Source organism: Fibrella forsythiae (assembly GCF_017353175.1).
GTDB lineage: Bacteria > Bacteroidota > Bacteroidia > Cytophagales > Spirosomataceae > Fibrella > Fibrella forsythiae.
In genome coordinates this window covers 1211101-1268771 of record NZ_JAFMYW010000002.1, presented here as the reverse complement: position 1 = coordinate 1268771, position 57671 = coordinate 1211101, and the positions used below count along the sequence as shown (strand labels likewise).

Genomic DNA, 57671 nt, shown 5'->3' with positions numbered 1-57671 from the left:
CATACCAAAATTTAAGTAGATAAGTATGCAAGCGCACTGGGTACGTGTAGTTTGGGCGAGTGTGCTGAGCAGCATCCTGTTAGCCTGTAATAGAGCACCCGATACCCTGTTTGAGCAACTATCCAGCACTCAAACCCACATTACGTTTGCCAATTCACTGACGCCTTCTGACCAGTTGAATGGCTTCACGTTCACCAACTTTTATAATGGTGGCGGCGTGGCCGCTGGCGACGTTAATAATGACGGTTTCACGGATGTATTCTTCACCGGCAATCAGGTCAGTTGCCGCCTGTATCTGAATCAGGGGAAACAGACCAACGACGGATTTGCATTCGACGATATTACGGAAGCAGCCGGATTGACCACCAATCGATGGTGCTCGGGCGCGGTGATGACTGATATCAACCAGGATGGCTGGCTTGATATCTACGTGTCAGTTGCCAGCCACCCATCACTTAAACAGACCGAAAACCTGCTCTTTGTAAACCAGGGGCTGACAGGCGGAAAACTTGTTTTCAAAGAAATGGCGAAAGCCTACGGGTTAGCCGATCCGGCCTTTACCACGCAAGCCGCTTTTTTTGATTACGACCTGGATGGCGATCTGGACGCTTTTCTACTGAACACGGCGCCTGATTCCCAAAATCCCGCTCATGTTCGCCCAGTCGTATCAGATGGGTCGCACCCCGGCACGGGGAAGCTTTACCGAAATGAAGGGAATGGCCCGGCGGGGCATCCGGTTTTCAACGACGTTTCCCGACAGGCAGGCATTACCTACGATGCGCTCGGCTTGGGGCTGGTTATCAGTGATATCAATAAAGATGGTTATCCGGACATTTATTGCTCCAATGATTTCACCAGCAGTGATATTCTGTACCTGAATGAGGGGAACGGCCATTTTACCAACGTCATCAAAGAAGCAACCACCCATACCAGTATGTATGGTATGGGTGTCGATGCGGCTGACCTGAATAACGACGCCCGTATTGACCTGATGCAGCTCGACATGCTGCCGAAGGAGAATGAGCGGTTGAAGATGATGCTCGGAGGCCAGGACTATGACCGCAAAGAAATAAGCATTTCGCCCCGCTACAACAACCATCTGCAGTACATGCGCAACTCCCTTCAGATGAATCTGGGTGACGAGCTCGGGGTGTGGAACGTGGGGCTGGGAGTGAAAAGCACCGCCCCAAGCCCAAAGCCCCCTACCCCCTGCCCTACGCCCCTCTTCTCGGAAGTGGGCCTGATGGCGGGAGTGGCCCAGACGGATTGGAGCTGGGCAACGTTGCTGGCTGATTTCGACAATGATGGCTGGAAAGACATGTACATCACCAACGGATACCGCAAAAACGTCACCGACCGCGACTTTATCACCTTTACCGAAGACTTTTCCAGTTTTGGTACCACCGAATACAATACCCGGAAACGGCTTGAACTGATGGATAAAGTGCCTGAGCTGCCACTCGCGCACTACGCCTTCCACAATGCCAGAAACGGAGCCTTTACTGATGTTTCCCAGGCCTGGGGACTTAATTCTAAATCATACGCAAACGGTGCCGCCTATGCCGACTTTGACAATGATGGGGACCTAGACATTGCGGTTAACAATATTGATAGTGAAGCGTTTATTTATCGAAACCGAAGCCGCGAGCAAGCGCCGGATCAACATTATCTGACGATAAAACTGCAGGGTGATTCGGCCAACCGGCAAGGAATAGGCGCGAACGTCACGCTTTGGGCAGCGGGCAAGCAGCAGTATGCGGAGCTGTTCGTTGTGCGGGGCTACCTGTCGTCAGTAGAATCGTTGCTTCATTTCGGAGTGGGCCGAACCACCCGAATCGACTCAATGCGCATTGTGTGGCCAGGCGGCCGGTCGGAAACCAAACGAAGCGTTTCGGCCGATCAGACGCTTACCCTGTCATATTCCCAGGCAATGATTGGTACCCATGCACCCATCACCCCGGTAAAGAGCCCTCTTTTTGCCGACGTCACAGATAAATATCCCATCGATTTCGTGCATCAAGAGTCTGATTTTGTTGATTTCAAGCAGCGGGCTGCCCAGCTCAAAATGCTGTCGCGCTCTGGTTTTGCGCTGGCAGTCGGTGATGTCAATGGAGACGGATTAGATGACTGTTTCGCGGGCGGTTCTTACCGGGGGAGTTCAGCCTGTTTGCTTTTGCGCAATTCGGCGGGCGGGTTTATAAAAAAGTCCTTTCCAGCCCAGGCTGATCAGGAAGCAACAGACGCCCTGTTTTTTGATGCCGATGGCGATAAAGACCTGGATCTATACGTGGTGTATGGGGGTAACGAGCGACCGGTGACCGACAAGGCATTCTATCAGGATCAACTCTATATCAATGACAGCCATGGCCATTTCAGCGTGGCTCCTGCCGGCGTACTGCCCGATGTATCGGGCAGTGGCTCCTGCGTAATTTCCGCCGATTTTGACCGGGATGGTGATCTGGATTTGTTTGTGGGAGGCCGTCAGATCCCCGGTGAATATCCGTTGCCTGCCCGGAGCTACCTGTTGCGAAACGACCGGTCGAAAAACGGGTATCGCTTCACCGACGTAACACGGCAGGTATGTCCGTCGCTTATGCAGGCTGGCCTGGTTTGTTCGGCGCTCTGGTCTGATTATGACCAGGATGGCTGGCCCGACCTGCTGCTGGCTGGCGAGTGGATGCCGCTGACGATAGTCAGGAATGAGAAAGGCAGCTTCAAGTCGCCCGCAATGCAGCTTCCAAATACAACTGGCTGGTGGAATACGCTGGCGCAGGGTGATTTTGACCACGACGGAGACCTCGACTACATGGCAGGAAACGAAGGGCTGAACACGCTATACCAGGCAACAACCAACGAACCGGTCAAGATTATCGCTAAAGATTTTAACAACGATGGCACGATAGATCCGCTGATGGGTTACTACATCAATGGTGTTTGTTATCCGGCCATTCCACGCGATGCGTTAAATCAGCAGGTAATCCAGTTCCGCCGAAAATACCAGCGCTTCGCCGATTATGCTGCCGTAACCTTCGACGACTTACTGACCAGCGATGAGCTAAAAGACGCGTATAAAGCCCAGGCAACGTACCTGCAAAGCGCTTACATCGAAAATCAGGGGCACGGCAAATTCGCCATACATGCCTTACCTCGACCAGCTCAGGTAGCTCCGGCTTTCGGGATAGTTGTACACGATTTTAACTACGATGGTCATCTGGACGCCGTCTTGACTGGCAATTTTTATCCAAATGAGGTCAACATGGGCCGGGAAGATGCCTCTCTCGGTGTTGTGCTGCTGGGCGATGGACGTGGCCATTTTAATCCACTCGAGCCTACCCAGAGTGGCTTACTGATTCGGGGCGACACCCGATCGTCGGCACTTCTGCGTGGCCCGAACAATGAAACGGTACTGGTTACAGCCATCAACTCACAGGGCCTACGCCTGAACCGATGCCTGACGCCAAAACAAGCTAAACAGCATGAACCTGGGAGAAAGTCGCCTGCTCTGGTAAGTATTGAAAAAACTGGCAGTCTATACTGATACGGTGAAAAAAGGTCAGGTCAGAAATAACACCACTACTTGCCTGTATATGGGCCCCTTACAGCCGGTTATTGAAGTCCATAACCCACGTTGCCCTGGTTAATCGAATCAGCTTAACACCAGACTAACGGATAGCCCTTTAGGAAAGAGTGAATGAATAAATACTACATATAAATGTGTCAAAATAACACTATTAAGCCAATGTGGGCGAAAATCATGTCCTGCTCAAGGATACAGTTTTCGCTTCTGCCGACTTCAGGTACTACCGCATTGCCGACAAAATAGCCACACCTGGCCAATCCAGTTCGGCATCACTAAACCCAGTTACCTCTTTCACTCATGAAAACGATATCGATGTTTCAAGCCTCTCTGGCACTGGTCCTGTCAGTGTCTTTACTGACTGCTACACCTGTGGTCAGTCAAAAAATCAAAGTAAATGATGCGGAGTATTTTGAGGTGCCCGGCCTAAATATGCTGGTGTTCAGCAGCCAGTATAACGGCATGTTTTTCGATGAAAAAACGGCCGGTATTGAGATGATTCACCACGGGGTACGTACCTCAACTGGGGGAGCGGTACGCTTGCAAAACACGCCTGAACAATGGGACCTGGTGCCAAAGATGACGTCACGCAAGGTGGATAAAGCAACCAACAGCATCGAGGTAGGGCTCCGTTATCAGGAAGTCGATTTCGACTCTCGGGTAATCGTGAGTGCCAAGGGTAATGGTTTCGAAATTAACGTGTATCTGGACAAACCACTGCCCGCGAAGGTCGTCGGCAAAGCCGGGTTCAATCTGGAGTTCGTTCCCTCCGCTTATTTCGAGAAATCATATCTGGCTGATGGCAGGCCAGGTACGTTCCCCCTGTATCCGGCCAGCAACACCAAAACGGAGCCACTCTCAGCCAAGATTCAGCAGTTTGGCATCCACAATACATTCGAGGAACGGGGCAAGCCCGAATTCATCGTACCAGACCCGCTGACGACAGGCAAAACAATAGTGTTGGCCCCGGACGATGCCGAACACATGGTCAGCATTCAATCAGAAACAGAGTTGATGCTGTTCGACGGGCGGAACCTGGCTCAGAACGGCTGGTTCATTGTCCGCAGTTTGCTGCCCGCCGGAAAAACCGGGAAGGTGCTGACTTGGTACGTGGAACCGAATGTGATACCCAACTGGAAGCGCGCGCCCGTGCTTGAATTTTCACAGGTGGGCTACAATCCGGATCAGGAAAAAGTAGCGGTGATTGAACTCGACCAGGCCGATCAGGCACTGAAAACTGCATCGCTGTTTCAGGTTATGGCCGATGGCAAACAGGTCGAGAGGTTAAAGGGAGCCGTGACACCCTGGGGGAAATTCCTGCGCTACAACTACGCCAAATTCGATTTCAGTTCGGTTAAAGAACCGGGTGTTTATTACATCCGGTACGGCACTCACAAAACCAATATTTTCCCCATTGCGGCCGATGTATATAGCAACATCTGGCACCCAACACTCGATGTCTGGTTTCCGGTGCAGATGGACCACATGACGGTAAACGAAGCCTACCGCGTGTGGCACGGGGCACCCTTTAAGGACGATGCGTTGCAGGCCCCGCTCAATCAACAGCATTTCGACGGCTACTCGATGGGCGATAAAACCGACACGAAGTATAAGCCCCTGGAGCGGATTCCCGGCCTGGGCGTTGGTGGCTGGTTCGATGCGGGTGATTTCGACATTCAGACCGGCTCGCACAACACCACGATCCTGAACTTCGTTGAGGCCTGGGAAAAGCTGAAGCTCGACCGCGACGAAACCCGCATCGATCAGGCCCGGCAGTACGTGGATATTCACCGGCCCGACGGTAAACCCGATCTCCTTCAACAGATCGAGCACGGCACGCTCAATCTGGTAGCGCAGGTGAAAAACATCGGGCATCCGGTACGAGGCATTATTGTGCCGAACCTGCATCAGTACCACCACCTTGGCGATGCGAATACCGAAACCGACAATTTACCGTACAACCCGAACCTGAAACCATACGAGTCGGACGGTAAATCGAGCGGTACCATGGACGACCGCTGGGCCTTTACTACGCGCTCCGCTTTTCTGGACTACAACACCGCCGCTGCCCTGGCCGCCGCCAGCCGGGCGCTGAAAGGATTCAACGATACCTTATCCACGCAGGCGCTACAGTACGCCAAAAAACTATGGGATGAGAACGACGGAAAGCCCAACACAGACACATCCCGGTTTGCGATGTTTCGTCGGAATACTGAGATGGCCGCGGCGCTGCAGCTATTCATTACGACCAAGGACGACCGCTACGCCAAAAAATTCAAAGACGCCATCTGGCCAGCTCTCGATCGGGCCGTTGGACCGAGCCTTACGGCGGCCTTGCAAGCGTATCCCTTTATGGATAAGGATTACCAGTCGAAGCTTAAAGACTACGTCGTCAAGTTCAAATCGTCGAACGATGACCTGACTAAACAGAATCCGTATGGAGTTCCGGCGGGCACACGGGGTGGATGGGGCAGCAACCAGCAGGTAATCAGCTGGGCCATCACCAACTACCACGCCAACAAGTATTTCCCGGAAATCATCAGCCCTGAATACGTTTTCAAAGGACTGAACTACATTTTCGGTTGCCACCCGTACCACAACCTCTCATTTGTCTCGGCGGTGGGTACGCGCTCCAAGAAAATCACCTATGGCAGCAACCGGGCCGACTTCAGCTACATCGCCGGTGGGGTAGTTCCGGGCATCATGGTACTCAAGCCCGACTTCCCGGAGAACCGCGAAGACTGGCCGTTCTTATGGGGAGAAAACGAAGTGATTATTGATATCTGCTCGGCCTACATCATGCTGGCAGGTGCCGCTAATGAATTAGTCAAGAAGTAAATCAACCTCTTATGAAATACCTTATTTTTTTATTGCCACTCTGGGTTTCCGCGTACGTAAGTCATGCACAAACGACAAACTCAGTCGTGAGCAGCCCTGATGGAAAATTACTGGTCACGCTAGTGCTGGACAATGGCAAACCGACCTACAGTGTTTCACTAAACGGCAAACCGTTTGTCGCAAACTCACCACTTGGTTTAAAAACTAATGTGGGTGATTTCACGGAAGGGCTATCTGTAGGAAAGGCACTGGCGATCAGTAAAATTGACAATGCTTACGAGTTACCGACTATCAAGCAGAGCAAGGTGCATTATGTGGCCAATGAAGGCGTCATTTCTCTCTCGAAAGATAATTTTGCGGCCATTGATATAGTATTCAGGGTCAGCAACAACGATGTGGCGTTCAGGTACAACGTGTATCCACAAAAAGCATCTCGTTCCTGCGTTGTTCATGAAGAGAAAACAGGATTAGCGTTTCCTGCCGGTACTACCACGTTTCTGTCGGCGCAAAGCAAAGCGATGGTGGGTTTTGCCCGAACCATGCCCAGCTACGAAATTCCCTATACGGTTGATGATACGTTGGGCGAAAACGGTCGGGGCAATGGCTACACGTTTCCCTGCCTGTTCAAGGTCAACAATACCGGTTGGGTATTAGTCTCTGAAACAGGCGTTGACAGCCGGTACTGTGGCAGCCGCCTGATTGGCCATGCTGACGGCCTATATACTATTGGCTTTCCGATGCCCGATGAGAATAACGGCATCGGCACGTCAGCTCCGGGTATACCCTTGCCCGGTGAAACACCCTGGCGTACGATTACCGTCGGCGAGACACTGGCGCCCATCGTAGAAACCACCGTGCCATTCGATGTTGTCAAACCCCGCTATGAGGCTTCTCAGCAGTACCGTTACACGAAGGGTTCTTGGAGCTGGATTATCGGTATGGACGGCCGAACGGTCTACAATGAGCAAACCAGGTATATTGATTTCAGCGCGGCGATGGGCTACGAAACCATTCTGGTCGACGCCCTGTGGGATACGCAGATCGGTCGCGAAAAAATCGCCGAACTGGCTAAATACGGAGCTGGTAAAGGTGTTAGCCTATATCTATGGTATAATTCCAACGGCTATTGGAACGATGCACCGCAGGGGCCACGCGGCATCATGGATAACACCATTGCCCGTCGGAAGGAAATGGCCTGGATGAAGCAGATCGGTGTGAAAGGCATCAAAGTCGATTATTTTGGCGGGGATAAGCAGGAAACCATGAAGCTATACGAGGATATCCTGTACGATGCCAACGACTTCGGTATCCTGTGCATTTTTCACGGCTCGACACTTCCCCGTGGCTGGGAACGGATGTACCCCAATTACGCGGCGAGCGAAGCGGTTTTGGCCAGTGAAAACCTCGCCTTTTCGCAGCGTAGTTGCGATATGGAAGCATTCAACGCCACTATTCATCCATTTATCCGCAACACTGTGGGTAGCATGGATTTTGGCGGCAGCGCGCTTAACAACTTCTACAATGCCAACAACACCCCGAACAAAGGCTCAAAACGGGTTACGTCCGACGTGTACGCGTTGGCTACGGCGGTGTTGTTTCAGAGTAGTGTTCAGCATTTTGCACTGGCTCCCAACAACCTCACCGATTCGCCGGACTGGGCCATCAATTTCATGAAAACGGTGCCCACTACCTGGGACGAAGTTCGCTATATAGATGGCTATCCGGGTAGGTACGTGGTACTGGCTCGCCGTCAGGGAACGAAATGGTATATAGCCGGGGTGAATGCCCGGAAAGAGCCACAAAAGCTAAAATTGAAATTACCCATGATTGCCGCTGGTACCGAATATAAATTATACAGCGATGACGCACAGTTGATGGGTAAAGTAACTACGGCAAAACTGCCGAAAAATCAGGAAGTAGACTGGATAATCCCGACAAACGGAGCCGCCCTGCTAGTGAATTGAGCTGAAGCGAGCACAGCTCACTTTTCCCAACCTGTGACGTAAAAAGGATACTCAAATTGGTGGACGAATGAAAACCGGCAAGACCTTTACATTGCTACCGCCAGCCTCCCGGTTATTGGGTACCGCAATTACTTCGGCGTCTAAAAAGTCGGAGAAACCGCTGAGGCTGGCGTCACCAGCAACTATGAGCAGAGCGGCTGGTTCATGCTGTCGGGCGTTGATCTGGGTACCGGAAAAGAAGCTGCCAAACAGATGCAGGCCCAGCTTTCGGCCGGCACGTCAGGTACGTTGGAAGTATGGCCTGACGATCTGACCGCCGGGAAAAATGGCCAGTATTCCGTTCAGCTCAACCGGTGGAATGGCGAACTGGAAAACGGTAAGCCAGGCTGTCAAAGGCATCTCAGTCCATCACACACGGCCTGTTTGTGAAATTTCCGGCCGGTCAGGCTGCTGTCGCTACAGTCAAAGTCCTTCAATTTCGAAACTAGTCGCGTGCTATAGCTCAGACAGAACAGCCAACGAATGTCTACTCTGACGTCGGAGTATACAGGAGATGGCTCCATTTCTTTTAAATAAACGTAGCGAAATCCAGAGGCAGTCCTGCGCTACGATTAACCATGTTAACTAAAGAACGAATACGATGAAATCGGCACCTATTACCTTGTCCGGGAATCGCTGGCTGCTACCAGCATTGACCGGTCTGTTTTTGATGACGACGCCCCTAGCGGTGGCTCAAAAACAGAAGACGACTAGATTGAAGGTCACAACTCAGTCAGGCAACTACCGGAACCTGTTTCTTGAAGCAGGCTACAAACAGGCCGACATCGACGCGAAACTGGCGAAAGCGTATTATGACGTCTTCGAAGGACCGAACAAAGTGTATTTCGAGGTCGGTGATACGATGGCGTATGTGTCGGACGTGAAGAACAAAGATGCCCGGACCGAAGGGCTATCATACGGCATGATGATCGCCGTTCAACTTGACAAAAAAGACGTGTTCGACCGAATATGGCGCTGGTCTAAAAAATACCTGCAACACCAAAGCGGCCCTCGCGAAGCCTATTTTGCCTGGAGTATCAATCCGCAGACGATGAAGAAAAACTCTGAAGGGTCAGCCTCCGACGGCGAGTTGTATTACATCACCAGTCTGCTGTTCGCAGCCAACAAATGGGGCAACAATACAGGTGTCAATTACTATGGCGAAGCCCGGCGGATTCTGGATGCGATGTGGAAAAAAGATGGCACCGGCAACATTTACAACCTGATCAACACCGACGCCAGGCAGATCTCGTTTGTGCCCGAAGGCAACAACTATACATGGACCGACCCGTCTTATCACCTGCCTGCTTTTTACGACGCCTGGGTGCTATACGCCAAAGACGGTCATGAAGCATTTTACAAGGCCTGCGCCGATACGTCGCGGGTGTTCCTGCACCGGGCCTGCCACCCCGTCACGGGCCTCAACGCCGACTATACTGAGTTCAGCGGTAAACCACACGACACCCGCTGGTCGCCCTCGGCCTTCCGCTACGATTCGTGGCGGGTACCCATGAACATTGCTATGGATTATACCTGGTCGGGCAAAGACAAAGCCTGGCAGGAAGAGTACGCCAAGCGGTTTCAGCATTTTCTGCGCTCGAAAGGCATGGACACGTATGACGACCAGTTTAACCTGGATGGTTCACGACCCGAGTTCATTTTGCAGGCCGGGCCAGTGAAAAAACTCCGGCACTCGATCGGGCTGGTGTCTACGGCCGCTACGCTGTCGCTGATCAACAACGAACCGAACAGTCGAGACTTTGTGCGGGCCGTGTGGAATGCCAAACTGGAGCCGTTCAGCGATGGCTATTTCGATCCGTATTATGATGGATTGCTGTATGTCTTCAGCCTCATGCATTTGAGCGGCAGGTATCAGATGATCACACCACAGTAGAAATAATGTATCCCAAACTCTTAAATCCTTACACATGAAAAAGATCATTGCCGTATTGATCGGGGTTATGACTCTGACAGTACAAGCCCAGGCCCAGACTACGGGCGTACCGGCTACGACAAACATTCCGGGTCAGAAATACCCGCAGATACTGCCCGACAATCGGGTGGTATTCCGCGTGAAAGCGCCCGATGCCCGCAAACTGCAGATTGACTTGATGAAGAAATACGACATGGTGAAAGATACCAGCGGCTTCTGGACCGTCACGACGGAGCCTGTCGGTGAGGGCTTTCACTATTACTCGCTGATCGCCGACGGTATAGCCATCTGCGACCCGGCGAGTCAAACGTTTTATGGCATGGGACGGATGGCCAGCGGTATCGATATTCCGGACAAAGACATGGACTATTATCAGCCCAAAAATGTGGCTCATGGTCAGGTACGTTCAGTCAATTACTACTCCGACATGACCAAAGCCTGGCGCCGGGCCAACGTATACACGCCCGCCGGGTACGACGAGAACCCGAAGAAGCGCTATCCGGTGCTGTACCTGCAACATGGCTCGGGCGAAGATGAAACTGGTTGGCCAACGCAGGGTAAAATGGATATGATTCTGGACAATCTGATTGCCGAGAATAAGGCAACGCCTATGATCGTAGTGATGGAACGTGGCTACGCAACCGATCCCACTAAACCGGTTAGCACAACCGGTGGCATGACCCCCAATGTTTTTCCTGAGTTGCTGGTCAAGGAAGTGATACCGATGATCGACAAATCGTTTCGAACGTTGACCGATCGGGATAATCGGGCAATGGCGGGCCTGTCGATGGGTGGTTTTCAGACCTTCCAGACCACAATGACCAACCTCGACAAGTTTGCTTACATCGGCGGATTCAGTGGAGCCGGTCGCTTGCAGCCTGGTGCCGATGTCAAACAGCTGTATGACGGTGCCCTTGCCGATGCCGATGCGTTCAATAAGAAGATGAAAGTAGTATACGTCAGCATCGGCACCAAAGAACCGGAGCGTATGTATGCGGGCGTGAAGGGCTTCCACGAAGCGCTCGATAAAGCGGGTATCAAGCACGTTTATTACGAGTCGCCAGGTACGTTGCACGAGTGGCAAACCTGGCGCCGGTCGCTACGGCAGTATGCCAGCTTAATTTTTAAGAAGTAAATTCATCGCCGACGATCTGAATGGGTCGTCGGCCAATCGAATACTTAAGAAATGACTCCTTCTGTCGACAGCTTTCGGCATTCTCGGTACAACCAGTCACGCCCAGCCGATTGAAAAAGAAGGTCCCCAAGGCTTCGATCAGGTGCGTTCGGGGGTCGCCACCGGTAAAGTTAATCAGCTCGACGACCTATCCCTACTGTAACTGTCCTGACTGACACCCAATTCATAACCCGCTAACTGAATCTGAAACGAATGACGACGACCCTACTGAACAGGATGACGCACCTGATCCTGACATGCCTCCTGGTACTAGCTGCAGTAGTGGTAAAGGCTCAGACGAAAGGCTCCCCTGAACAGGTAGTGATCACCTCCCTGGATGGGAAAACCCGGGTATACACCAATGAAAACGGGAACTTACAGGTGAACGTGTCCCCCAGGAACGTGGATAAATACAAAGCTGCCAGCTTGGTCCGCTATAGCGATTTTGGTGCCAAAGGGGATGGCAAAGCCGATGATATGGACGCTATTGCTGCCACCCATGCGTTTGCCAATCTTCACGGTCTTTCGGTAAAAGCCGATGGGAAAGCCACCTATTATATTGGCGGGAAAGAGCGAACAGCACTCATCCGGACGGATACTGATTTCAATACGGCATCCTTCATCATTGACGATACGGAGGTGCAAAATCGCAATGCTGCTGTGTTCACGGTAGGTTCAGCCCTCAAACCCTTTAAGCTGGAAAGCATATCCTCTATTCAGCGGAACCAGAAAAAAATCGACGTGTCTTTGCCTGGGCCCTGCCTGATCACCGTTACCAATACTACTGTGAAGCAGTACATCCGCTATGGGCTCAACCAAAACAATGGCTCTCCCCAGACCGATCTGTTTGTGGTAGACAAAAACGGTAATGTTGATATGAATGCTCCGATCATCTGGACATTCGACCGAATCACAGATATGGTCGCGCTGCCCATTGATGAGAAACCGCTACAGATCACGGGGGGACGCTTCACCACCATTGCCAATAAAGCCGAGTCAGCGTATACCTATTATAACCGTAACCTCGCCATCCGACGATCTAATGTGATCATTGACGGCCTGCAACACCGTATTGAGGGCGAAGGGGACCACGGTGCGCCCTACGGAGGCTTTATCAACATTGGTGACTGCGCCTACGTAACGATAAAGAATTCGATTCTGACCGGACACCGGACATACAGCACCATTGGCGCAGCGGGTAAACCTGTTTCCATGGGTACGTATGACCTCTCTGCAAACCGTGCATTGAACGTTTCGTTCCTGAATTGCAGCCAGACCAATGATATCAACGACACCAGATACTGGGGCATCCTGGGGTCTAATTTCTGTAAGAATCTGCTTTATGATGGGTGTACCCTCTCTCGGTTTGATGCGCATCAGGGCGTTGCCAATGCCACCATACGCAACTCAACGCTGGGCCACATGGGAATCAATGCCATTGGCAGCGGCCTCCTGCTGATCGAGAATTCGACCATCCGTGGCAGAAGTCTGGTTAATTTACGCCCCGACTACGGCAGCACCTGGCAGGGAGAACTGGTGATTCGCAACTGTGTTTTTGTGCCGGCCGACGCTCGGCAAACCAGTGTCGCCCTGATCAGTGGCTCCTATTCAGGTGAGCACGATTTTGGCTACACCTGCTATATGCCGGAGCAAATCACCATTGACAACCTTCGAATCGACGACTCACAGCACCCTGAAAACTACCGGGGACCTGCCATTTTCGCCAATATCAATCCGCAAATGACGGACCAGTCCTACCGGGAAAAATTCCCCTATGTGATTACCAAAGAGGTTACCCTCAGAAACATTACGACTGTCAGCGGAAAGGAGCTGAGACGTAGTGACAATCCGTTCATGTTCCGGGAGGTAAAGCTCAACACCGGCCAGTGACATTGCATACACCTGTTTCGGCGAAACGCACCTCGCATTACCCTATATTAGATAGTCCAGAAAGAGGAAATCGGGCTGGACAGTTTACACGTATCGGATCACTCAGGATAAGCGTTTGACGATTACTCTTAAAAACATGCCAACAGGTATTTCATACCAGCCGGGTTGTTATCAATCATTTCGAAAACTGATGTAGCGCAGTTATTTCAAGAGCAGGCAACTGAAGTATCTTAGCCTAACCATGGATTGTTCTATCTTTAACTTGTTCCTCCGTGGAAAGTATAGACATCTTAACCCCGGTTTCGGCCGAAAGTCAGGCCGCCAGATCGAACAGTTGCCGGTTCTGCTCCGGGGTGAAAAAGTCTTTGCCTGTCTGGCAGTTCACCAGAACGGGCCGGGCGTCGATCAGGTGGCGCAGGTACGTTTCGTAGCTTCGGCAATGCGCGTCCAGATCCGGCTCAACCGATTGCCAGTATTGCCCGATCAACTCAAGACCATACTGCTGCAACGTACCCAGCAGGCTCTTTTTTTCAGCAGGATCAAGTGGCAGCGCCATTTCAACCCCATCGTAGCCAGCGGCTTTCACGCTCTGGCAAAACTCGGCAAACGGGAGGGCATTCCCCCACTCTGGGGCGTAGAATTTGATGTGCATAAGCAACTACAACGTACCTGCTTTGAGCTGCCGAACGGCATAATCAGCAGCCCGGGCCGTTAGGGCCATGTAGGTGAGTGAAGGATTCTGGCAGGCCGACGACGCCATGGAAGCTCCATCAGTCACAAACACATTCTTGACCGAATGGAGTTGATTCCATTTATTCAGAACCGACGTTTTCGGATCGCGCCCCATGCGGGCGGTGCCCATTTCGTGGATCGCCAGGCCAGGCGGCTGTTTATTATCAATAGCCGCCGTAACCCGGATGCCCGCCGCTTCCATCATCGCTTTAGCCTGCTCAATGGCGTCGAGCGTCATGCGGTCTTCATTTTCGCCCCAGGCGCAGTCGATATCGAGGGTTGGCATGCCCCACTGATCTTTCGCGTCGGTGTTCAGTTTCACGTGGTTTTCGTAGCGGGGCAGCATCTCACCCATAGCCGTCATACTAAACGACCAGCCACCCGGCCGCGACAGGTTATCCTTGAAATCGGCACCGAAGCCTTCCACTGCATTACCACGTTCCCAACCGGCCCGTCCGCCGCCACAGGCATAAGCATAGCCCCTGACAAAATCGCGCTGTGCATCGGCCAGTACATTCCGGAAGCGGGGCACATACGTACCTGTGGGGCGTCGGCCGTAGTAATAACGATCATTCAGGTCGGTTCCCTCGTAAACCCCGCTGACCCGCCCCCGATAATTATGGTCCATCAGGTAGTGACCGAGTGCGCCACTATCGTTGCCAAGCCCAGTCGGAAAACGGCCCGAGGTCGAGTTGAGCAGAATCAGCGTGGAGTTGAGCGTAGCCGCGTTGACGAAAATAACGCGGGCATAATACTCGGTCATCTCTTTGGTGTTCGTATCGATCACCCGCACACCCGTCGCTCGGCCTTTCTTCTCGTCGTAGATAATAGAATGAACCACCGAGAACGGGCGGATGGTCAGTTTACCGGTTTTGGCCGCAGCGGGCAGGGTAGCCGAATTGCTGCTAAAATAGGCCCCATACAGACAGCCTCGCCCGCACCAGTTGCGCGACTGGCAATCGGCCCGGCCCAGGGCCAGATGAACGGGCTGGGCTTTGCTGAGATTAGCCGTTCGGCTGATGATCAGGTGGCGGTCGGCATATTGTTTTTTCCAGGCATCGCGCACGCTTTTCTCGATGCAATTCATCTCAAACGGCGGCAGGAATTCACCGTCGGGCAGCGTCGATAACCCGTCTTTAATCCCGCTGATACCCGCAAATTTTTCGACGTAACTATACCAGGGAGCCAGATCGGCGTAACGGATGGGCCAGTCGACGCCGTGCCCGTCTTTGAGGTTATCTTCAAAATTGAAGGGCGCCCACCGTTGCGTCCACCGCGCCCAGCTCAGCGATTTGCCGCCCACCTGATAGCCCCGAATCCAGTCGAACGGTTTAGTCTGCTGGTACGGGTGGTCGGTATCTTTTACGAAAAACTGACCGGAAAACTCATTGAATGCGTAGCTGACCTTGGCCTGCGTAGGGCTCTGAGCCAGCACGTCGAGCGGGTAGCGCCCCCGGTGGGTCATCTCCCAGGGGCTCGACAGCGTGGTCGGGTAATCCTTCACATGCTCAACCGGGCGGCCGCGCTCCAGCACGAGCGTGCGTAATCCTTTTTGGGCGAGCTCTTTGGCCGCCCAGCCACCGCTGATGCCCGAGCCAATCACAATCGCGTCGAATTGGTTGATGTTTCCGATCAGGTTCATGGTAATAAGGGATTAGGGCAGGTCTCTCTCCACGATCTTGCCGCCTGTTTTTTCTTTCAGAATCAGCTTGTGACGGCCGTCGTGGGTGATTTCCTCTTTGATCAGGTAGTGGTCGGCGTCGTAGTCGGTCAGGGTTTTCTCCTGGGTAAGTCCTTCCTGTCCGCGCCAGACGGGTAGCTGCACCGGCTCCCACTGCTTGGTCTCCGCCGACTTGTAGGCTGCGTCCAGAATGGCGTTCACCACGTACCCATCGTAGAACGTTTCGGCCGGGGCGCGACCTTCCTCGCAGGCGCTGAACATGTCGGTAAACATGTGGTTGTAGCCCAGGTCATTCACCTCATCGCCAACCGGAAACAGCCAACCCGCGTTGCTTTCGGCCTTCTCGGCCACATAATCGCCTGCTTTGCCGGTGGTGAACATCTCGAAGCCCGTGCGCAGAAAGTTGTTGATCCAGATGGTGCCTTCGGTGCCCATCACCTCGTCGCGCAGGTCCATGCCGCCCCGGAAGGTCCAGCTCACCTCAAACTGACCGATGGCCCCGTTTTCGTACTTCACCAGCGCAATGGCGTGGTCTTCGGCGTCGATGGGCTTCACCTGCGTGGCCGCCCAGCACATCACCTCCACGGGTCGAACGTCTTTGCCAATGAAATTGCGGGCGATTTCGACGCAGTGACAGCCCAGATCGAGCATGCAGCCGCCGCCAGCCTGCTCTTTGTCCCAGAACCAGTTGGAGTGGGGGCCGGGGTGGGTCTCCCGCGATTTGGCCCACAGAATGCGTCCCAGCGAGCCACTTTTCACCGTGTCGAGGGCTTTGAGAAACTTAGGCGAATAGCAAAGGTCTTCGAGATAGCCGCCAAAAATGCCCGCATCTTCCACCAGTTGCATCATGTGGCGGGCTTCGTCGGCGGTGCGGCCCAGGGGTTTGGTGCAGACCACGTTCTTTTTGTGTTTGGCGCAGAGTGCCACGGCCGGGGCGTGGAGGTTGTTGGGCAGGGCAATGCAGACCATGGTCACGTCGGGGTGGGCGATGACGGTTTCCATATCGGTCGACCAGATAGCGCAGCCGTAGTCGGTGGCAAATTTTTGCGCGGTTTCTTCGCGGCGGGCGTAAATGGCAATGACTCGGTCGCGGCTGCGCTGACCGTGGAGGGATTCGGCGTAGAAGCGGCCTATGAAGCCGCCGCCAAGCATAGCAATTTGTTGCATATCAAGTGGTTTTAATCAGTTTCATGGCGACAGGGTCCCAATTAATGACTTTACGCTGGCGGGCACTCAGGTTGGCCGCCAGCGAAGGGGCGGCCGCCCGTAGCCCAAATTCGGCATCTTCGATCACCATCGACGGGTTGTTTGCCCGGACGGCATTAACGAAGACAATCATATGATCGAGCCGGTCGTCGTATCCGGCAGGTGTGTTGAAAGCAACGGCCGGTTCGTTTTTTACGGTGCGGGAAAACTGATCGGCCGGATATTTTTGCTCATACTGCCGGATAAACTCGTCCTGCATGGCCTTCGGGTAGGTGAACAGGGCATCGTAGCCCGTGCTGTACATGGGGGCATTGGGCCGTTTGAGCCGGTTCATCACGAACGAGTTCCAGCCGATGTCGATCACGCCTTCCGTTCCCACCAGCCGCGTATGAATGTCGCCCCCGGCCCCGGTGGCCAGATTGACCCGCGTGGTGAACTGGAACGACGGATTTTTGTCGGTTTTGGGGTAATCCATAATGGCCGTCACCAGATCATAGGCGTCGCGGCCATCTTTCCAGAAGTTCAGGTCACCCAGCGCGAAAATGCGGGTCGGCCCCTGCGAGCCGGTGATGGTGTGCAGACCGGTGATCAGGTGCACGAAGAGATCGCCCGCCACGCCGGTTCCGTAGTCGGTATAGTTCCGCCAGCGGAAGAACCGTTCGGCCTGAAACGGGCGCCTGGGAGCGTCGCCCAGAAACCGGTCCCAGTCTACATCCTTCGGGTCGAGATTGGGCGGCAAGGTGTACTGCCAGGCCCCCAGCGCATCGGTCCGGTCGAGGAAGGTCTCTACCGACGTCAGTTCGCCGATATCACCCGCTTCGTAGCGCTTTTTGGCTTCCAGTACGGCCGCACTGCTGGCGCGCTGACTGCCCACCTGAAAGACTTTTCCTGATTTTTTGTGCGCATCGATCACCGCCCTGCCTTCCTCGATGTGGTGAACCATCGGCTTTTCGCAGTAGACGTGCTTACCCGCCCGGAGTGCATCGATCGAGATGCGGTCGTGCCAGTGATCGGGTACGCAGATGAGCACCGCATCGACGTCGTTGCGGGCCAGTACCTCCCGGTAATCGCGGGTCGTAAACAGGTCGTTCCCCCAGACTTCCCTGGCCCGGACGAGGCGCGGCTGGTAGAGGTCAGCCACGGCCACAACCTTTGTTCCAGGCACCTTCAGGATGCAGTTCAGATCGTAGTGCCCAATGATACCGGCGCCGATCAGGCCGATGTTGATCGTATCGGCGGCCGACCGTGGAGCAAGGGGCGTCAGCAAGTGAGTAGACCCAGCGTATAGCCCCCGCGATGCGGCATTGGCCAGCGTTTCGCTGCCTGCCAGCAACGCACTGGTGGCACCCAGCTGGCCAAGAAATCGTCGTCTTGATGGCATGGTTTAGGTAGTAGATAAGGTTGGAAATCAATGCGGTTGGCAGAATGTGTACAGCGCCGTCGGGTTGTCGATCATCAGGCGGTTCCAGTAGCCGGCTAGCCCACGGTGAGTGAGTTCGTCGCGAAACGTGGTCATCAGGTACGTTAGGCCCGGCGTGCCTCCGTACGATTGCCAGTACGTGTTTCGGGCGGCATCCATACCAGCGGTGATCTGATCGGGGAAGTCGGGCAGCAGGGTTTCCAGCAGCGTAAAGGTCCAGTTGGGCTCGTCTGCTTTCCAGCGAAACGCACTATCGAACTCCACCCGAACGCCGGTTTGCAGCAGGGCCCGGTGGTAGCCGATGTCTTTGTGCCGGTCTACGTGCGAAATAACCACATGCCGGAGATCGGCCCCGAGCCGGGCAAAGCGTTCGGCCTGATCCAGGGCGTGTAGTCCGGCGTTGCTGTGCGTCAGAATGGGTACGCCGGTGGCCCGGTGAGTATTCACAACGGCCCAAAAAATCAGCTTCTGATGGGCCGTGATGGGATCATCGCCGGTGGCCAGTTTGATCATGCCCGCTTTATGATCGGTCCGGTTCAGCACCGGGCCGTTGTAGTCGTACCGGTCGATACCTTCCTCAACGTCGGCAACAAACAGCCGGGTCAGTTGGTCTTCCGAATACTGATAGCGCCAGTGGCTGGCGGGGTAATACTGCTCCAGGTGAATGCCCGTAGGCACCACGATCTGAATACCCGACCGGCGCGATACCTCGGCCAGTTTCAGCACGTTTCGGCCACAGTTGGCAGGCATGGTATCGATCATCGTTCGACCACCCGCCCGGTACACCTGCGTTAGTTCCGTCGCTATTTTATCGACGTCGTTGAGCAGAAAATCCGGATTCGCCTGCGTTGGAAAGCTCTCATCAATGACGATGTGCTCGTGCGCGTAGGTAAGGCCCGCCTGAGCGGGGGGGATGTCACCCAAAACGGTTCGGATAAACGACATAGTCAGGCAGTTTGCGACCGCTTCAGCAGCGAGTCAGGTACGTTGTTTTTCCAGCCATGCCGCGACGTATCAGCTACGGCATCAGGTACGTCGAGCACCGCCCCAAGCTGGCGGAGCGTTTGCTGCAACGGCTGTACGTTGAGTGTATTGGCCGCTTCGTTTTGCCGGATAGATTGCACCGCCGCCAGCCCGGCAGCCTGCCCCATCGACATAGTTTGCGCCATCGACCGGCACGACGCGTGGGCATCGTGAGTGGCCGAAAAACAGCGCCCAACCACCCAGACAGTCTGGCTTCCTTTCGGGACGATGGTGCCGTACGGAACGCCATACACGCCCGGCCCTGGAATGTATTCCCAGTAGGTTTCATCCTGTCCGTCGGCCCCCTGCCGATGGTCTTCGATGGGAGCACCGCACAGGAATATCCGGTCGTCGGGGAGCAGCCCAGCCAGGCATTCGTCTTTAGTGAGCCGGTGTTCGCCATAAACCCGGCGAGTTTCGCGAACCCCGATCTGGTGCGACAGGCCAATGATGTTCGACTGCGCGAATCCGGGCACTTCGCTCCTGAAGAAATCTTCGTAGACAAACGCCTGCCGCCGTCCTTCCACTTCGGCGTTGGTCAGTTCCTCTGCGTTCAGGGCCGACAGACCCGCCACTTTCACGGCCACCGTGGAGATGCAGTTACGGGCGTTCATTTCGTGGGCCGAACCTTCTTTGCGCGGGAGCGGGTGACGGCCGGTAGCCACGGCCTCCTGCATCTGGCGCGCCAGCATCTTCTTCCCGCCTGCCTGCTCGTACTCGTCCAGCGCAACATTGCTCATTCTGAACGTAGTGGTCATGCTTTGGGCGGGCTCGTGTTCACCGGCCAGTTCGTAGGCAAATCCGGCCAGGTGGCAGAAGTCGGCATCGCCCGAGGCGTCGATCACCCGACGGGCCAGCACTTTATGAAACCCGCCTTTATTCCAGAAGATACAGCCATGCCGCTCCCCGTCAAGCGTCACGTCGATGAGCGTCGTATGCAGCAGGTAGCGGATTCCCTGTTGCTGAATGAGCTGATCCCAGACGAGCTTCAGGCGTTCGGGGTTATAATTCACACCGGTCCCGGCCCCGTAGGTATTCGGGCGCAGGAAGATATCGCCGGTTCTTTCGAGTTCATTAACGATGCGATCGGGCCAGCCGCCTGCAATCTTTCTGGGTACGTTGCCGGGGGTGAAAAAGCCGTAGAACGTATCGAGCATCTGGGTAGAGGTGCCGCCCGGAAATCCGTAACGTTCCACCAGCATCACCGATACTTCCGTTCCCTGCCCGGCCGCCGCCAGTGCCGCCACACAACCCGCCGACCCCGCGCCAATAACCAATATATCGACCTCGGCCAGCAGCGGCACCTGTTGATGGTTGAATATAGTGTTCATGCTTATAGACCAAAGTTCTTTCTTATCACGGCACGGCTCATTTTCAGGCTATCGCGAATGGGCCGGGTTGGTTTATAACCCGCCGGAAAAGCCAACTCAACGGTGAGGTCACCCGCGTAGCCGATGCGTTTCAGCTGCCGGGCAATGGCCCCGAAATCCATGATACCCTCTCCCAGCGCTTCGGGCCAGATACCCGTCCAGAGATGGTCGCGCAGGTGCATGTAGACCAGTTTATCAGCGTAGGTTTTCAGGAAAGTAGGTACGTCGACTTTTGCCTGAAAGAGCCAGTCGAGGTCAGGGCCCAGCTTGCTATCGGGTACGCGTTGCAGCGTATTTTGAAGGTCGAACAGGCCGTCGGCTACTTCGTAGGTGTGGTTGTGGAGGTTAGGGACCACCTTGTATTGTGCGCCAATAGCCTGAATTTTTCGCAGCGTTTCGGCCTGCACGTCGAACTCGTCGGGCGTCTTTTTGCGTCGGGCATCACCCACGGATATACCGAGTACACGGCCTTTCAACTGAGCAATTCGTTCGATGACTTTGCCCGCCTTGTCGACGTTTTCGGCCTGTTGGCTCTTGTCCCACATGCGCTGCCCATGCGATGCACCAATTAACGACACCCCCGTTTGCTGAATCAGATCGCCGATTCTGGCCACGGAATCAGTATGACGTAAGGCTACATCCATCAACTCAATAGCTTCAAAACCAGCGTATTTCACATCGGCAAACACCTGATCGATCACCGGAAAACAGTCGTAATTCGGCTTATCCGAAGAGAAAACCCAGACATGCGCGCCCAGAACCGGTTTGCGATCCGGCGCAGCTACACCTGCGAACGACACACCCTGAGCGAGGGCCAGCGAACCAGCCGCCGCTCCCAAAAATTGTCGGCGGTCCATCATGGCTGCTGCTGAGTCAGGGGTTCGGATAGTTCACTCACATACGAGGGCACGCCGACGCGCTGATAAAGTTTGGCCAGTCGGTGAGCGTGTTCATCGTAGGCGCTCTCGAATAAGGCTACCGCCCGTTCGGCGCCAACGACGTTCCCCGCCGATAGCACCCGGGGCGGCTGTCCGGACTCCGTCAACAGCCGGGCGACTTCGGCCTTGAGGCAATTGACCAGCACCGCACCACCTACCGTTGAACCGGGTGCAACGGGCGTATCCAGGCCCGGAATGGTCAGCATGGCATCGCCAACGGGCGCCCCGGTGTCCAGAATCAGATCGGAAAAGTCGCTTAGTTTCTTACCATCCTGCCGTTTGCTGGTGCTGGCTTCGGCATGTTCTTTCGTAATCAGCGCTACCACCCTTATACCGCGCTGCTGGAATAGTTCGGCCATTTCGATCGGTACCACATTGCAACCGCTCGACGAGATGACCAGCGCACTGTCTTTCTCCGAGAGGTCGAAGTTGCGCAGGATCCGATCGGCCAGGCCAGGTACGTTCTCCAGGAACATGGCCTGTCGCTGTCCGTTGGCCCCCACCACCAGGTTATGAAACGACAGCGACAGTTCGACAATCGGGTTGAAACCGGGGAACGAGCCATAGCGCGGCCACATTTCTTCCACCATGATCCGGCTGTGGCCGCTGCCAAAGAGGTGCACCATGCGCCCGGCCAGTATGGTCTGGCTGAACCAGTGAGCGGCCTGCTGAATGGCGTCTGCCTGCTGTTCAATGGTTGTCAGCAGGGCGCGGGAGCGTTGAATGTACTCGGTTGTGGGGTTCATACTGTTTGTTCGTGTGTTAGAAAAGCAGCCGCACCGATGGCACCAGACCAATCGTCGAAGTGGGCTTTCCGGAGGGTCGTTTTTTTACCGGCAGGTCGCCATTCGAATACGTCCATAAAGGTTTCGAGCGGGGTTAGCAGGGCTTTATCGGCCTGCATGATGCCGCCACCCAGCACCACTACTTCGGGCGAAAACGCATTGGCCAGTGACGCAATGGACACGGCCAGGTGACGAACAGACGTCAGCCAGACCTGCGTTGCCAGCGGTTCGCCCTGCTGATACCCAGCCACCAGTTCGTGAGTAGTGTGGTAGCGGCCAAATGAGCGTTTTCCCACCGTTACGTTGCCGATGGCGTCTTCCAGGCTGCCGGGTACGTTGGTAATGTCGGGTTGGCTGCTATCGGCATTGACCGTGATGTGGCCGAGGTGACCCGCCATCTGGTAAAAACCCTGGTAGAGTTGTCCGTTGAGCAGCAGCCCGCCCCCTACGCCCGTTCCCAGGGTCAGCATCAGGCCGTGCCGAATGCCTGCCAGCGCACCAAATCGGGCTTCGGCCATCAGGGCGGCGTGGGCGTCGTTGAGTACCCGGACCGGCTTTACCAGAAATGCCGACCAATCAAATCCTTCCAGCCCCTGAAGGCGCCCCGGCATGCAGGCGATAGCCCGGTTGTCGGGGGTAGGCAGGCCCGGCGCCGACAGACCGATGCCGGCTACAGGCTCGGTTGCCTGCCGGGTCAGTGTCTGAACGGTCTGGGCGACGGCTAGCTGCCAGTTAGCACCGGTTGACCCATCACCGGTATTGGTTACAAGCCGATACTCGACCTCGCCCGTATCGGGGTTAATCAGAACGCCTTTGATACGGGTTCCGCCTAAATCGATGCCTATTGCCTGTGCCAAGTTGGTTGATTGGTAGGTGGTTAATTGGTTGATTGGTTGTCTGGTTGATTGGTAGGTGGTTAATTGGTTAATTGGTTAATTGGTTAATTGGTTGGCTGGTTATTTGGCTATCAGTAACCAAATAACCAGCCAACCAATCAACCAATTAACCAATCAACCAATCAACCAGCACTACAACTGTCCTTCGCTGACGCTCCAGCCCCCGTCGACCGACAGGATCTGACCCGTTGTAAAGCGCGACGCGTCGGAGAGAAAATATACCGCTGCGCCGTCGAGGTCAGCGGGTTGGCCTATGCGCCCGCCTGCCAGCGGCTGTTTGGTCTGGATAAACGATAGAATGGTGTCATCCTGAGCAGCCCGTTGCGCCATGGGTGTTTCCACCAGGGCCGGAGCCAGCACATTCACGCGAATGTTCTGCGAAGCGTAATAGGCTGCCACCGAACGAGTGAAGCCGATCACAGCCGATTTGGTGGCGGCATAGGCATGCGTAGCGAAATAGGCGGGTGATGGCGAGTAGCCCAGCACAGAGCCCATATTCAAAATACTGCCGCCGGTCCCCTGCGCCTGAAACGCCTGAATAGCTGCCTGATTCGACAGCATGAGCGAGGTCAGGTTCAGCTCAACCGTGTAGTTCCAGCCGTCGAGCGTTAGCTCGTGCAACGGACCATCGCCGAAGCGCCGCCCGCTCCCGCCCGCCACGTGATAAAGCCCGTCGAAGCCGCCAAACGCCTGCTGACAGCGTTCAATGGCTGTGCGGGTCGTTGCCGGGTCGGTTGCGTCGCCTTGCAGGGCAATGCCGTTTCCCGCCAGTTGGGCTTCAGCCAGTCGCCCGTTTTCGGCATCGCGCCCCACGACCACGACCTGCGCGCCCTCGCGTACAAATGCAGTGGCGGCGGATAGCCCCAGGCCGGTTGTACCACCAATGATCACAATCCGTTTATGCGTTAACCACTGACTCATTTCGCTGACGTATGCTATACTCTTTTTCGAAAATCGAATGTACCGGCAATTCATCAAAATACCATCTACTTATTATAATAAGCTTTTAATTATTTTTATAATGCTCTAATTGTCAATAATTTATATTTAATTTTTTAAACCTAATAATATAGGTTAGCGAGGCTATTAACCAGCATGGAGGCATTCTCTTATCTTTACAAACTATATGGCTGACCAACTGAATCGCATTCCTCAATACCAGTATCTGTATGAAGTTCTCCGGCAGGATATTATCCGGGGGGTGTTCAAAGCGGGTGATTTATTGCCTTCCGAAAGCGTGCTTCAGCAGCAGTACCGCCTGACGCAACCCACGATTCGGCAGGCGCTGTCGCTGCTGGTGCAGGAGGGGTACATCCGGAAACACCAGGGAAAAGGCAGCATTGTACAGTCGATTCCGATTGGACTGGGGGTTATGTCGTTGAAAACCCATGCTGCGCAGGCCGACGACAGACCCGTGTCGCCCGACGACCTGTCGGCGGAGCTAATTACAACGACCATCCTGGCCAAGCCCGCGTTATGTTCGTTTCCCGATGATATGCTGTTTTTCCCCGCCGATGAGCAGCCCGACACGACGTATTACTGCCTGGAACGGCTACGGTCGGTTGATGGCAGACCGGTCTTTTACGAAAAGCTGATTTTGCCGAATCGGTACCTGCCGAATCTGGCCCGGCAACGGATGGAGAACCGCTCCTTTTTCGACTTGTTACGGACAAAATATGGCTTGGTCGTTACGGGCGGTGAGCAAAAAATACAGGCGTTACCCGCCGATCCTGCGATTGCCCGTCAGCTACAGGTTGACCCCGGCAAACCGGTATTGCGGCTTGAAAAACGGATCGATACGAACAAGAGTGACTTCAGCTTTTTCTCGCTGCTCTTCGCCCGCACCGACCAGTTTCTGTTGCAGGGACGGTTTTAACCGTTAATCGGCCTCTGTAACCTTACCACCCACCACAAACGTGTCGCTGATACCCAGTTTCTCCGCCATGTAATAGGCCGCGAAGTTGAACGGCACGATGGTATGCAGGATCGAGAAATGCTCGTCTTGCTCTGGGGCTTCCACCATGGATACGTGTGCGCCCGCCTTTTCAATCATCGCCGATAACCGCTGGGTACGTTCATTCGTGGCTCCTTTTGCCAGAATTTGAATGACAATGCTCTGGTTAGCGGTTTTCGGGCCATGGTCGTATGGCGCCATGGGCAGACCGTGAAAAGTCAGCTTCGTGCTTTCACTTAGGATCAACGCTGCCTCTCAGGCCGTACCCATGTTGGGGCCGCTGCCCGTGACGTACATGCCGGACTGGGGTACTGGTTTCGCACCGCCAGAACAAAATGCCCAGCGATCAGAAGAGGGAAAGACTCTCATGCAGAAAAATAATGGTGAGTACGATCGTAAAAACGGGTTGCAGGGCACCGGCAATGATGGTCACTTTCGAGGCTTTTCCTTCGGCACTATACGCCGCAAAGCTAGCCAGAACGCCCAACCCATTCAGCATAGGCTACCGGCGTAGTACACTTCCGTCGGTTGTGCGCTATAGGTGCTCACCAGCGATTGAGCGGGTTGCTGATATACCCTGATTTGATGGCCGCCATGAGCCGGTTGAACTGGGCTGGTGAGCGGCATTTCTGGTAAGCGCGCAACCAGTTGCTCCCGTCGCAGTTGAAGCGCGCCTGAAAATCGGCGGGGTTGCTGCGGGTCGAGTCGATCTGGCGGAGATAGAAATCGAGCATGTGCACAAACGCCGAGTCGCAGGTAGCATCGTTCGCCGTCCACATGTAATCGGTACGATCGTCATTGGCGATGTATAAACAACTGACAGACTGACCCTTAGCCGAGAAGAAGCTGACGTACAAGGCAAAAAGAAGAGCGCATTTTTTTACAGGTCAAAGCTCAGGTATGTATACATAGTTCGGCTACTAAGTCGTGATCAGGATACCGGGTTTACCGGCACCTGTTAAACAGACCCGGTAGCTCTTTTTCCCGTATTCTGCGCAATTATGTTCCAGCCTGTATGGAGAGGCCGACTATGTTGTATACGCTGCGGATAACCATCCTGCGCCGACGTGACCCGTTCAACGCCGTTTGACCCAAGCACCGATTCCAGTGTTGTAGCGAAAGACCTTCCCGGATGAAAATGGTCCTTCCTGACTTAGCTTACACGCGCTCATCTTTTGTTATGAGCCTGAACTGAGCAGCGGCTACTAACCAGGCAATCAGGCGCAGACTACGCTGTTCCAGATGGGTCAGTTCGCGTTGGAAACCCTGGGGGCAGAGCGAAATAGTTTGACAAGGGCAAGGAGACCTGTCAGCAATAAACCGACGGCCAAACCAATTCCAAACTCATTGACCGTGGCCGGAAGCCCCGTATGGAGTGTGTGCAGATAGGGTACGTTATGAATGAAGATGCCGCCAGCCACCAGCAAAAGAGCCAGTGTGCCCACCACACTCAACAGCCTGATTACGATGGGTAGCGCCCCGACCAGCCCATGACCAATCGTTGAGCGGATACCTTTACCGGCAGAAGCCTTGATTAGCCGGTGGCCTGCATCATCCATTCTGACAATCAGCGCAACCAGGCCATAGACTCCAACAGTAGCCAGCAGGGCAACCGCCGACACTGTCAGTATCTGCACTGGTGTACTTTGACCGGCAACGGTTCCAAGAGCAATAATGACAATCTCTACCGACAGGATAAAGTCAGTTGTTACGGCGGCCTTTATTTTGGCCTGTTCCTGAGTGGGAGCTGGCTCGGCTGGTTCAGGACTGGCCACAACCGACGGTTTCTTTTTTAGCACACTACCCAGGTACTCCACTATTTTTTCGGCACCTTCATAGGCCAGGTAGCAGCCGCCAAGCAAGAGAATGAACGTAATGGCCACCGGAAAAAAAGCATTCAGTAACAGGGCCAGCGGAACAATGATCAACTTGTTGAGCAGCGATCCCTTGGTAATTGACCACAAAACCGGCAATTCCCGATTAGCTAAAAAACCCGTTGCTTTTTCGGCGTTTACGGCCAGATCATCTCCTAATATACCGGTTGTCTTACGCGTGGCCACCTTGGTTGCCAGCGCCACATCATCCATTAAAGCCGTTATATCATCTAAGACGGCGAACACTCCCGAGGCCATTTGCTTCTAGTTTTAATTATCCGAACACCGGCAACTGCTGTCAGGTAAGGGTATCGGTCGTTCCAACCCTCCCCTCCCGCCTAGTGGTTCCTGCGCAATTCGTGTCGTTACCAGTAATAAGCCCGTGTTGCTGCTGGTTGTTTAGTTAAACGGAGCATTTAGCTATTCATCGTCCAGTATCAGCCGTTTTGTGTATGCGTCTCGGCACCCCGCCTTTTCGATCAGGAACCAGAAAAGCGATCGGTACGGATTTGTAGGCCGTTCTTCACAAAAATCGTCACTTGCCAAGTCTGAAAGAGGATAGATGAGGGATAAATCAGTTTAGCTTTTTAGGGGCCAATGGGTCATACCCTTCTGAACTAACTGATTACCCGAAACGATGAAATCAATCCTGTGTTATTCTATTCTGTTTTTCGCTGCTCTGCAGGCATCCGCACAGGCAAAGCGAGAAATCTTTTTTGCAGATGTAACCGTGTATGTGGAGGGCGGCACCTATTATCTGACCGGATCGAAAGGCGGGGGCGGCGGGCCGCAGGGATTCGCCTTACTAGCATCGAAAGACCTGAAAACGTGGTCAGTACCTGCCAGATCAACCGATTCGCTGGGTATGATCCTGACCAAAGGCGACCACACGTTTGGCACCAAAGGTTTCTGGGCACCTCAACTCTTTAAAGAGAAGGGTATGTATTACATGACCTATACGGCCGATGAGCAAACCGTATTGGCCGAGTCAGCATCCTTACTGGGTCCATACAGGCAGAGAGAGGTGGGCCCTATTGACGGTTCCGAAAAAAATATCGATTCCTATGTTTTCAAGGATACTGATGGGAAGCACTACCTCTACTGTGTACGGTTTGATAAAGGCAATTACCTGCATGTAGCCGAGTTTGATCTGAAAACCGGCAAGATAAAGCCCGAAACACTGAAACGCTGTTTTGACCAAACACAGCCCTGGGAAGCAACGCCTAATTATAAATCAGTCCCTATTATGGAAGGGCCTACTGTCCTGAAATTGACAAATAAATATTACCTGTTCTATTCAGCCAACCACTTCCAGAACATCGATTACGCCATTGGCTATGCCGTAGCCGATTCGCCATACGGCCCCTGGGTGAAGTATAAAAATAACCCGATCATTCACCGGTCTATCGTTGGCGAGAACGGATCAGGACATGGCGATCTGTTTGAAGGAGTAGACAAGCAGTTGTATTACGTATACCACATCCACAACGCAGCAGACAAAGTAAGTCCACGCCGGACACGCATCGTGCCGGTCGTTAAACAATGGGATAAAGACAAGGGGGTTTATACGTTTAGCGTAAAGGGGAACGAGGTTATCGTACCGGTGATGGCCGAAAAATAAGGCCTGTATCGAAGCCCGGGAACGTACCTCGGCCCATTGTATAACGGCTGTTGAGTTGGGCTACGAAAGTTATCCGTGGCCCAACTCAACAGCCGTTATTTCATTAAGAATTCCAGCAGCCAGTTCGTCATGTGTTCGCCCTGTTCCGGGTACGTCCAATGGCCGGTATCTTCGAAGAGTTCGAGCGATTTAGGCGCGGTGATCACATTGTACGCTGAATAGGTTGAGGTCGGCGGGCACACTTCATCATTAAAGCCCCAGGAATACCGGCCGGGTACGTTCAGCAGGCGGGCAAAATTCACCACATCATAATACCCGACTGTCTTGATTTTGTCTGCCTTGTTGGTCCACTCTGCCGTTGCTCCGGTAAACATGTGCGGCCAGCCGCCGGCTCGTCCGTTGAGGTAGCCCGTCATATCGCTGAGGGCCGGGTAAAAGGCGCCCAGCACTTTGATGCGCGGGTCCAGAGCGGCGGTTACAATACTCAGCGCGCCCCCCTGCGACCCTCCCGTTACGGCTATCCGATCGGGGTTTACCTGCGGTAACGACGCCAGGAAATCGACTGAACGAACGCACCCGAGGTAGACCCGCTTGTAGTAGTACCGGTCGCGGTCGTCCAGGTTAAAGAACTGGTAATTCTGAAAAGCCCCGCTGGCCAGCGATGTGTAGACCGCCGGGTCCATGTTGACGGGAATACCGTGGATCCCAATCTGAAAGGTAACAACACCTTTTTCGGCATTGGCCACATCGCCATAATATGGTCGTGTGCCAGCTCCGGGAACCTGCAAAAGGGCCGGAAACGTTCCTTCGCCTTTCGGCACACACAGGATCCCGTACAGCCTTGAAGGGGCACCCTGCCAGTTTGAGGGCCCCCAGTTTTGCAGGTTCACGTGGTAGACATTCACTTTTTCCGTGCAGCGTTCAGGCAACAACGTCAGGCGGGCATCAATAGGCACTTTGGCGAGATCAGCTTTGGCTGTCTCCCAAAACTGCCTGAAATCGGCCGGAGACGTCACAGTTGGTTTAATATCGGCCGGGTTAAACCCCGCTGTTCCTGAACCACGGTACTCTTTTCCGTCGACCTGTACTGTGGCGATGCATCTTAAAAAGCCAGGTACGTTCATGGTTCCTCCGGCCACAGTCACTGCGCCAGTAGCCACTGATACCGTTTCGGTTTTGCTGGCAGGCAGCATGTCCGGGCCAATCTTATACGTTACACTGGCTCCCTGAACAGGGTTACCATGTTTCAGTACGCTGATCGTGAACCGTACCGGCTCACCAGTTTTGTAGGTCCAGTTGGTGTGGTCGGGAGCAACCACCACTTTAACCAGTCGTTCAACGGGTTGCGCCAGCAGGCCAACCGGCAGCAGGAGGAAGTAGAGTATCTTTTTCAATGACAAAGGAGATGGCGTTCAGACGAATGGTACTGCCGGGTGTTGACAGCAGGAACCGACCGTAGACCGGAAAATAGCGGTGGCAGCCGTTTCTACTTCTTCAGGCATCAATCCAACCAGGTGGGCATCAAACGCCACCCGAGCTCATAGTCCGGCACCATTTTTCAGTAGGGATGCTCATGCCGGAACCAGCGATTTGATGAACCGGGGTGGCACTCGCTTTTTCGAGGCCTGTTCGTAGGCATAGGCCATGCCCAGCAACGGGCCTTCCTGCCAGGCGCGGGCCATCAGCGAAAAGCCGACTGGAAGCCCCTGCACCATACCCATCGGCACGGTAATGTGTGGATAACCGGCCATAGCGGCCGGTGGACAGAAGTAAAACCCGGTGTCGTAATCGCCATTGACCAGGTCGATACAGCCCGCGAAACCAATACTGACCCCGCAGATCGCATCCAGCTTATTGGCGGCCATTAATTCGTCGATACGCGCTCGCGAACGCCGTGTTTTAGCCAGAGCATCAGTGTACTCTTTACTATCCAGTCCTGCTTTCGCGTCGCTGCTTTCGAGCGTTTCCTGTTTAAAGAAGGGCATGGCCGTGGCGGCGTTCTTCCTGTTGAATGCAATCACCTCCGACAGTGTTTTCACGCCTGCACTGGCCGTTGACAGGTAGTGGTTAACCCCCTCTTTAAATTCGTACTGCAACACCGTAAACTCGGCCCCGCCACGATCAGACAGGCTCTTCAGCAACTCAACTTCCACTACCGTTGCACCCTGTTTTTTCAGCACCTCAATTGCGTCTTTATACAGCCCGACTACGCCTTCCTGACCGTTCAGAAATGACGCCTCCATACCGATCCGCTTACCGGCTAAACTACTAGTAGTCAGATATGTCGTGAAGGTTTTCGGCACTTTCCCGGCGCTTTCGTTCGTCACGGCATCGGTCGGATCAGCGCCTGCCATGGCACCTAATACGAGGGCGGCATCGGTCACTGTACGGGCCATGGGGCCGGCGGTATCCTGCGTTTTCGAGATCGGAATTATACCGGTTCGGCTCACCAGCCCCACCGTTGGTTTCAGACCAACAAGGCCACAGAACGACGAGGGAGCGATGACAGAGCCATCTGTTTCGGTACCCACAGCCACAGCGCACAAGTTTGCCGCCACGGCGGCTCCCGACCCCGAGCTAGACCCGCTCGGACTCCGATCGAGCACATACGGGTTTCGGGTTTGGCCGCCCCGGCTGCTCCATCCGCTGCTCGACCGGGTAGAGCGGAAATTGGCCCATTCGCTCAAGTTTGTTTTCCCCAGAATCACGACGCCGGCTTCGCGCAGTTTCGTAACAACGAAGGCGTCTTTTGCCGCCCGGTGGCCGTTCAGTGCCAGAGCCCCGGCGGTGGTCATCATGGCATCGCCCGTGTCGATGTTGTCTTTGATGAGTATCGGAATGCCATGCAGGGGTCCGCGCACCTTACCGGCTTTCCGCTCCTGATCCAGGGTGGTGGCCATCGTCAACGCGTCGGGGTTGACCTCAATAACTGAGCGCAGGTGGGGACCTTTCTGATCAACGGCCTGAATACGATCCAGGTACAGCTGTGTAATGGCCACCGACGTGTACTGGCCCGACTCCATCAGCTTCTGTAATTCGTCAACGCTGATTTCGTTCAACACAAAATCGTCGGCAAACGCATTCGTCTCGTTGTCGGGGATTGATGCTGATTGCCTATCCGTTTTGCAGGCAGCTGTTGTCAACGCAGTTGCCGACACACCCGCCATGGCACTGTTTCTGATAAAATTCCGTCTGTTCATCTAGATGATTACGTAAAAAGGTCTGGCCAGAAAGCGGGACATAAAAAGGCCTCTTTACCCCCATTTTCTGCAAAACCCGTATCGGTAAAAATAGCCAATTTGACCCATCCTGCTATACCTGGTCGCCTCGAAAACAATGAATCAGCAGGCAGTATCTTTTGGTAGATTTACAGGATGAAAAAAATTCTCCTGTTCCTGCTGGTGGCCCAGTGCGCACTGGGCCAAACAATGGCTCCCGATGGGCGAAATGAGTTTGTCATCGATCATTTCAAGACCGAAAATGGCGTTGTTCTGCCCAAAGCCCGCGTTGTTTACGGGCTCTATGGCCGGTTGAACACCGCTCGCGATAATGCTATTTTGCTGCCTTCGCATTATATGGCCACCTACCACGGTTACGAATGGCTGATTGGCCCCGGCAAGGCACTCGATACCACCCGATACTGTCTGATCGCCACTGAGTTGTTTGGCAATGGCCGCTCCTCATCGCCCAGCAATACGCCGGAGCCCCATCACGGGCCTCGTTTTCCCATGATGACCATCCGGGATAATGTGGCCGCTGTGTACCAATTGCTGACTCAACAACTTCATGTGCCGCACCTGCGGGCTATTATTGGTTTTTCGATGGGTGCTCAGCAGGCGTTTCAATGGGCTATCAGCTACCCCACCTTTGCCGACCGTATCGTTGCCACGGCGGGAACAGCCAAGAACTACCCGCACGGGGTTGTTCGGCTGGAAGGCCAGATTGCTGCCCTCACAACCGATGCCGCCTATATGGAAGGTAACTACACAGCTCCGCCAACTAAAGGGCTTCAGGCGTTTGCCGTTGTCTGGACGGGCTGGCTCTTCTCGCAGGAATGGTGGCGCAGGGAGTTATGGCGTGAGCGCGCCAAGCCAGGCACTACGTTCGAGCAGGTGCTGAACAACTACCGTACGCATTTCATCGACGGGGCCGACGCCAACGACCTGATTCTCCAGATGCGTACCTGGGAGCACCACGACATCAGCACGACGGCAGGTTATCAGGGTAATATCGAACAGGCGTTGCGCGCAATCCGGGTACCGCTGCTGTACATGCCTTCCGAAACTGATTTATACTTCCCCTTGGGTGACGCCCGCTACGAGGCGGCTTTTATCCCCGGCGTGTTGCTGGTACCAATTCCATCCTTGTGGGGACATACAGCCGGAGCCGCCAGTAATCCCGCTGATTCCAACTTCTTAAACGACCAGATCAGCCGTTTCCTCAGCGACGCTCCCCCTCAACCAGTAAAGAAATGAATACCATTCAAACTCCCGCCACTCCCGGAGCAAATTCATCAACAGCGAAATCAGATCATACTTGCCTACAAAAAAGCGGCTCCGAAGAGGTTATTCTCTTCGGAGCCGCAAAAAGCAAATCGCTACCAATGTGCTATCTGGCTTATTTGATGGCAACGGGAACTTCCAGGTTTTCCCACTTCAGCACAAAGCCTTTTTTCGTGACTTCGTACAGCAGTTTCTCGTTCATCGACGATTTGTCTGGCTTGGCATTAACGGTTAATACATCATTGGCCGGATCACGGTTTGAATCACCCCCCCTTTTAATGCCCCACTGGCCTGTCTGTGAATTGAAAATAAATTGCCACTCTTTCTCACCGGGAACGGCAAACAGGCTGTATTTACCCGCTGGCAACTCTTTTCCTGCCACTTTAATGGCTTTATCCGTCTCGAAAATGGTGGCTTCATTGGCGCCAGCCCGCCATGCTTTATCGTAAGGGACCAGACCGCCCCAAATCTGCCGGCCTTTTACGGATGGGCTACCATACGTGATGGTGATGGTGGCGCCGCCAATTGTGCCCGAAGCCGTTGCCGGTGGGCTTGGCCGACTCGCTTTATCGCCCTGAGCGAACGTACTAAGCGTTGTAACGATGAGCGCGAGTACCGTTAATACTACGCGTTTTGTTTGTCTGACATTCATATCTCTGGGGTTTATGGGTTTAAATAACAACCTATTTACCGCCAAAGCAAACCAGTTGGCCGTAAACGTTTAAGGAGACGTACCTATAGGTTCCGGTCAGGTACGTTTTTACGGCTGTGGCGTTTTTACGCAAAGAAGCTTGGGCGACGGAAACCATCGCCCGGGTTCCAGCTCGAGTCACGTCGACGTAATGCCTGCGCAATGGTAATGATGCCATTTCCCCGGCGCGCCTGCTCTTCGGTGCTGGCCTGATCAAAGTTCGGCTTGTAGGAAGGTGCCCACTCGAATAACTCCGTTTTAGCATCGTAGATACCGATCGGTTTCCGTTTCGAGTTGGTAAGCAGTTGGTGCAGCAGCGCCTCTGCTTCGGCATGCGACTCAAAACCAACGTGTTGATACTGTTCTTTAAGCAGATATATTAATGAATACCGTTTCATAGTGATTGTTGTTAGATGAAGGAACGTACCTGACCGGTTCGATTAAGCCATCCTGTGTGATGTTCCCTGTAATGCCCTGAACCGGTCTATCCCGATTAGTTTTCCGGCAGTTGCCTTGCGCGTTTTTTCAACCGACTGTTCCTGCCGGGTACGTTGTTCTTCGCCGAGTACAGTGTGCAGTTGAGCTACCTGCTGCGTTAATGCCTGCAATTGTGCCTGAATTTGAGCAAGCTCTGCCTGGGTTGTTTGTGTTGGCTGTAGATCTACAGGCCGACGAGTTGGCAATAAGCTGGCACTCCCACCAAAGGGAGCCCCCGTACGGGCGATGGCTTCAAAAACGTCGGGATTGTTAGTAACGAACCTAACAATACGCTGAGTGAGTAGAGCGCGAAGGCTTGAGAACGTATCCTGGCGCTTATAGTTATGTGTTAATTCCATGTTCATGTTGTCTAGAGGTACTGGTAATCAGACTAGTCCGAATACGGCTCTATGCAGCTCCTGTACTGTGTCAGGTGCTTGGTTGAAAAACGGGCGGTTTGTCAAATTGGTTTAAACGTTTAAACCCATACAGCCTTAAACAGTCTATTTTCTACGTATCGCCCCCGCAACTCAACGAAATAATACAATTAAAATGCCATTTTTATAAGAAAATAAAGAGATTTCGGTTTGTCATAATCATCGATGAACAATACAGCTGTTTAAACGATTAAATAATTTATTGGCTTTTTCCGCTGCAGTTCATTATGGTCAAGAAGACATCGATGAAAGATATTGCCCAGGATGTGGGCGTCTCTATAGCCCTGGTTTCATACGTGTTGAATAATCAGAAGGAGAACCGCATCAGTAAAGAGGTGGCAATAAAGATCCGGGAAGCCGCCCGCCGACTGAACTACCAGCCTAACCAGATTGCCAAGAGCCTCAAAACCAATAAGACCTATACGCTTGGGCTTATCGTTGCCGACATTTCGAATCCGTTCTCTTCATCACTGGCGCGTATCATCGAAAACGAAGCCGACAAGTTCAACTACACAGTGCTATTTGGCAGCTCTGATGAAAATCCGCAACGGCTTCAGAAACTGATCGACACACTGCTCAACCGGCAGGTCGACGGGTTGATTATTGCGGCACCGGAGGGCTCAGAAGCCCAACTGACGGCCCTGCAGCAGCGCATTCCCTTCGTGCTCATTGACCGGTACTTTCCGAACCTGTCTACCAACTACGTCGCGCTGGACAATTACAAATCGATCTATACGGGTGTCCAGCATTTAGTCGATTCTGGGTATCGCCGCATTGGCCTGATAAGTTTTGCTACTGATCTGTTTCATGTGAGTGAACGTAAACGGGGATACCGGGCCGCGCTAAAAGATAACCAGATTACTATCAGCAAAGCCTGGATCAACGAACTTGGGCAGGCTACGTATACAGGCGAAATGGCCAAGTCGATCCAGGAGTTGCTCAGTGGTAAGCAGCCTGTAAACGCCATTCTGTTTGCGTCGAACGCGCTGGCCCTACACGGCTTAAAGCAGCTGAATGCTCTGGGAGTCAGCGTGCCAGACGATGTAGCCGTTCTAAGTTTCGACGAAGCGGAGGCATACGACCTGTTCCATACACCGGTAACCTGTATCCGTCAGCCCCTGGCCGATATGGGTCAGATGGCAACAAGGCTGCTGATTGACATTATTCAGAAAAATAACCGAACTACCCAGGTTAATCTGGACGCTGAACTGATTATCCGGGCATCTACCCGGCCCGTGCAGACGCTGGCCACCGCTGATTAGTTCGCCAGAAAATCGTATCAGACAGATTCACGTATCTTTGCCCCCTCGTTAGCCCGTTTGGCTTTCGACCACTTTCTGCGCTGCTTTCCTGCCGCTCCCTATACGTATGCAACAACCCGATAGACAGCAGATCACAACGTACCTGCAAGGGCTTCAAGATCAGATCTGTACGGCGCTCGAAACCGCCGATGGCCTGGCTGCAAACCTAGCCGACAACCGAACGGGGGGTACCTTTCGCGAAGACCACTGGCAACGCCCCGGCGGCGGGGGTGGGCGGTCGCGCGTGATGGCCGATGGTATCGTGATCGAGAAAGGAGGCGTGGGATTCTCAGCTGTTGAAGGTGAGGCATCGGCAGCAACGCTCCGGCAACTAAACCTGACCGAACCGGCTGACTTCTATGCCACTGGTGTTTCCATCGTGATTCATCCGCGTAATCCCCGCGTGCCGATCATACACATGAACGTACGTTATTTTGAATTGAGCACCGGCACGTACTGGTTCGGCGGCGGCATTGACCTTACACCCCATTATGTCGTTCCGGAGGATGCGCGCTGGTTTCATCAGCAACTGAAAACCGTTTGCGATCAGCATGACCCTGCCTATTACTCACGCTTCAAAACCTGGGCCGATGACTATTTCTATATTCCGCACCGGCAGGAAACACGGGGTGTAGGCGGCATTTTTTTCGATTACCTGAAAGAAAACGAGACAACCAGCAAAGCTGATCTGTTTGCCTTTCAACGGGCGGTAGGCGAATCGTTCGCACCGATCTATACGCACTTCATGGCCCAAAACCACGACCTCCCCTACTCGCCCCGCGAGCAACACTGGCAGGGTTTACGGCGTGGCAGGTACGTTGAATTCAACCTTGCCTGGGACCGGGGCACTAAGTTTGGTCTGGAAACCAACGGGCGTACAGAGTCTATTCTGATGAGTATGCCGCCGCAAGCCAACTGGCTCTACGATTATCACCCCGAGCCTAATTCACCCGAAGCCGATACGCTATCGCTCCTCCGCAAAGGAGTAAACTGGGTGTAATGGTTGATCTGTAGGAGCGGCCCCTCATGGCCGCTCCTACAGATCAACCATCTTGGTGAGGACGTAGTAATCGGCGTCGACGTTAACTTCTTTTATGTTGGGCTGACTAAGGGTCTGCCAGGTGGTCGATGGCGTTACGATTCGGCGCGGCCCAGCGTCGTTCAGGCAAAGGCGGATGGGGGTCGTAAACCCTTTCTGGCAATTGGCGAAACGATAAGCCACTCCTTCCGGCGTAATTTTATACTCCAGCACAGGAACACGGGCATCGCGCAGGTACTGATCGAACAAGGGTTTCAGGGGCAGCCCAGTTTGTTTTATCAGATACGATTCAATCTGCTGGGTGGTTACTGTTTGGTGATAGAACGTCTTGTTTAGCCCCCGCAGAATCTGCCGCCACTTTTCGTCGTTGCCCACCCCTTGCCGAATCATGTGCAACATATTGGCCCCTTTGTAATACATATCGCCTGATCCCTCGCTGTTCACGTTGTAATCGCCGATGATTGGCCGATCGTTTCGGATGCCTACCCGCGTTCCGATCACGTATTGTGCACCTGCGTTTTTGCCAAACAGTGCTTCTGTATACAGGTTTTCCGAGTAAGCCGTGAAGCTCTCATGAATCCACATGTCGGCAATGTCTTTGTAAGTGATATTGTTGGCAAACCACTCATGGCCCGACTCATGCACGATGATAAAATCCCAGCGCAGACCCCAGCCCGTCCGCGACAGGTCCCGTCCCAGATACCCATTCCTGAATTTGTTGCCGTAGGTAACCGAGCTCTGGTGTTCCATACCCAGATAAGGCACCTGTACCAGTTTGTAACCGTCTTTATAGAACGGATACGGGCCAAACCAGTTTTCGAAAACGCGCAACATCGTCTTCGCCTGCTGGAACTGTACCCGTGCAGCCGCTTCGTCTTTAGGTAATGCAAAAAACGATAGCTGTAGCGGACCCGATTCGCCCTGATACGTTTCATTCCAGGTCACGTACTTCGCAATGTTGACATTAACGCCGTAATTGTTGATCGGATTCACCACTGCCCAATCGTAGGTACGTGTGTGATCGGCGTTGGTTACCACACGTCGAAGTTGCCCGTTCGATACATCCATGTACGGTTCCGGTACCGTAACGCTGATCAGCATAGAGTCGGGTTCGTCATACATATGGTCTTTGCAGGGCCACCAAACGCTGGAACCCAGCCCCTGGCAGGAAGTGGCAATGAACCAGCTTTTTGTTGAATCGGTATCCCGAGCCCACGACACGCCTCCATCCCAGGGTGCATTTTTAGCTACCCGGGGTTTCCCGCCATAATCGACCGTAATGGTCTCCGTACGGCCGGGGCGCTGTGGTTTGGCCAGCGTAATAAAATGCGCGTTCCCATCCGTGCGGATCGGTAACGGCTGCCCGTCCTGTTCGGCCCGGATCAACGTCATCGGTGATTGAAGGTCGATCTGCATCACCTGGCTGGCCCTCACCACCCGATACTTTATGGTATTCTGACCGCTGAACGTACTATCTGTCGGGTTGACGCGTACCTGCAGGTGATAATGTAGCAGATTCCACCAGGTACGTTCGGGCGTCATGGTTCCGCGGAGGGTGTCGCCATGCGTGTAGGCTTGTTTTTCGGTTAGCAATTGCCCGGCAGCAGGCAACGAGGCAACAGACAGGCCCAGCACCAGCAGGCCGGCGATGGGGCGAAGAAAAGCGGTGATTGACATTATATGACGAAAATTCGTGATGAAGCGGCAGCTAGGGACGCAGTCCGTTCAGATGCCAGGGAGTAGCCGGGTCATAGCGCAACGTACCTGCATCAATTCGCAGGGGGCTGCTGATATTGTTATGATACAATTGTCCGGTTCCCAGCCCCTGAGGCATCAGGTTCTTGAATTGCGCAGTGTACTGGGCAATGGCATTCAGGCCAACATTCGACTCGAGGGCCGACGTGATCCACCAGCTGATAGACAGGCGGTTTGCCAGTTCGATCCACTCATCGCAGTGGCGAAGGCCACCCAGTAAGGTTGGCTTAAGGATAATGTATTGTGGCTGAATTTTTTTGAGCAACCGAAACTTATCCACGTATTCCATATGCCCGATCAGCTCCTCATCCAGCGCGATTGGCAGCGGCGTTTGTCGGCACAATTCGGCCATCAGGTCGTGCTGCCCGGCGGCAATGGGTTGCTCAATGGAATGTAGCTGATACTGCGCCAGGCGTTCTAGTTTCGTCATCGCCTCGTCGGGGTGAAACGCCCCGTTGGCATCGACCCGGATCGTGATCTGCTCCGGGCTATACTGCTCCCGGATGTAGGCCAGCAGGGCGCACTCATGATCGAAATCAATTGCCCCGATCTTGAGCTTGATGGTGGTGTAACCCGCCGCAATTTTCTGGTCAATCTGATTGCGCATGGCTTCATGCGAGCCCATCCAGACCAGCCCGTTGATTGGAAGCGCCCGCCGACCGTGCACAAACTCCGTATCGCGGATAAGCCGTTGGCCACCCGACAGGTAATCGTGCATAGCCGTCTCAAATCCGAAGAGAATACTGGGGTGCTGCTGGCTGATCAGTTGATTCAGCACCACCGTTACGTTCCAGTCAAATAGCTGAAGATCAATCTGATTGAAGTAATCGCAGTATTCAGATAGCCGTTCTTCAAAGTCTGGAATATCGTCAAGGCTCAGGCCACGAAGCGGGCCGCATTCACCATATCCAACTATATCGGGTTGATCGGTATCGAATAAACGGAGGAAAAACGAGTCTTTTTGGGTAAGCGTCCCCCGCGAGGTGCCAGCCTCGAAGGTGAAGTTAAGGGTATATTTCAGGTAGCTGACCCGGAGACTCATTGGATACGGTGGGCGGAGGAAAACAAACCGCTAAAACTACTACTTTTGACCCATCAGCAAAAACATGTTACGAAATTATTACCGGAAGTGTGACTTATAAAAACCTGCTAAAACCGCTGTCTCTGGCCTATGGAGGTGTATTGGCGCTCCGAAACGTGCTTTACGATCATAATTTTGTAACCACTTACATTCCTACCCAACGGTGTATCTCGGTTGGGAACCTCACGGTTGGTGGCACCGGTAAAACGCCTGCTGTTGAATACCTGCTGCGTTACCTCCAAACCCTCGACCCAGCCTTAACTGGCGAAATAGCCACCCTCAGCCGGGGCTATGGCCGCCAAACTCACGGGTTTCGGGTGGCCACTTCCGCCGATTCGGCCGCTACGATCGGCGATGAACCGCTCCAACTGTTCCGTAATTTTTCGCCGGCCATCACCATTACTGTTGGCGAACGCCGCGCCGATGCGCTTCGGCAGTTGGCCCTTGAGCAGCCCGAAATCAGAACCGTTGTGCTCGACGACGCCTATCAGCATCGGGCCGTTCAACCGCAGCTGAATTTATTACTGACCGATTATTACCGCCCATTCTATACGGACGATCCCTTTCCCGGTGGGCGGCTACGTGAACGACGCACGGGAGCCCGCCGCGCCGATGCTGTGATTGTGACGAAATGTCCGCACGACCTCTCGCCTGCTGAACAAGCGACCATCGACCGTCAGATCCGTCGGTATACTGAACCAGTGGCCGGAGCCGCCAAAGTACCTATCCTCTTCGCCGGATTGGCCTACGGCCAGCCCCGCCTGTTCGGCGGTCAGGCCCAGGCTCAGATCACCGGTCCGGTTCAACTGGTATCGGGGCTGGCCCATGCCGATCCGCTTGTCAGGTACGTTGCCAACACCTGGGGGGTTGCCCACCATACTGATTTTGGTGACCATTATGCCTATACACGCGCTGATGTTGACCAACTCGTTGCCCAAACCCCAACCGAAACCTGGTTTCTGACGACTCAGAAAGACGAGGTCAAACTGGCGCCGTTACTGACTGAATCTGAGCAGAAAACAGGGCGTTTCGCCTACCTTCCGGTGAGTATGACGTTCCTTGGGCAGGAAGACGCCCAAACGTTGGCCCGTTTAGTCGTTGATTGCCTACGCGGCCCGGCACTTAAAAATCGTTAACCAGTAGCTCCATAGCGGCCCGGCGCGGGTTTTGGTCTATTTTTGCGTATGCAGTTTTCGGCACTTCTTTTTCTGGCCTCGTTTCTTTGTCTATCCACGCTCGGCTGGGCGCAACAGTCTACGGGCGTAGGCACCTTTCCGAGTACTCCCGGCAGCTTCCCCGGCACCACCAGCCCCAATGGAGCCGGAAAACCCGGCGGATCCGGTGCGGGTGTGGGTATTGATGATTCAACGAAGGTGATTTATGGCCCTACCACCGCCCGTTTCTTTCTGGAAAGCGACGTATTCAATAACCGAAAAAAACTGTATCTGACTGATACATCGCTGGTGAGCAATCATCAGTTCGAATTCACGAAACGAAACGGAAACCGGTACACGGACCTGGGCAATCTGGGTACGCCATTACGGCCTGTGTTCTACGAGACCCCAACTCAGATTGGCGAACAACAGGGCTATTACGTGTTTTCGCCCTACGCTTACCAGACTAATCAGGTACGTTATTACGACACGAAGTCTCCCTTCACGGATATGTATCTGGTGCTGGGCGGGCGAAATCAGAATATCCTGAACTTCGATTTCAACCAGAATATCACGCCGCGCCTGAATGTAGGCTTCAACGTACAGCGATTTACGTCGGAACGGCAGTTTGGCACCAGTGCGGCACGTAGCCAGACCGAACGACTGCTGGCGCAGGACTGGGGCGTTCTGCTTCACGGCAATTACCGGACGGAGAACAACCGCTACACGCTGATGGCCCACATCAATCACATGAACCACAGCCTGCCCGAGCAGGGAGGAAATGTGTTTGGTACGACCACAAGCGGCGACACCATCCCGTTCGATTACGAGGGGCAGGCCAAGCTGGCCAGTACGCTGGGCTGGGAACGGCGGACCAGCCTGCACCTATATCACCAATACGTGCCTACCGATGGCATTCAGTTTTTCCACCGGCTTGATTACCAGATCCAGACCAACAATTACAAGGATGATGCGCAGGTAGCGAACCAGAACTTCTCCCATTTTTACCCGCGTTCGCTCTACGATTCAACACGTACCCAGCAGGATGTATACTGGCATGCCATCGACAATACGTTTGGGGTGAAAGGCATTTATAACCGGGGGAAATCGGCTTATAATTATCGGCTTTTCTACCGGCAACGGATTTTCAGCCAGCAGAGCGATTATAACCTGGCCTCAACCACAACGGTGAGCGGCGAAACCCAGCCGAATAAGAACAGCTACTCGGCTTCTGGCTTTGAAAACTACGTTGGTGGCTGGCTGGGCTATTATTTCCCCGACAGCCTGTCGAGGCTGACTGCCGAAGGCGAATACCTGGTTGGCACAGGCGCTTTCCGGCTGAACGGACAACTGGAAAGCCGCCTGTTTACGGTTGGTTTCACCACCATGCTGGCCGAACCCACGCTGATCTCGCAGCGGTTTTCCAGTAACCATTATCAGTGGAACAACCGATTTGGGCTTAGAGGAACCCAACATGCCTACGGCCTGCTGAACATAAAGTATAAAGACTGGACCGTGTCGCCCGGTGGCGACTTCTGGCTGCTCAACAATTACGTGTACTTCAACCAGAATGCCGTACCAGCCCAACTGGCAACGGCCTTCACCATGTTCCGCGTGGGGTTAGGAGCCTCCTACTCGAAATCGCGGTTCAAGGCCAGCACACAGATCTATTACACACCGCTCAACGCGGGCAACGATGTGCTTCGTATTCCGACCTTCTTCATCAACGGCCGGGTTCAGTATGATTTCATTTATGCCAAAGTGCTGCACATCCAGACCGGGCTGGAACTGCATTACAAATCGAAGTTTTACGGAGATGCCTACTCGCCCGAATCGCAGCAGTATTATCTGCAAGACCGGCAGTTGGTTGAAGGGGCTATTCTGGCCGATGCCTTTGCCAACATGCGGGTAAACCGGGTACGTTTCTTCCTGAAATTCAGCCATGTCAACCAGGGGGTCTTTCAGCCGGGGTATTTCGTTGCGCCCGGTTTTCTGCAACTACAGCGCGGTTTTGGCTTCGGCGTCGACTGGCTCCTGTTCGATTAAGAGGCTAATCGATAGTTAACAACGTACCTGCACGAATTTCTTATTAACACACCTAACCGATGCGGTTTCTCCTTGCGCTTCTTTTCGTCGTCATAACGCAGTGTAGTCATGCACAGGCGTATCAGACAGAATCCATCACGGCGTTGCTTGGCGCTTTCGGGCCCGAGGTAGAGCTGGTTGAAAAACGGCTGCAAAACCCGGTTGTTGTCATGAAGAACGGGATCCGGTTCGTTACAGGGCGCCTCGGAACGCAGCAGGTAGTGGTAGCGCTGACGGGTATCGGAAAAACGAACGCAGCCATGACCACGGCCTTTGCCCTCGCCTATTTCCGGCCCCGGCAGGTGATTTTCACGGGCATTGCAGGTGGTGTCAGCCCCGACCTGCAACCCGGCGATCTGGTGGTTGGCCGCGAAACAGGGTACCACGATTACCACTGGACCACGTTTGACAACAAACCAACCAACCAGACCAGGAACCTGGTTACCAACGAATTGAATCCAGGTTATTTTCCCGGCGATTCTGCCCTCTTATTACTGGCCTTACAGACGGCAAAATCAAGCAAACTGGAACCAATCCCCGGTCTTCTCCGCGCACCGATCGCCGTGGCCGGGCGGATTGTAACGGGCGATGAATTTGTCAATTCGGAGCAGCGGGTAAATCAACTCCGTACCGAACATCAGGCCGATGCTACCGAAATGGAGGGAGCTGCTGTGGCTCAGATTTGCTACCAGCAGGGCATTCCGTGCATCGTGATCCGTAGCCTTAGCGACAAGGCAAACAGTTCGGCCCGCACCGATATGCGCACGTTCCTGGGCATTGCCGCCCGAAACTCGGCCCAGTTAGTGGTGTCGATGATGGAGGCGAGCCGGTAAACTAGATGTATGACGCCACCCCCAGCACACTGGCAGGTGCCAACTCATCTTCGTTGAGCGTGAGGTATCGCTCATCAGTATTCACCAGCAGGTGGTCGATCACGTCGGCCTCCGATGGCATGAAATAGCCAATCAGCAGATTCATGATGGCCCGGCAACGCCCGTTGGCCAGGTAGTCGATCAGCTGATCGCCGTTGAGGGGGCCAATCCTGATTTCGTAAGCAGGCATTGTATCCTGATACGCCCCCCCCAGCGAAAAATTACCTAATTCGGCTTTCGACAGGTCGTTGGGCGCAGGCGCGTCGCCCAGGGCCAGCTCAATTTGGTGGACCAGCGGCGGAATAGTTCTGATCTGAACCGGTACGCCAAGCATCAGCTCAAACACCTGCATAACCAGCGGTGTATTGTGTACGAGCCGGTGGGCAATGGGCAGCAGGTGGAGGAGATTAGTCAACTGGCGAATATCGAGCAGGTCGGGCGGGAGACCCCAAAACTGACGCAGCACATCGCCCTGACTGTTCTGACGCAGGTTCTCTTCCGTGACAAAGTATTTGCGTTCTTCCAACTCCATAGCCAACCCCTGCAGGTAGAATTCCTGCTCCAACGGCTGAAAGAACTGCCGGATTCCCCGTTGCCGACGGGCCTGCTCATCTATATCCTCAAATACTTCGGCCCGATCGCGCCCCAGGTTGGTTGGTTGATGAAACAGACCTTCGGGCAGGTAATCGTAGAGCCCGTCGCGGTGCACTTCAACGTTCAGATACTGCCGCCGTGCCGGATCGATTGAGGCCGCATCGTCACCAAACGCATCGGTGTTGCCCACCAGCGCCCGCCCAACATCGTGACGATAACTGCGCGAGAACAGCCCCGCCGGATGAACCATCAGCTCGCGGCGGGGATCAAGACCATCGTGAGTCAGTTCGGCTAGGATTACCTCCAGCCGCACATCGCTGGTAAGGCGGTCGAGTTGGTCGGCGTATTGCTGGAGCGTCATAACGGGCGCAGGGCGTTGGTCATCGACTGCATGCTGACCCGGTACGGCAGGTTCATAGCCGAGCGCTCGGCCATATACTGTCGGCATCGGTCACATTCTGCTTCCCATTCGGCAGAGGTCAGTTCGGTTCGGCCACGGGGCGTAACGGTCACATCGAGGCAACGAACGTACCCCGCCCCTTCGATCAGGTTTTCGGCGAATGCTTTTTCAACCCGAACATCAACCGCTACACCACCCAGCCGGGCAAAAAAATACGCTTTGCACTCCGCCTGAATATCCTCGATCGTCACCAGGCGCTGCCGCGAGAGCAACGTTTGGCGGAGCTGATATTCTTTCTCGGCGGTGCTGAGCTTATCATACCCCCCCACGGTAGCGGTAACCAAAAACAGGGCTGTGCGGTCAGTCTGCATCGAATCGTAGCCTCCGTAATAGGCCAGGAACGTACCTGCGGGTATGAAATTAGCCGCTTTACCATTGGTACTCCAGAATTCAATAAACAGGTTGCTATCGGTTTTTCTCGGTTTGATGAACGCATACGGGCTTCCCGTTTTGAACCCTTCGTTGGGCATGGCCTGCAGTTGCTGGCGCAGGTCTTCAAGGCTTCGGTTCAGTTCGTCGAGTGTTTTCACAAACCAGCCTGAGCCAAGCGCCCGGAACGCGCGGTTTTCGTCCAGCAACAGTTGCTGTACATGCTGGAGCAGATCGCGGGCATTCCGCTCATCGAACCGGCCAACGTCGTGGGGCCGCCACATAAACGAATTCTCTTCGAGCTGATTTACATCCCGAAGGGGCGACGAACGGAACAGCTCTTTACTATCCGCATCATACACCCGGCGAATAAACAGAAAATCAGCTTCTGATTTAAGTGGAAAGACGTTCAGCGTTTGGAACAGCCGCTGCTGCAGTCGGTTCAGGTACCGGTTCATCACCGGAAAACAGTTCAACCGCACATCCATAGTGGCTACAGCCTGCATCGGGAAGTCACGGCTCAACCGCAGTTCCAGCCACAGCACCTCTTTGTCGAAAACCTTACGCTGCTGTTCTGTGAACTGAAAACCGGGCGGCAACACGCTCAGGGCCGCGCCCCATTCATCGCGCCCAGGTACGTTCCCCAGCGTTACGAAACTACGGTGGTAGAGGTTCATGACCTCCTGTTCCAGCTGGTGTAGCACGTCGAGTTCTGGCCCAAGATGAGGGGCGTGCGAATCAGGACTGACAAAGCCCGCATGAACGGAAAGAGGCTGTCCGTTCAAAAACCATTTCGACTGGTACTGATCCTGCAACTTGCGGTAATACACGGCTTTCTGCCGCACCGATTCTGTTTCCCAGTCGAAGTAAATGGGTAACCCAGCAACGGCCGGTACGTATTGATCCAGCTCAATGCCGATCCAGACCGACTGATAATCAGTAAAGAAGCTGGGAGTCACCTGTTTGTCCCACTGCATCCGGTCGGAGCCGCTAAATTCAGCAATGCCCTGTTCGCTGACCAGAAACCTGACGTCGCCATTGACAACCCGGCTTTTTACGGCTGGCGAGAAAAAATAGTCCTCCTGTTTGCCTTCGCGTAACGGAGGCCGGTAATAAAACTGGGCCGATTGCGCCAGATCGGCCAGGGCATCATCTGAGCGGGCGTGGAAAATAGCGTGCGCCGGGCGCGGCAAATCCACCACATCAGGACACATCACACTGGCCAGCCGGTCAACAATCCGGCCACGGGTTTGCTCGATGGCCTGCGCCGTATTTTCGAGTTCAAACGCACAGGCTTCCATCAGATAGCTCACCAGGGGGTCGGCGGCTTCCACGTCTTTACCCCGCATCTGCCAGATCGACGCGGCATGCTGGGTCATTCGTTTACGAATCTCTTCGCGCGAAAAGTCGGACGGATTCAGCGTATTCATAGGCAATGCTTACCTGATTTTGGTGGTGAAAGGTGCCACGGCAATTTCACGTTGAAACACAAACGGCCGCCGGTTCGACGGGGCCACCTCGGCCAACACTCTGATTCTAACCAGCTTATGCGCATCCGGGGTTCCTTCCCGATCAACGCTCACTTCCACCTTGACTCGGTCGAGCCGGGGTTCATAGCGGCGGATAGCGGCCATCAGCGACTTCTCGATGCGATCTGTCCAGAGAATATAGACGGAATCATTCCCGGCGCTAAAATCATCGTCCCAGATAGTACAGCCGAACCGCCCATCATAGCGCGCCTCGTTGTATTGCGTGGTTGTTATGAGGTACAGGTTGTTTCTGATCGAATCATCCATTGAGCAGGTGACCTGCCGGGCATGGGTAACCTCTTTGGCGGCCTGCCCTCTGGTGATCAGGTCTAACCGGAGCGGGAGATTATAAAATTCGTCGGCCATACTCTCAAAACTAGAAAATCGCCGGCAAAGTATAGTTTCCATGTCGAATAAGTAAACATGTCCGAGCTTACGGTATGTTCATTTTCAGGGTCAGTCAACAATTATCACCGCTGCCAACGGCCGGATAGCTAATTTAGCAACGCTGTTTACTGATAACTGTTTTTTGATAACTGACCTATGATCGATCTCCGCAGCGATACCGTTACCCGCCCCACGCCAGCGATGCTGGCTGCCATGATGGCCGCTCCTGTTGGCGACGATGTCTTTGGCGAAGACCCAACCGTGAACGCGCTTGAACAGAAAGCCGCCCGTCTGTTTGGCATGGAAGCCGCTTTGTTCTGCCCCTCGGGCACGATGACCAATCAGCTGGCCATACGTACCCACGTTCGGCCGGGCGACGAAGTCATCTGCGACCAGATTTCGCACGTGTACCTGTATGAAGGGGGCGGTATTGCCGTTAATGCGCTTGCCTCGGTGGCACTGCTGGCGGGTGAACGCGGTAAACTCACCCCCGAACTCATTGCCCCGGCGATCAACAACCCCACCGACGTTCACCGGCCCATTTCCCGGCTGGTATCGCTCGAAAACACAGTCAATAAAGGCGGTGGCTGTTATTACACGCTGCCTGAGCTAGCCGCCATCCGCCAACTCTGCAATGAACACGGTCTGGCGCTTCACCTGGACGGAGCCCGGCTGTTCAATGCGCTGGTTGAAACCGGCGACGCGCCAGAGGCGTACGGACGGTTATTCGATTCGATCAGCATCTGCCTTTCCAAAGGCCTGGGTTGCCCGGTGGGATCGCTACTGCTTGGGTCAGGTACGTTCATTATGCAGGCAAAACGGTTCCGGAAGCTGATGGGCGGCGGCTGGCGGCAGGCCGGTTTTCTGGCGGCAGCGGGCATTTACGCGCTCGACCACAACATTGAGCGGCTGAAAGTAGACCACGCCCGTGCCCGGCAAATTGGGCAGATCCTGGCCGGTCAGCCTGAAGTGGCCGAAGTACTACCTGTGGAGACCAACATCGCCATCATTCGTTTGGTAAATGGCATTACGAATACCGACTACCTGGCCCGGCTAAAAGAGCAGGGTATTCTGGCTGTTGCTTTTGGCCCCCAACTGGTTCGCTTCGTCACCCACCTCGACCTCACCGACGACGATGTTGCGGCCTTTGAGCAGTCGGTATCCAGACTGGCCGTTGCTTCCTGACAAAAACACGTCGGGTTCGGCACACAGGCACGCGACTGCATGAGTCAGGCAAGCCTGAACCTGGAGCGTCGTGAACGCATACCGCTACCGGTTCGGGCTTGCCAATGTTTCCTTTGTTCCCTAGCGAAGTCTGCAGTTCAGCTTAGATCAATTAATTTGCAGACTACTACTACCCTGGCGACCTCCCATGCGCATTGTTTTACTGTTTTTACTGCTGGTCTGCTGCCACCGTTCACTTGCCCAACCAGGTGTATACAGAATAGACAGTATTCCGGCTGAAGGGTTATTTCCCCGGCTGGTATGGCGATGGCACGCCGGCGACAATATGGCCTGGGCCAGCCCTACCCTCAACGACAGCCAATGGGATACTCTTCGCCTGAATCGAAGCATCAATCGTTTGGCACAGGTAGCTAAGGCGCAACACAGTTGGTTCCGGCTTACGCTTCAACTCGATTCGGCCGTAGCGAACCAGCCTATTCCGCTGTTCGTCCATATGAATGGTGCCGCCGAATTATACGTAGACGGTCGGTTCGTGGCCCGCTTTGGCACCATAGGTACGTCGGCAGAGACAACCGTGAAACACAAGCGAGTGCGTGGCGACATGTGCCTGTTGCCTGCGTTGCCAGCCGGGTCTCATTTACTGGCTGTTCGCTTTGCCACGTACCCAAACACGGGGTTTGTGCCACGCTACATTGAAGACAAGCGCACCTTCGACATTGAAATAAGTCACCCAACCGGGTTTGTTGTCGGCATTGCCGATGAGGTTCATACCCGCACCCTGGAAGAATATCTGATCGTGGGGTTATCGCTCATGCTGGCGGCCATTCACTTCCTGTACTACTTCTATCGCCGCCGCACGATCAACCTGATCTTTGGCACCACCATGCTGCTTTCCTGTCTGGGAACCGTAGCAACCGACCTGCCTTATTACCTGCGAAACCTGACCGCCGCCAGTTGGGCCGATTTTCTGGGTACGTTGTTCAATACGGGTTTTGCCGTCATGATTCTGGCTACCTACTACAGCTATCTGCAACAAAAACGGGGACCGCTTTTCGGCATTCTGGCTGGTTTTACGCTGCTCGTTGCCCTGCTAACGGGTCTGCCAGCCATGCCGCGACCTGTAGCGATTGGCATAACCGGCATGCGGGCGCTGTCATTGGTACTACTGTTTCTGGATGGGTTCCGAATCAGTCTGATTGCCATTCGGAACAAGCAATACAATGCCGTACTGGTACTCATCAGCGGCTCGGTCGTGCTGGGCATCGCTGTGCTGGGCAGCATCATCATCGCCATGCTGAACTACTGGAAACTGGCCAACTCCGATTATGGTATCCTGCCAACCATCATGGCCATTTCTATTCCGGCCGTACTGGCCATTTTACTGGCAAAAGAACATGACCTCACCAATCGGGATTTACAGAACAGGCTGGCCGAAGTAGAAAAGCTATCGACCGAGAAGGAATCTATCCTGACCCAGCAGAAAGAATTGCTGGAACAACAGGTAGCCCGGCGTACGGCAAAGCTCAACCAGTCGTTGCAAAATCTCCGCGAAACGCAGACCCAACTGGTGCAACGCGAAAAAATGGCGTCGCTGGGTGAGCTTACGGCCGGCATTGCCCACGAAATTCAGAACCCGCTCAATTTTGTCAACAACTTCGCCGAGATCTCCACCGAACTGCTCGACGAATTAAAGCAGGAACATGTACGCCCGGCCGATGAACGCGATCCTGAACTGGAAGCCGAACTACTGGGCGATATTCACCAGAACGTCAGTAAGATCAGTCAGCACGGGCAACGGGCGGCGAGTATTGTTCGGGGCATGCTACAGCACTCGCGAACCAGCAGTGGCGAAAAAGAAAAAACAGACCTTAATGCCCTTGGCGACGAATACCTGCGCCTGAGTTATCATGGGTTGCGGGCCAAAGACAAAGCCTTTAATGCCACGCTCCACACCAGCCTCGACCCACTGCTCGAACACGTGAACGTAGTTAGTCAGGATGTGGGCCGGGTGCTGCTGAACCTGTTCAATAACGCGTTTTATGCCGTTCGCGAAAAAGCGAAGGCAAACCCTACAGGGTATTTTCCAACGGTTTGGTTTGTTACCCGGCAACATGCCGACGGGCTCGAATTGCGGATTCAGGATAATGGCAACGGCATTCCGGTTGAGCTACAGCGGAAGATTTTTCAGCCTTTTTTTACCACCAAACCCACCGGCGAAGGGACGGGCCTGGGCCTGAGCCTGAGTTTCGATATTATTACCAAAGGCCACGGAGGCACCCTCTCGGTAGAGACCACCCCGGGCGAACAAACAACCTTCATCATTCAGTTACCCCTGAAAGGCTGATGCATCGAGAGATCGGCATTGAAGGCGTATCTTTGCTAAACGTTTTTCAGTTTTCAGCCTTCTATTACACCCATCAGAGCACGCTGAATGGCAGAGCAACAAAAGACAGAAGACTGAAAACAGAAGACTCCTTTCTATGACTGAAACTATTGCCCAATTATACGCCGAAATTGAACAGGCGACCGTAACTACCAAAGACGAACTGGAGCAATACCGGCTGCGCTACCTGAGCAAAAAAGGGGCCATAACCGAATTGTTCGATGGGCTTAAAACAGCCGCTGCCGACGACCGCCGGGCATTAGGTCAGCAGTTGAATGGCCTGAAAAATCTGGCACAGGATCGGTTCACGGCTTTTCAGGAACAGGTTGAAGCCCAGCAGCAACAGGCCGGCTCGCAACCCGCCGTTGATCTGACCCTGCCCGTTATTCCGAACCTGACCGGTACGCAACACCCGCTGAGTCTGGTGCGGCAGCGGATCATTCAGATCTTTGAACGTATTGGCTTCAATGTTTCCGACGGTCCGGAAATCGAATCGGACTGGTACAATTTCGGGGCCTTGAATTTCCCTGACAATCACCCTGCCCGCGAAATGCAGGACACGTTTTTTGTTGACAAATCGGGAGGCACCGTGTCCGACGATATGCTGCTACGTACCCACACCTCGAACGTGCAGATTCGTCTGATGGAGCACGTGCGCAACAGCCCGGGCGGGTTCAGGCCGATCCGGTCCATCATGCCAGGCCGGGTATACCGGAACGAAGCCATTTCGGCGCGGGCACACTGCCAGTTCCACCAGGTCGAAGGTATTTACATAGACCGGAACGTGGGGTTCAAAGACCTGAAAGACACGCTCTACCACTTTGTGAAAGAGTTGTTTACCAAAGACACCAGGATCCGTTTCCGCCCATCGTACTTCCCCTTCACCGAGCCCAGCGCCGAGATCGATATCTCGTGCCAGATCTGCGGAGGTAGTGGCTGTAACGTGTGTAAACATACCGGCTGGGTCGAAATTGCAGGCTCGGGCATGGTTGATCCGAACGTATTGGAAAACTGCGGTATCGATCCCAACGAGTACACCGGCTTCGCCTTCGGTATGGGTATCGAACGCATCACGATGCTGAAGTATCAGGTACGTGACCTACGTCTTTATTTCGAAAATGACGTCCGCTTCCTTCGGCAGTTTGAAGGGCTCTGATACAAACAGCGAATGCCCCAACGGGTAAAAGAATGGTCGAAATTAAACTATCATTTTTTTACCCGTTGGGGCATTCGCTCTTCATCTTTTCACGTATATCAATAAAACACCTGACCATGCAAACGTATTACGACCCCGCTGACCTCAAAAAGTTTGGCCAGATTGGTGAATTCCAAAAAGAATTTGCCGACAAGTTCTTCGCCTATTACGGAGCCGTTTTCGCCGAAGGAGCCCTCACCGCCCGGGAGAAATCATTGATTGCCCTGGCCGTATCGCATACCGTTCAGTGTCCTTATTGCATTGATGCCTACACCAGTGATACACTCGAAAAAGGCTGTTCAGAACAGGAAATGATGGAAGCCGTTCACGTTGCCGCAGCAATCCGCGGAGGCGCCACGCTGGTCCACGGTGTTCAGATGATGAACAAGGCCAAAGAGTTAAGCATGTAATTCATACCAAATTGAGTCTGGCAGCAGACTTATTCTGCACGTATATCGCTTCACCTATGTCAACGACGAAATCATTAAAAGCCGCCGGACACACGTTGGCTAGTTCAGCCGCGCAACTCGATTTCATCGGGAATGACACCTTCAGTAAACTGGGGTTACCCAGCTTTCGGGAAAAGCTTGACGATGTTGATCTTTTTCCGCTGACACCAACGCAGATCGACATCTTTCAGGTAAACGTGGGTAAGATGTGCAATCAGGTTTGCCGCCATTGCCATGTCGATGCGGGGCCCGATCGGAAAGAGATCATGACCCGCGAAACGATGCAGCAATGCCTCGATGCGCTGGCGAAAACGAGCATCCCAACGGTTGACCTAACGGGCGGCGCTCCCGAAATGAACCCCAATTTCCGCTGGTTTGTCGAGGAGCTAACCAGGCTTGGCCGGCACGTCATCGTGCGCTGCAATCTGACCATCATCGTGGCCAATCCGAAATACCACGACCTGCCCGAATTTTTCCGGGATCATCAAATCGAGGTTGTCAGTTCGCTGCCTTTCTACAATGCCGATAAAACAGACCGGCAACGGGGCAAAGGCGTGTTTGCCGATTCGATCCGGGCCATGAAAATGCTCAACGATGTGGGCTACGGTCAGGAAGAATCCGGTCTGATACTGAATCTGGTTTACAATCCGAACGGCGCCTTCTTACCCGGTGATCAAGGCAGCCTGAAACGGCAGTTCAAACGGGTTCTATCTGACGAGTTCGGCCTGGTTTTCAACGATCTATACGCCATTACCAACGTACCTGTAAGTCGTTATCTGGATTACCTGATCACATCGGGCAATTACGACGGGTACATGGAAAAACTGGTAAACTCCTTTAATCCGTCGGCGGCGGCAGGCGTGATGTGCCGCAATACCATTTCGATTGGCTGGGACGGTCAACTCTACGACTGCGATTTCAATCAGATGCTCGACCTCAACGTGGCCAGTCAGATTACCCACATCCGCGATTTCGATGCCGATAAGTTGGCGAAGCGCAGCATCATCGTGAATGAGCATTGCTACGCCTGCACAGCCGGGGCCGGTTCGAGCTGCGGCGGCGCTACAGCCTGAAAGAGTCAATCCATCATCTAAAACCACGACCGCTCCAGCCGGGGTGGCTACCCATTCAAATCCCTTATGTCTTACCTCGATGCTACCGTTGACGTGTATAAACAGGCTGCCGAAACCCCGGATGTGGGCTTATGCTGTACCACCAATCCGGTTTGGCAACTTCCCGGCCTGAGTATTCCCAAACGGATGCTGGAGATGAATTATGGTTGCGGCAGCACCGTAAATCCGCGCGATCTGGTAAACGACCCAACGGTGCTGTATGTTGGTATCGGCGGCGGTATGGAACTGCTTCAGTTTGCTTATTTCAGCCGGAGGCCGGGGGCTATCATTGGCGTTGACATTGTTGACGAAATGCTGGCAGCCTGCCAGGCAAACCTGGTTGAGGCTGAAGCTCAGAACGACTGGTTCCGGCGCGAATTTATGGATATTCGTAAAGGTAGCGCGCTGGCCCTGCCCGTTGCCAGCAATACCGTTGATGTAGCCGCTCAGAACTGCCTGTTCAATATTTTCAAGGCCGATGACCTGCGCGTAGCCCTCGAAGAAGTATACCGGGTCTTGAAACCGCACGGTCGGCTCGTTATGTCAGACCCTACCTGCGAACAGCCCATGTCGGAGGCACTTCGCAATGATGACCGGCTGCGCGCCCTGTGCCTGACTGGTTCGCTGCCTCTGAGCGAATACCTGGATGTGATCACCCGTGTAGGGTTCGGCACCGTGGAGGTACGTGCTAAACGGGCCTATCGGATCCTGTCGCCCAATCACTACGCAACTAGTGAACTGGTTTATATCGAGAGCGTAGAAGTGTGTGCCATTAAAGACCCAATGCCGGCAGATGGCCCCTGTATCTTCACCGGGCGCACGGCCATTTACTATGGCGATAACGACCATTTTGACGACCATAAAGGGCACGTTTTGCTGCCAAATCAACCGTTGGCCGTTTGCGACAAAACAGCAGGAGCCCTGGCCGCTCTTGGCCGCGACGATATTTTCATTTCACCGTCAACGTATTTTTACGATGGCGGTGGATGTTGCTGATTTACGACGGACGAATTACGATTTTTCCCTCTACCAGATTACATCGTACCTCGCCCATTGTAATTCGTAAATAACTATGTCTCCAATTCGCCTATCCGACCTTGCGTATACGATTGACTCCGTTCTGGAAGAGAATTTCGGTGGGAAAGCCATGTGGGTTCTGGCCGAAACCAGCGATATCAAGAATTACCCCGACCGGCAATACTGTTTTCTGGGGCTGGTAGAACGCGAAGGCAATCAGACAGTAGCCAAACTCGACGCGGTTATCTGGCGAAAAAACTACCCGATTCTGCGCGCGTTTGAAGCCGCTACCGGCGTTGCCTTTGCCCGAAATATTCAGTTGCTGATGCTCGTGTCGGTCACCTACAGTCCGATTTATGGCATGCGGCTGGAGATTCACCAGATAGACCACGCCTATACAATGGGCAATATCGAACGGGAACGGCAGGCTGTTCTGGATACCCTGGTACGTGAGCATTCGCAATACGTTTGGCTCGATCAGGGACAGTACATTACCAGCAATCAGATGCTCGACCGGCCGGCGGTTTGGCAACGCATTGCACTCATCACCGCCCCCAACTCCGACGGCTGGCGCGATTTCCGGCAGGAGCTGGCCAACAACCCCTGGGGTTATCAGTTTGTTATCGACGAATACCTGACCCAGGTACAAGGCCAGGGCGCCGACAAGGCTATTTGTACCCAACTGGAACAGATTGCCGGGCGTGCAACCCCCTACGATGCCGTTGTGATTGTGCGTGGCGGGGGCTCTCAGCTCGATTTTGGCGCATTTGACACCCTGCGGATGGGCGTGGCAGTAGCAAGTTTCCCCTACCCCATTCTGGCTGGTATTGGCCATGACCGGAACATCAGCATTACCGATATGATGTGCCATCAGAGCGTAAAAACGCCTACGAAAGCAGCTGTATTCCTAATTGAACATAACCGGATATTTGAAGAAAACTGTCTGCAACTGGCCTATCGTGTGGCTGAGGCCAGCCGGGTAGCCATGCAGAACGCCCGCGAAGAAGTAGATATTCTGACCGACCGGTTTCGGTATGGCACACAAACGTACCTACGCAACCGCCATGTTGAACTAGCCGAAAAAGCAACCACCGTGCGGCATCTTGACCCGATCAATGTGTTGCGGCGTGGTTATGCGCTGCTAAGCCGGAACGGTCAGATTCTAACGAGTGCCGATGCGTTCAGGCCGGGCGATGACGTGCAGGCCCGGTTTGCCGATGGAACAGTTCAGTTGATTGTGACCGATGCAGAATAGCTGCACTCAGGTACGTTGTTTCGCGGTACCATTCTTGCTTTTTTAATTCTTAATTCATCCAGATGACTTACCAGGAAGCATACGAACAGTTGACATTTCTCGTTGACGAAATAGAGAATGAAGCCGTACCGCTCGATGAGCTGCCGGGCCGAATCCGGCAGGCTACCGAATTAATCGCTTTCTGCCAGCAACGACTCCGATTTGTCGATGAAGACTATCAACAAGCCCTGATTCAATTGCAGAAAAGGCAGTAGTCGAACATTTATAAATGATTGAGTGGTTTCCATTGAAAAACTGTGTTTAATTTTGGGACAGGATGCGAATGCCGAATCACAAACAAATCGGGTCTAACAAGCCGATTTTCGCGCTAAACAGCCATCGGGTGACCTATCCACTGCTAATCAGAAGCTGACGGAGTGACCGAGGCGTATGAGCATTCGTATAGTAACTGTATACTGACCAATCATCATGACTTTATTTGGTGCGTTTAACGAAGTGCTTACCCCCGAGGTACTGGCCAAAATTGCCTTGTACGAGGATGAGCCTGCGGAGAAAACCACAAAAGCCGTCGAAGGCTTAGTTCACACCGTTTTTGGCGGCCTGTTGAAACGGACTACTTCCGAAATTGGTGTTAATCAACTATTTAGCCAACTACAGAAGAGTGGCTATGATGGCTCGCTATCCACCAATCTGAACAGCGTACTGAAAGATGCTACGCAAACTCACGCTGTTATCACAACGGGCAACGAGGCAATCAGTCGGTTATTGCCGGCGATGAAAAGCTCCATTGCCGGCATGATTTCCAGCTACGCGGGTATCCGGAACTCGTCGGCAATTTCCTTGCTTGGACTTACCGCTGGTGTTGTGCTCGACGTGCTGGGCAAACAGGTTAAAGAAAAGAAATTAGACGCCGACGGGCTGGCGGCCTCGCTCTTCGATCAGCGCGAAGCCTTTATCAATGCCGTACCGGAGAGCCTGTTCCCGCAACTTGTTGAGAAAGTAGGGATCCAGCAGATTGTTGCTGGTGTGGCCGCACCCGCCAAACGGACTGCCCAGGTACTGCCTCCACGTAACCCTACCGGTCCAGCCACGCGGCCTGTTCCGCCTTCAACGGTATCGTTTGAGCCTGATCTGGACAACGACTCCGGTGGGTCGGCCGGGAAATGGCTGATTGGTGCGCTAATCGTTGCAGCCATTGGCGTTGGCGGGTATTTCGTCTGGCAGAACAGCAAGAATTTCTCAACAGACACGTCGGCAACGACGGAAGAAACCCTACCGGTACTTGGCGATTCAGCGCAGTCTGACACGGTGGCCCGCTCCCTGGCCGTACCCGTCGATACGGTAGCTACCCGGCCTGTCTCAACAACGGCAACGTCGGCAACAACAGCTACAGGCATAGGTACGCCCACATCCGCCGATGCAACGTT

The 57671-nt window shown here is 53.9% G+C and carries 48 protein-coding genes (1 of these 48 running past the window's edge); 24 read left to right on the top strand and 24 right to left on the bottom strand.

The genetic code is table 11. The features are described 5' to 3' along the window. Positions 1 to 25: 25 nt before the first annotated feature. The 7 genes from J2I46_RS11285 (at position 26) to J2I46_RS11255 (ending at position 13415) form a co-directional block, all read left to right on the top strand. Entirely contained in the window at positions 26 to 3538 is a 3513-nt protein-coding gene (locus J2I46_RS11285) for a VCBS repeat-containing protein (protein WP_207329096.1), read from the top strand. A 339-nt stretch (positions 3539 to 3877) separates the two neighbouring features. Next, the gene (locus tag J2I46_RS11280) at positions 3878 to 6415 is read left to right on the top strand and encodes a glycoside hydrolase family 9 protein (protein WP_207329095.1); all 2538 of its coding nucleotides are present in this window, start codon (positions 3878 to 3880) and stop codon (positions 6413 to 6415) included. Positions 6416 to 6426: 11 nt separating this feature from the next. Next, positions 6427 to 8379, top strand: a complete 1953-nt coding sequence (locus J2I46_RS11275; protein WP_207329094.1) for a glycoside hydrolase family 97 protein — start codon at positions 6427 to 6429, stop codon at positions 8377 to 8379. Between the two features lie 204 nt (positions 8380 to 8583). Beyond that, complete coding sequence (locus J2I46_RS11270) at positions 8584 to 8808, top strand: hypothetical protein (protein ID WP_207329093.1); 225 nt, start codon at positions 8584 to 8586, stop codon at positions 8806 to 8808. Between the two features lie 280 nt (positions 8809 to 9088). Then, positions 9089 to 10312 (top strand): family 8 glycosyl hydrolase, encoded by a 1224-nt coding sequence (locus tag J2I46_RS11265; protein ID WP_229379687.1) that lies wholly within the window; start codon positions 9089 to 9091, stop codon positions 10310 to 10312. A 34-nt stretch (positions 10313 to 10346) separates the two neighbouring features. After that, positions 10347 to 11486 (top strand): alpha/beta hydrolase-fold protein, encoded by a 1140-nt coding sequence (locus J2I46_RS11260; RefSeq protein WP_207329091.1) that lies wholly within the window; start codon positions 10347 to 10349, stop codon positions 11484 to 11486. 252 nt (positions 11487 to 11738) lie between these two features. Further along, positions 11739 to 13415 (top strand): hypothetical protein, encoded by a 1677-nt coding sequence (locus J2I46_RS11255; RefSeq protein WP_374758078.1) that lies wholly within the window; start codon positions 11739 to 11741, stop codon positions 13413 to 13415. A gap of 313 nt (positions 13416 to 13728) precedes the next feature. On the opposite strand, the gene J2I46_RS11250 is transcribed toward J2I46_RS11255, so the two are convergent. The 10 genes from J2I46_RS11250 to J2I46_RS11205 form a co-directional block, all read right to left on the bottom strand. Further along, entirely contained in the window at positions 13729 to 14067 is a 339-nt protein-coding gene (locus J2I46_RS11250) for an IolE/MocC family protein (protein WP_207329090.1), read from the bottom strand. A 6-nt stretch (positions 14068 to 14073) separates the two neighbouring features. Beyond that, positions 14074 to 15789, bottom strand: a complete 1716-nt coding sequence (locus J2I46_RS11245; RefSeq protein ID WP_207329089.1) for a GMC oxidoreductase — start codon at positions 15787 to 15789, stop codon at positions 14074 to 14076. 12 nt (positions 15790 to 15801) lie between these two features. Next, positions 15802 to 16995, bottom strand: a complete 1194-nt coding sequence (locus J2I46_RS11240) for a Gfo/Idh/MocA family protein (RefSeq protein WP_207329088.1) — start codon at positions 16993 to 16995, stop codon at positions 15802 to 15804. Between the two features lies 1 nt (position 16996). Next, entirely contained in the window at positions 16997 to 18415 is a 1419-nt protein-coding gene (locus tag J2I46_RS11235; protein WP_207329087.1) for a Gfo/Idh/MocA family protein, read from the bottom strand. Between the two features lie 27 nt (positions 18416 to 18442). Beyond that, complete coding sequence (locus tag J2I46_RS11230) at positions 18443 to 19399, bottom strand: phosphotriesterase family protein (RefSeq protein WP_207329086.1); 957 nt, start codon at positions 19397 to 19399, stop codon at positions 18443 to 18445. A gap of 2 nt (positions 19400 to 19401) precedes the next feature. Next, complete coding sequence (locus J2I46_RS11225; RefSeq protein WP_207329085.1) at positions 19402 to 20808, bottom strand: FAD-dependent oxidoreductase; 1407 nt, start codon at positions 20806 to 20808, stop codon at positions 19402 to 19404. A 2-nt stretch (positions 20809 to 20810) separates the two neighbouring features. Further along, complete coding sequence (locus J2I46_RS11220) at positions 20811 to 21707, bottom strand: sugar phosphate isomerase/epimerase family protein (RefSeq protein ID WP_207329084.1); 897 nt, start codon at positions 21705 to 21707, stop codon at positions 20811 to 20813. Next, on the bottom strand, positions 21704 to 22531 hold the full coding sequence (locus tag J2I46_RS11215) for a sugar isomerase domain-containing protein (protein WP_207329083.1): 828 nt from the start codon (positions 22529 to 22531) through the stop codon (positions 21704 to 21706). Before J2I46_RS11215 ends, J2I46_RS11220 begins: the two co-directional genes overlap by 4 nt. Next, positions 22528 to 23427 (bottom strand): ROK family protein, encoded by a 900-nt coding sequence (locus J2I46_RS11210; protein ID WP_207329082.1) that lies wholly within the window; start codon positions 23425 to 23427, stop codon positions 22528 to 22530. Before J2I46_RS11210 ends, J2I46_RS11215 begins: the two co-directional genes overlap by 4 nt. A 171-nt stretch (positions 23428 to 23598) precedes the next feature. Continuing rightward, positions 23599 to 24387, bottom strand: a complete 789-nt coding sequence (locus J2I46_RS11205) for an SDR family NAD(P)-dependent oxidoreductase (protein WP_207329081.1) — start codon at positions 24385 to 24387, stop codon at positions 23599 to 23601. 205 nt (positions 24388 to 24592) lie between these two features. Between J2I46_RS11205 and J2I46_RS11200 the strand changes: the two genes are divergently transcribed. After that, positions 24593 to 25342 (top strand): GntR family transcriptional regulator, encoded by a 750-nt coding sequence (locus J2I46_RS11200; RefSeq protein WP_207329080.1) that lies wholly within the window; start codon positions 24593 to 24595, stop codon positions 25340 to 25342. 3 nt (positions 25343 to 25345) lie between these two features. Here the strand turns inward: J2I46_RS11200 and J2I46_RS11195 are convergent, their stop codons facing one another. From J2I46_RS11195 to J2I46_RS11180, 4 genes are all read right to left on the bottom strand, one after another. Beyond that, entirely contained in the window at positions 25346 to 25621 is a 276-nt protein-coding gene (locus J2I46_RS11195) for a phosphoheptose isomerase family protein (protein ID WP_207329079.1), read from the bottom strand. Between the two features lie 145 nt (positions 25622 to 25766). Then, entirely contained in the window at positions 25767 to 25919 is a 153-nt protein-coding gene (locus J2I46_RS11190; RefSeq protein WP_207329177.1) for a hypothetical protein, read from the bottom strand. 46 nt (positions 25920 to 25965) lie between these two features. Continuing rightward, on the bottom strand, positions 25966 to 26277 hold the full coding sequence (locus tag J2I46_RS11185; RefSeq protein ID WP_229379686.1) for a polysaccharide deacetylase family protein: 312 nt from the start codon (positions 26275 to 26277) through the stop codon (positions 25966 to 25968). A gap of 390 nt (positions 26278 to 26667) precedes the next feature. Next, positions 26668 to 27552: a DUF808 domain-containing protein gene (locus tag J2I46_RS11180; protein WP_207329078.1), complete on the bottom strand. Its 885-nt coding sequence runs from the start codon at positions 27550 to 27552 to the stop codon at positions 26668 to 26670. 379 nt (positions 27553 to 27931) lie between these two features. Here J2I46_RS11180 and J2I46_RS11175 point away from each other — a divergent pair, with 379 nt between their 5' ends. Continuing rightward, positions 27932 to 28915 carry a glycoside hydrolase family 43 protein gene (locus J2I46_RS11175; protein ID WP_207329077.1) on the top strand — a complete coding sequence of 328 codons (984 nt, stop codon included), beginning with the start codon at positions 27932 to 27934 and terminating at the stop codon, positions 28913 to 28915. Between the two features lie 95 nt (positions 28916 to 29010). Here J2I46_RS11175 and J2I46_RS11170 read toward each other — a convergent pair whose 3' ends face one another. Together J2I46_RS11170 and J2I46_RS11165 are read right to left on the bottom strand one after the other, a co-directional pair. After that, positions 29011 to 30309, bottom strand: a complete 1299-nt coding sequence (locus J2I46_RS11170) for an acetylxylan esterase (RefSeq protein WP_207329076.1) — start codon at positions 30307 to 30309, stop codon at positions 29011 to 29013. A 177-nt stretch (positions 30310 to 30486) separates the two neighbouring features. After that, entirely contained in the window at positions 30487 to 32115 is a 1629-nt protein-coding gene (locus J2I46_RS11165) for an amidase (protein ID WP_207329075.1), read from the bottom strand. Between the two features lie 174 nt (positions 32116 to 32289). On the opposite strand from J2I46_RS11165, the gene J2I46_RS11160 reads away from it, so the two are divergent. Next, positions 32290 to 33390 carry an alpha/beta fold hydrolase gene (locus J2I46_RS11160; protein ID WP_207329074.1) on the top strand — a complete coding sequence of 367 codons (1101 nt, stop codon included), beginning with the start codon at positions 32290 to 32292 and terminating at the stop codon, positions 33388 to 33390. Positions 33391 to 33532: 142 nt separating this feature from the next. On the opposite strand, the gene J2I46_RS11155 is transcribed toward J2I46_RS11160, so the two are convergent. The 3 genes from J2I46_RS11155 to J2I46_RS11145 form a co-directional block, all read right to left on the bottom strand. Next, on the bottom strand, positions 33533 to 34069 hold the full coding sequence (locus J2I46_RS11155; protein ID WP_207329073.1) for a DUF2911 domain-containing protein: 537 nt from the start codon (positions 34067 to 34069) through the stop codon (positions 33533 to 33535). A 125-nt stretch (positions 34070 to 34194) separates the two neighbouring features. Continuing rightward, positions 34195 to 34506, bottom strand: a complete 312-nt coding sequence (locus J2I46_RS11150) for a hypothetical protein (protein WP_207329072.1) — start codon at positions 34504 to 34506, stop codon at positions 34195 to 34197. Positions 34507 to 34548: 42 nt separating this feature from the next. Further along, complete coding sequence (locus J2I46_RS11145) at positions 34549 to 34944, bottom strand: hypothetical protein (RefSeq protein ID WP_207329071.1); 396 nt, start codon at positions 34942 to 34944, stop codon at positions 34549 to 34551. 305 nt (positions 34945 to 35249) lie between these two features. Between J2I46_RS11145 and J2I46_RS11140 the strand changes: the two genes are divergently transcribed. Next, complete coding sequence (locus J2I46_RS11140; protein ID WP_207329070.1) at positions 35250 to 36284, top strand: LacI family DNA-binding transcriptional regulator; 1035 nt, start codon at positions 35250 to 35252, stop codon at positions 36282 to 36284. Positions 36285 to 36390: 106 nt separating this feature from the next. Continuing rightward, positions 36391 to 37323 (top strand): oxygen-dependent coproporphyrinogen oxidase, encoded by a 933-nt coding sequence (gene hemF, locus J2I46_RS11135; protein WP_207329069.1) that lies wholly within the window; start codon positions 36391 to 36393, stop codon positions 37321 to 37323. A gap of 36 nt (positions 37324 to 37359) precedes the next feature. On the opposite strand, the gene J2I46_RS11130 is transcribed toward hemF, so the two are convergent. After that, on the bottom strand, positions 37360 to 39039 hold the full coding sequence (locus tag J2I46_RS11130) for a M1 family metallopeptidase (RefSeq protein WP_207329068.1): 1680 nt from the start codon (positions 39037 to 39039) through the stop codon (positions 37360 to 37362). Between the two features lie 31 nt (positions 39040 to 39070). Then, positions 39071 to 40159, bottom strand: coding sequence for an o-succinylbenzoate synthase (gene menC / locus J2I46_RS11125; protein ID WP_207329067.1), 1089 nt, complete (start codon positions 40157 to 40159; stop codon positions 39071 to 39073). An 89-nt stretch (positions 40160 to 40248) separates the two neighbouring features. Between menC and lpxK the strand changes: the two genes are divergently transcribed. Genes lpxK through J2I46_RS11110 form a run of 3 tightly spaced genes read left to right on the top strand, consistent with a single transcriptional unit; the run spans position 40249 to position 44270 of the window. Then, positions 40249 to 41334 carry a tetraacyldisaccharide 4'-kinase gene (gene lpxK, locus J2I46_RS11120; RefSeq protein WP_207329066.1) on the top strand — a complete coding sequence of 362 codons (1086 nt, stop codon included), beginning with the start codon at positions 40249 to 40251 and terminating at the stop codon, positions 41332 to 41334. 48 nt (positions 41335 to 41382) lie between these two features. Then, positions 41383 to 43398: a putative porin gene (locus J2I46_RS11115; protein WP_207329065.1), complete on the top strand. Its 2016-nt coding sequence runs from the start codon at positions 41383 to 41385 to the stop codon at positions 43396 to 43398. Positions 43399 to 43457: 59 nt separating this feature from the next. Next, positions 43458 to 44270, top strand: a complete 813-nt coding sequence (locus J2I46_RS11110; protein WP_207329064.1) for a 5'-methylthioadenosine/adenosylhomocysteine nucleosidase — start codon at positions 43458 to 43460, stop codon at positions 44268 to 44270. A 1-nt stretch (position 44271) separates the two neighbouring features. On the opposite strand, the gene J2I46_RS11105 is transcribed toward J2I46_RS11110, so the two are convergent. From J2I46_RS11105 to J2I46_RS11095, 3 genes are read right to left on the bottom strand one after another with little or no spacing between them, the layout of a single operon-like run. Then, on the bottom strand, positions 44272 to 45264 hold the full coding sequence (locus tag J2I46_RS11105; protein ID WP_207329063.1) for a type VI secretion system baseplate subunit TssG: 993 nt from the start codon (positions 45262 to 45264) through the stop codon (positions 44272 to 44274). Further along, entirely contained in the window at positions 45261 to 47162 is a 1902-nt protein-coding gene (locus J2I46_RS11100; protein ID WP_207329062.1) for a type VI secretion system baseplate subunit TssF, read from the bottom strand. Before J2I46_RS11100 ends, J2I46_RS11105 begins: the two co-directional genes overlap by 4 nt. A gap of 9 nt (positions 47163 to 47171) precedes the next feature. Beyond that, positions 47172 to 47627, bottom strand: coding sequence for a GPW/gp25 family protein (locus J2I46_RS11095; protein ID WP_207329061.1), 456 nt, complete (start codon positions 47625 to 47627; stop codon positions 47172 to 47174). 177 nt (positions 47628 to 47804) lie between these two features. Here J2I46_RS11095 and J2I46_RS11090 point away from each other — a divergent pair, with 177 nt between their 5' ends. From J2I46_RS11090 to J2I46_RS11050, 9 genes are all read left to right on the top strand, one after another. After that, positions 47805 to 48833 (top strand): threonine aldolase family protein, encoded by a 1029-nt coding sequence (locus J2I46_RS11090; RefSeq protein WP_207329060.1) that lies wholly within the window; start codon positions 47805 to 47807, stop codon positions 48831 to 48833. 187 nt (positions 48834 to 49020) lie between these two features. Further along, complete coding sequence (locus J2I46_RS32835; RefSeq protein ID WP_229379685.1) at positions 49021 to 51177, top strand: ATP-binding protein; 2157 nt, start codon at positions 49021 to 49023, stop codon at positions 51175 to 51177. 136 nt (positions 51178 to 51313) lie between these two features. Continuing rightward, positions 51314 to 52372, top strand: coding sequence for a phenylalanine--tRNA ligase subunit alpha (gene pheS, locus J2I46_RS11080; RefSeq protein ID WP_207329059.1), 1059 nt, complete (start codon positions 51314 to 51316; stop codon positions 52370 to 52372). 116 nt (positions 52373 to 52488) lie between these two features. Beyond that, positions 52489 to 52821 carry an arsenosugar biosynthesis-associated peroxidase-like protein gene (locus tag J2I46_RS11075; RefSeq protein ID WP_207329058.1) on the top strand — a complete coding sequence of 111 codons (333 nt, stop codon included), beginning with the start codon at positions 52489 to 52491 and terminating at the stop codon, positions 52819 to 52821. Between the two features lie 56 nt (positions 52822 to 52877). Next, positions 52878 to 53933 (top strand): arsenosugar biosynthesis radical SAM (seleno)protein ArsS, encoded by a 1056-nt coding sequence (gene arsS, locus J2I46_RS11070; protein ID WP_207329057.1) that lies wholly within the window; start codon positions 52878 to 52880, stop codon positions 53931 to 53933. A gap of 66 nt (positions 53934 to 53999) precedes the next feature. Beyond that, positions 54000 to 54968, top strand: coding sequence for an arsenosugar biosynthesis arsenite methyltransferase ArsM (gene arsM / locus J2I46_RS11065; RefSeq protein ID WP_207329056.1), 969 nt, complete (start codon positions 54000 to 54002; stop codon positions 54966 to 54968). Positions 54969 to 55044: 76 nt separating this feature from the next. Continuing rightward, positions 55045 to 56244: an exodeoxyribonuclease VII large subunit gene (locus tag J2I46_RS11060; protein WP_207329055.1), complete on the top strand. Its 1200-nt coding sequence runs from the start codon at positions 55045 to 55047 to the stop codon at positions 56242 to 56244. A gap of 62 nt (positions 56245 to 56306) precedes the next feature. Further along, positions 56307 to 56498 carry an exodeoxyribonuclease VII small subunit gene (xseB, locus tag J2I46_RS11055; RefSeq protein WP_207329054.1) on the top strand — a complete coding sequence of 64 codons (192 nt, stop codon included), beginning with the start codon at positions 56307 to 56309 and terminating at the stop codon, positions 56496 to 56498. A 214-nt stretch (positions 56499 to 56712) separates the two neighbouring features. Next, on the top strand, positions 56713 to 57671 hold the 5' portion of the coding sequence (locus tag J2I46_RS11050; protein WP_207329053.1) for a DUF937 domain-containing protein. 388 nt of this gene lie beyond the right edge of the window; 959 of the gene's 1347 nt are visible here — the first part of the coding sequence; its start codon is at positions 56713 to 56715; its stop codon lies off the right edge, out of view.

What these genes read in the sequence shown, in the direction of transcription:
- J2I46_RS11155 (WP_207329073.1), bottom strand. Translation starts at nt 34,069, where the DNA reads ATGAATGTCAGACAAACAAAACGCGTAGTATTAACGGTACTCGCGCTC.
- J2I46_RS11200 (WP_207329080.1), top strand. Translation starts at nt 24,593, where the DNA reads ATGGCTGACCAACTGAATCGCATTCCTCAATACCAGTATCTGTATGAA.
- J2I46_RS11195 (WP_207329079.1), bottom strand. Translation starts at nt 25,621, where the DNA reads ATGGCGCCATACGACCATGGCCCGAAAACCGCTAACCAGAGCATTGTC.
- J2I46_RS11105 (WP_207329063.1), bottom strand. Translation starts at nt 45,264, where the DNA reads ATGACGCTCCAGCAATACGCCGACCAACTCGACCGCCTTACCAGCGAT.
- J2I46_RS11140 (WP_207329070.1), top strand. Translation starts at nt 35,250, where the DNA reads ATGGTCAAGAAGACATCGATGAAAGATATTGCCCAGGATGTGGGCGTC.
- J2I46_RS11270 (WP_207329093.1), top strand. Translation starts at nt 8,584, where the DNA reads ATGCTGTCGGGCGTTGATCTGGGTACCGGAAAAGAAGCTGCCAAACAG.
- J2I46_RS11150 (WP_207329072.1), bottom strand. Translation starts at nt 34,506, where the DNA reads ATGAAACGGTATTCATTAATATATCTGCTTAAAGAACAGTATCAACAC.
- pheS (WP_207329059.1), top strand. Translation starts at nt 51,314, where the DNA reads ATGACTGAAACTATTGCCCAATTATACGCCGAAATTGAACAGGCGACC.
- J2I46_RS11190 (WP_207329177.1), bottom strand. Translation starts at nt 25,919, where the DNA reads ATGCTGAATGGGTTGGGCGTTCTGGCTAGCTTTGCGGCGTATAGTGCC.
- J2I46_RS11100 (WP_207329062.1), bottom strand. Translation starts at nt 47,162, where the DNA reads ATGAATACGCTGAATCCGTCCGACTTTTCGCGCGAAGAGATTCGTAAA.
- J2I46_RS11220 (WP_207329084.1), bottom strand. Translation starts at nt 21,707, where the DNA reads ATGATGGACCGCCGACAATTTTTGGGAGCGGCGGCTGGTTCGCTGGCC.
- J2I46_RS11165 (WP_207329075.1), bottom strand. Translation starts at nt 32,115, where the DNA reads ATGAACAGACGGAATTTTATCAGAAACAGTGCCATGGCGGGTGTGTCG.
- xseB (WP_207329054.1), top strand. Translation starts at nt 56,307, where the DNA reads ATGACTTACCAGGAAGCATACGAACAGTTGACATTTCTCGTTGACGAA.
- J2I46_RS11180 (WP_207329078.1), bottom strand. Translation starts at nt 27,552, where the DNA reads ATGGCCTCGGGAGTGTTCGCCGTCTTAGATGATATAACGGCTTTAATG.
- J2I46_RS11225 (WP_207329085.1), bottom strand. Translation starts at nt 20,808, where the DNA reads ATGAACACTATATTCAACCATCAACAGGTGCCGCTGCTGGCCGAGGTC.
- J2I46_RS11285 (WP_207329096.1), top strand. Translation starts at nt 26, where the DNA reads ATGCAAGCGCACTGGGTACGTGTAGTTTGGGCGAGTGTGCTGAGCAGC.
- J2I46_RS11145 (WP_207329071.1), bottom strand. Translation starts at nt 34,944, where the DNA reads ATGGAATTAACACATAACTATAAGCGCCAGGATACGTTCTCAAGCCTT.
- J2I46_RS32835 (WP_229379685.1), top strand. Translation starts at nt 49,021, where the DNA reads ATGCGCATTGTTTTACTGTTTTTACTGCTGGTCTGCTGCCACCGTTCA.
- arsS (WP_207329057.1), top strand. Translation starts at nt 52,878, where the DNA reads ATGTCAACGACGAAATCATTAAAAGCCGCCGGACACACGTTGGCTAGT.
- J2I46_RS11255 (WP_374758078.1), top strand. Translation starts at nt 11,739, where the DNA reads ATGACGACGACCCTACTGAACAGGATGACGCACCTGATCCTGACATGC.
- hemF (WP_207329069.1), top strand. Translation starts at nt 36,391, where the DNA reads ATGCAACAACCCGATAGACAGCAGATCACAACGTACCTGCAAGGGCTT.
- J2I46_RS11280 (WP_207329095.1), top strand. Translation starts at nt 3,878, where the DNA reads ATGAAAACGATATCGATGTTTCAAGCCTCTCTGGCACTGGTCCTGTCA.
- J2I46_RS11110 (WP_207329064.1), top strand. Translation starts at nt 43,458, where the DNA reads ATGCGGTTTCTCCTTGCGCTTCTTTTCGTCGTCATAACGCAGTGTAGT.
- J2I46_RS11275 (WP_207329094.1), top strand. Translation starts at nt 6,427, where the DNA reads ATGAAATACCTTATTTTTTTATTGCCACTCTGGGTTTCCGCGTACGTA.
- J2I46_RS11160 (WP_207329074.1), top strand. Translation starts at nt 32,290, where the DNA reads ATGAAAAAAATTCTCCTGTTCCTGCTGGTGGCCCAGTGCGCACTGGGC.
- J2I46_RS11260 (WP_207329091.1), top strand. Translation starts at nt 10,347, where the DNA reads ATGAAAAAGATCATTGCCGTATTGATCGGGGTTATGACTCTGACAGTA.
- J2I46_RS11250 (WP_207329090.1), bottom strand. Translation starts at nt 14,067, where the DNA reads ATGCACATCAAATTCTACGCCCCAGAGTGGGGGAATGCCCTCCCGTTT.
- J2I46_RS11235 (WP_207329087.1), bottom strand. Translation starts at nt 18,415, where the DNA reads ATGCCATCAAGACGACGATTTCTTGGCCAGCTGGGTGCCACCAGTGCG.
- J2I46_RS11205 (WP_207329081.1), bottom strand. Translation starts at nt 24,387, where the DNA reads ATGAGTCAGTGGTTAACGCATAAACGGATTGTGATCATTGGTGGTACA.
- J2I46_RS11175 (WP_207329077.1), top strand. Translation starts at nt 27,932, where the DNA reads ATGAAATCAATCCTGTGTTATTCTATTCTGTTTTTCGCTGCTCTGCAG.
- J2I46_RS11240 (WP_207329088.1), bottom strand. Translation starts at nt 16,995, where the DNA reads ATGCAACAAATTGCTATGCTTGGCGGCGGCTTCATAGGCCGCTTCTAC.
- J2I46_RS11115 (WP_207329065.1), top strand. Translation starts at nt 41,383, where the DNA reads ATGCAGTTTTCGGCACTTCTTTTTCTGGCCTCGTTTCTTTGTCTATCC.
- J2I46_RS11230 (WP_207329086.1), bottom strand. Translation starts at nt 19,399, where the DNA reads ATGTCGTTTATCCGAACCGTTTTGGGTGACATCCCCCCCGCTCAGGCG.
- arsM (WP_207329056.1), top strand. Translation starts at nt 54,000, where the DNA reads ATGTCTTACCTCGATGCTACCGTTGACGTGTATAAACAGGCTGCCGAA.
- menC (WP_207329067.1), bottom strand. Translation starts at nt 40,159, where the DNA reads ATGAGTCTCCGGGTCAGCTACCTGAAATATACCCTTAACTTCACCTTC.
- J2I46_RS11095 (WP_207329061.1), bottom strand. Translation starts at nt 47,627, where the DNA reads ATGGCCGACGAATTTTATAATCTCCCGCTCCGGTTAGACCTGATCACC.
- J2I46_RS11245 (WP_207329089.1), bottom strand. Translation starts at nt 15,789, where the DNA reads ATGAACCTGATCGGAAACATCAACCAATTCGACGCGATTGTGATTGGC.
- J2I46_RS11265 (WP_229379687.1), top strand. Translation starts at nt 9,089, where the DNA reads ATGACGACGCCCCTAGCGGTGGCTCAAAAACAGAAGACGACTAGATTG.
- J2I46_RS11130 (WP_207329068.1), bottom strand. Translation starts at nt 39,039, where the DNA reads ATGTCAATCACCGCTTTTCTTCGCCCCATCGCCGGCCTGCTGGTGCTG.
- J2I46_RS11075 (WP_207329058.1), top strand. Translation starts at nt 52,489, where the DNA reads ATGCAAACGTATTACGACCCCGCTGACCTCAAAAAGTTTGGCCAGATT.
- J2I46_RS11215 (WP_207329083.1), bottom strand. Translation starts at nt 22,531, where the DNA reads ATGAACCCCACAACCGAGTACATTCAACGCTCCCGCGCCCTGCTGACA.
- J2I46_RS11060 (WP_207329055.1), top strand. Translation starts at nt 55,045, where the DNA reads ATGTCTCCAATTCGCCTATCCGACCTTGCGTATACGATTGACTCCGTT.
- J2I46_RS11090 (WP_207329060.1), top strand. Translation starts at nt 47,805, where the DNA reads ATGATCGATCTCCGCAGCGATACCGTTACCCGCCCCACGCCAGCGATG.